The following is a 57671-nucleotide window of genomic DNA, read 5'->3' as shown; positions in this document are numbered from 1 at the left end:
ACGTGCTGGCGCCAACGGTCGCAACCCAGGGTTCGCGGTGGTTGACCGTGTCGGCTGCCGGACCGGAGTTGCCCGCCGAGGCAGAAACCAGAATACCGGCATTATAGGCGTCGAGGAAGGCGAGTGAGGCGATGTCGCTGTACGGATTGGTTCCGCCACTGATCGAAAAGTTGATGACGTGGACGCCATCACGGATTGCCTGCTGCACCGCAGCTGCCGAGTCGGTTGTAAAGCAGCCTACTTCACCGCACACCTTATAATTGACAACATATGCGCGCGGTGCGATGCCGGAGATAGTACCGAAAACGCGGCTCCCATCGCTGGCTGGAACGCCACGGTTACCGGCGGCCGTGGAAGCGGTATGGGTGCCGTGACCGTCGTCATCACGGCCAGACCGAAATTCATACGGTTCCGTACCGACGAAGAAGTCGTAGGCCGTCATGAAGCGGTATGAACCGATCAGTTTGTTGTTGCAGGTGAAAGGTGCATCACCAGGCGTCGCACTGCCGAAATTGCAGGCACGAACGCCGCCGGGATTGCCGGGTGCGGGTGGCGGCGGCGCATACGGTTTCCCCAGCGGATCAGGATCGGAGAACGACGGATGTTCGGGCCAGACGCCGCTATCGAGCACACCAAAAATGACCCCTTCGCCAGCGAAGGCGGAGCCGCCACCCTTGCCCCAGGCGGTTGTTGCGCCGATGAATGCCGGTGTACGGTAGGTTTCGATCCGCTCGATGCGGTCGTTGATAATCTCCACCACATTCGGCAGGCGTCGCAGTTTGTCAATCTCACCGACCGGCGCCACAACAGAGACACCGCCGATGATCAGATCGAAGCGATGGGTGACGCGCAAGCCGGGAACGCGCTGCTTCGCCTGCGCAACCAGCGCATCAAGTTCCGCGTTCAACTGCTGCAGGTAACTCTGAGCAGCTGGCGCATTAATGTCGGTGATGCCATTCTGCGCCATGTATGATGCCAGCGATGGCGAGTCGATCTTGATGAAAACGCTCGCCAGGGTGCCATCGCGCGACACGGCCAGATTCTTGTTGACGGCAAGGTCTTCACGACTGACGACGGTTACCGGTTCGATCGTCAGAGGCGTGCCAGGCGTGGGACGGTTTGGTCGGGTTTGGGCTGCAACGTTGCGCATCGGCGCCACAGACGCCAACGCGACCACGAGTACGAGCATGAACGCCGTGATTCGAGCATAGCGTGCGAGGTGTCGCATATGATGATCCCTTTTCGCAGATTTCAACGATAGGAACTCCTCGATCCAACGGCATGCGCAAAGCGCCGCGCCCACCTCCTTTCGCCGGACACGCGGCAACACCCGCGCCTGCGGCATTATCAGCACATGACAGGCGCGGCTTCTGCTTCTCTCGTATACCTGCGGGTATCGTCTATAGTAGCCGATGCCGGTCAAAGAGACAAGCGGGACAAACATTCCGTCGCAGGTGACGAAGAGCGGCTTTTCAGGGCTTCAGAAAAAGAAAAACAGGCGCCTGACCTGCGCGAAGATGAAAAAAGAAGATGAAAAGATTGTTACCAAAAAATCGGTCATTATTGACGTGGCGGAGAGCATCGAGATGCTGATGTGGTTTTTATGTGTGATGGCAAGGAAGCCAGCACCCGGCGCCGAATGCCCGCCATGCCGGGCAGAGTGCACACGACACGGCGACAGGCGCACACAGGCGGCATGTCAGTGCCCATATGCGCTAGTGAAGCGCACCGGAAGTATGCGATCGCACCTGCGCGAGGAGCAGCAGGCTGAGTGGATCAATTCATACCCTCGACCACCTGCCGCACGAACGCTTCGAGTTCATCGGAAGGACTCAGACCGAACTGACTCTTGAGGGTCGCCACACAGATCTGGTACTGGCGCACGGCAAGATGGCGCAACCCCTGCGCCGCATAGCATCCGATCAGCACCCGGTGCGCATCTTCGTCGCAACTATCAACCGCCAGAGCGCGCTGGCTGAGCATGATTGCGGTCGGGTAATCGCCGCGCTCCTGATAGACGCGCGCCAGTTGGTGCAACGCTTCGAGATAGGCAGCCTGAAACGTTCTCCGGCGTTCCTCCGCCCAGTCTTCATACCGCTCCTCCGCCATATAGTCGCCCTGGTACAGATCAATCGCGCGACCATACGCCTGTAACGCGCTCTCGATGTCTCCCCGGCTCCACGCACTCCGCGCCGCAGTGATCGATTCCTCGAATGCATCCGCATCGACCCATAGCGGCAGATCCGACGCAAGCGCATAACAGCCATTGACAAATAACACCACCGGCGTCTCACCCATCACGCGCTTGAATGTCTGTCGCAGGCAGTAGACCGCCTGATGCAAACTGCGCCGCGCCAGGTCCGGCTCTGAGTCGGGCCAGAACAGGGCCGCCAGGCGCTCCTTCGAGACCGGCGCGCGACGATGGGCGATGAGAAAGCGGAACAGTGAACGCGAACGCGCCCCTTCCCACTGGTCGATCAACGTGTCGTTGAAGTAGACGCGCAAATTACCAAAGGTGTAGACGGTCAGCCCCGCAATGCCCGGCATCGGTGCAGCATCGCTCACCCTGTCAGCGGGGGATCGATCCTGTTCCTGAATGTCATCCGCTGTCGCCGGTATGCGCTCGTCCGTCGTGCCATCTTCCTGTTCAACAGGCTCCGCATGAGCGAGCATCGCATCCCCGACATACGTTTCTTCTGCGCTGATCGGCTCGATGGCCACCGGGCGTCGCGGGGGGGAAGGCGAAGCGAAGCGCGCCTGCCACCATGCCAGGAAGCGCTGCACCAGTGATCGCGGCGGCGCGGCGGTCAACATTGGCGGAGGCGGGGGAAGGAGTCCGGTATGCACCCATGCCCATGATTCGGGAGGCGCAAGATCACGCGATGTCAGCGCGCGATGAATATCGAGCAAACAGCGCATCAACTCAGCACGGGCTTCGTTGATGATCGCCTCGCCCTCATCCACCGTCATGCGACCCTGGAGAATCACCTGTTGCCAGCGCGCAATTTCGGCGCAAATCTGCGCTGCAGATGCGAGTATCCCGCCTGGCGGCGCAGCGTCCGCCATATCCAGACAGAACTGCGCGCGCTGGAGATAGGCGCTCCCCGTGCGATAGTCGCCCTGATGGAGCGCAATCAGCGCAATGCGCCACGCCAGCAAACCACACGTCCGCGGGTCGTCGAAATGCTCGACAATCGCCATCGCCGCCAGCGCACGCGCCATTGCCTGCGGCGCCATCCCCTCATGCATGTGAATTTCAGCCTGAGCTGCCAGCGCGCGCCACTGCCCATCCACATCGTTTGTCGTGCGAAAGACAACCTCTGCCTCGGCAAGCAGACGAAGCGCTCCATTCCATTCCTGTTGCCGCAACAGGTCAAGCGCCTGACGGTACGAATGCCATCCGGGTTTCTCCCCTTTGCGGGACTTCACGCGATGGGCGCTCGAATGGTTGGGGTGCGTCATACGTGCTCTTTTCACAACGCCCGAAAGCGAACGCTGGTTGCCATCAGACTGCACAATAACGCTATCCCCCGCTCGCCTGTGAGCCGGGTGCAGAACGGTATCAAGAATCACAGAGAGGATAAAACCAGAAATGCATCCGGTCCGGTGCACCCGGCTGCCAGAATGACGACGCAGAGGTTTTGCGCAGGCAGTAAAGCGAGAGAGTAGGTGCAGCGACCTTCTGCATGTAGTATAACGCACGCCTGCGCAAAATCAACGTTGAGGTTTGGTTAGAGATGAGCATGTGGGAGGTGGAATGGAGTGCGTGAGCGATGAACATGCAGACAATCACCAGGAAAAAGCATCAGCGAACGAGCGCACGCCAACCTACGGGTCACCATAACAAAACTGTCATTATTTTGTTCACATATTGATCCTTGTCATCAAAAGACTGACATGATATGTCAATTGCAGTGGGCGCATACCCATACGCGACCCGCGCTACCACTCATCACTATCACGAATCTCGGTTAAGCGTCGCCATCATGCACTGCGCTCTTCGAGCGCCACACCCGTCTGCGGCACGACCGATGTTGTAGTACGAAACATGTGCTGGCTGATTGCATTGCTGAGTCTACTGTAGAAAGATCATCTCACCGCAGAGTAACTGTGTTGCTTGTCAAGGGGCGCTCGTATGCACAGCCGGATCCCAGGGCTTTTGCTGACGCAATATTGCGCCGAGAATAGTCAGCAGCTTGCGCATCGCAGCGACGATGGCGACCTTGCGCGGCTTGCCAGCTTGACACAGGCGCTGATCGAAGGCGCGCCTGACCAGACGGCGCCGCGTGGCCGCCAGGGTCGCCATGTACAACACGCTGCGCACATCCCTCCTGCCGCCGGAGATATGCCGGGGTTTGTGCTGTGCGCCGCTCTGATTGGCATACGGCGCAACGCCCACAAAGGCCGCCGCTTCCTTGCGATTGATGGTCCCCAGTTCGGGCAGGCGGAGCAGCAGGTTCAGTGCGGTGATCGCGCCGATGCCGGGCACGCTTTCGAGCAGCTCCCGTTTCCGGCGCACCTCGTCGGTGCGCTCCGCCTCGTTGTCGCGTTCCTGCTCAAGCGCACGGATCTCCTGATCCAGCCAATCAATATGCTGCTGGATGCCCGGGCGGAGGTTCGGCGCGGCAGCCGTCAACCGATTGATCTCAGCCGTCCGCATCTGAATCACCTGCTCCCGCCGGACCAGCAGGTCGCGCAAGGATGCGCGCTGCTCGTCCGTCGCTTGGTGGTGCGGCGGGCGCACCCGTTCGGCAAAGCGGGCGAGCAACCGGGCATCCAGGCGGTCGGTCTTCGCCTGGCGTCCTTCCGCGTGCGCCAGGGCGCGCACGCGGCGTGGCTGCACCCGCGCCGTCGGCAAGCCAGCCTGGAGCAGTTGGGCGAACACCATGCGTTCCAGCCCGCCGGTCGCCTCCAGCACAATCAGGGTCGGCTGCAGGCGCTGGAGTCGCGTGACCAGGAGCTGGACACCTTCGTCGGTAGACGGTATCGTCTCGAGTGGCGCGTGCGGGTCGGCGCCAAACGCCACATCCAGCGTCTGTTTGGAGACATCAATGCCGATAAAGAGCGACTCACGGGAAGCCATACACAGAACCTCCTGAGGAAAACGGCGCCAGCCTTGCTAGCATATGCGGGTTTGAGGGCCCAGATAACTGTTCGGCTTGGTCGCGTTGAAGGACACGGCTACCCAACACTCCGCGGCGATCTCGTGAACCTGGCGCAGAACGGTATACCGTGTCCCGTTAGATTATACTAGACGCAGTAAACGCAGAGAGCGATTGATTGATGGAAAACGCTGCACGTCTGGCATCGCTCTGCGGTGTACGTTTTTATTGTAACGTCATTGCTCATAAGCGAACTGCCAGCCATTGAACGCCCGTGCGACAAGGAGGCTCACCATGCTGAAAACGATCTCACCCACTCGCTCGCTGAGCACCCGTCTGGCGCTATTCACGATTGCCACGGCGATGACGACAATGCTGGCGCTGACCCTGCTCACCAATGCAGCAGCAACGGAGAACGCCATCGCTACGGCGCGTCACCAGATCGATACACAGGCGCTCAACGGCATCGAGCGCGTCGAAATGTATCTTCAGGATCGACGCTCCGGCGTTGCGTTGACCGCGCAACTGCCGCTGGTTCGTGCAATGCTCGAGAATCAGGAAAGCCCAGAAGCGCGCGAGCGCGGGCAGTTCGTCATCAACGCGGTGCAGAACACCTTCAACTACGATACCATATCGTTGATCGACATTTCGGGCAAAACGGTGTTGAGCACCAACTCCGGCGTGATCGGGCAGGATCGCAGCCAGCGACCAGAGGTGATTGAGGCGCGACGCGGCGTACCGGCGATGTCAGACGTTGCCGCCGACCCGGACGAGGAGCGGGTGTTTCTCCATTTCACCGCTCCGGTCTACGGATTGAACAAACAACAGATGATCGGCGTAGTTGACGGACGGATCGTACTCGACGAGCTCCACCGATTGGTGGCGTTAGACAAAAATCGCAGCGGCGCCGGCAGTTACAGCGCCATCGTTGATCGCCATGGCATCCGCATTTCCATCCCGGATTTCCCGCAACTCCTGTTCCAGCCGGTTGCGCCGCTGGCGCCAACCCTGGCTCAGGAGATGATCGACACCCGTCGCTTTGGCAGCAATACCGCAATGCTGATCCGGCAATCGTCCTCGATGCCTGAAGTCATGGAGAGCATCAATCTCATCAATCAGCGCGTCGAAGAACGTCATTTCTTCACGGGAGCGCTTAATTCCGGCGAAGAAGGCGAATCGGTCATTCGCAGGCTGCGCTCGGCAGACTGGTACTATATCCATCGTGTGCCGATCGAGCAGTTCTACAGCGTGGTGCGCGCCCAGACAAATTATGCCGTGCTGGTGACCGTCATTGCTGCGGTGATCGCCATTATGATCACCCTCTGGTTCGTGCAACGGTCGCTGCGCCGACCGCTGATCCAGCTGGTGGAGACGGCGAGCGCGATCGCCGGAGGCGACCTGAGCCGCCGTTTACAGATGCATCAGCGTGATGAGATCGGCATCCTTGCCGACGGATTCAACACCATGGCGGATGCACTGGAAGCGCGCATCACCGAAGCTCAGGCGGCAAAAGAAGAGGCGCAGCGTTCGCAGCGCGCCGAAGCCGAAGGGCGCGCATCGCTCGAACGCAGCGTCGCGGAATATCTGGCGTTTGTGCAACGGGTGGCGGATGGCGATCTCTCCCAAACCCTCGCCATTGATCGCAACGACGCTCTGGGACAGTTGGGCATTGGTCTCAACAAGATGGTCGAAAGCCTGCGCGCTATGGGACGCCGATCTCAGGAAGCGGCTAATGCTATCGCCGAAGCGGCGGCGCAAATCCTGATTACCACCACCCAGCAGGCATCGGCGGTCAACGAACAATCAACCGCCGTTGCTCAGACCATGGCAGCGCTTGATGAGGTGCGCGCAATCGCGCGACAGACTGCCGATCAGGCCGATCATACTGCGCGCGACGCACAGGCGGCGCTGACCGCCGCGCAGCAGGGGATTGCCATCGTCGAAGAGACAGTGCAGAGTATGACCGACATTCGTCAGCGCGTCGAAGGAATCGCCCAAACCATCCTGTCGCTTGCCGGGCAGGCGCAGGCGATCAACACGATCACCGGCACGGTTTCCGAGCTTGCCGATCAGTCGAATCTGCTCGCACTCAATGCCGCGATCGAAGCCGCGCGCGCCGGTGAGCAGGGGAGAAGCTTCTCCGTTGTGGCGCAGCAGGTGCGCGACCTGGCAGAGCGCAGCAAACAGGCGACCGTTCAGGTCCGCTCGATCCTGGGGGACATCCAGAAGTCAACCCAGGCAGCGGTGATGGTAACCGAAGAAGGCGCCCGGCGTGTTGACAGCGGCAGTCAACTGGTCAGTCAGGCGGGGAACGTCATCCACCGGATCGCTGGCGAAGTCGAGAACGGCGCACAGGTCAATGTGCAAATGGCAGCCAGTGCGCGTCAGGCAACTGTCGGGTTGGAGCAGATCGGGCAGGCGCTGCTGTCGATTCAGAAAGCGGCTTCCGAAACGCTCACCAGCACCCGTCAGGCGGAGCGCGCTGCGCAGAACCTGAATGCCCTGGCGCAGTCGCTCCAGCAGATGGTTGCTATCTACCGGCTGGCATAAGCATCATCAGCGATACCCATGCGGATGGCGACGGTGCCATTCCCAGGCGCTGCCGATGATCTGTTCCAGGTGCGGGAAGCGCGGCGACCAGCCGAGTTCGTTGCGGATCTTCTCCGACGAAGCGATCAGGATCGCCGGATCGCCGGGACGCCGCGGACCGAACTCATACGGGATGGGGTGACCGGTCACCTTTCGCGCCGTCTCGACGACCTCCAGATTGGTGAAACCGTTGCCGTTGCCCAGGTTATACGTGCGACTGCCCAGGCGATCAAGGGCTTCGAGCGCCAGAATGTGCGCCTGCGCCAGATCGAGCACGTGGATATAGTCGCGCACGCACGTACCGTCCTTCGTCGGGTAATCATTGCCGAAAATGATCACCTTCTCGCGCTGACCAAGCGCCACCTGGAGCACAATCGGGATCAGGTGCAGTTCCGGCTCATGATGCTCCCCGCGGTCGGGCATGCCGCCGGCGGCGTTGAAATAGCGCAGACAGGCGTACTTCAACCCGTAGATCCGCTCGAACCAGTAAAGCGTCCGTTCGATGAAATACTTCGACTCGCCATACGGCGAACCCGGCACAATCCGTTCATCGGCATCGATCGGGATGGTTGCCGGATCATCGAACAGATTGGCAGTGGAGGAGAGAATGAAGCGCCCCACGCCATGCGCAACCGCCTGTTCCAGCAGGTTCGCTGCTGCGACCAGATTGTCGCGCAGATATTTGAGCGGGAGTTGCATGCTTTCTCCCACCAGCGTAAACGACGCAAAGTGCATGATGCCGTCGAACCCGCGGTGATCGCGAAACAGGCGCGCCACCGCGTCGGGATCGCGCAGGTCGCCTTCAACAAAGGCCGCTCCGGATGGCACGGCTGCACGATGACCCTGGTAGAGATTGTCGAACACGACGACATCGTGACCGGCTGCGAGGAGTTCTGCGGCGCAGATGCTTCCAATATAACCGGCGCCGCCGGTAACAAGGATTTTCAAAGCGAACCTCCGTGGCAGGAACGAATCGTGCACAGTATAGCACAGGCAGCCCACAATCGCGACTATGTACAACGCGCGCCTTTTGTGCTATGCTACCAGGCAGGTACGACATTGCTTCGTTCAGGGACAGCGCTATGGCCATAACCGATCGGATGCTCATTGGAGCGATTGCGAGCAACCCCGCAGATGTTCACGGCGCCGGCGAATACCGTTGCTGTCGCACATGCATGGTGATCTACTTCACATCAGCCAAAAACCCCGATACCGCCCATGAAGGGCACGACACATTCCCTCTGCCGGCGCTCAACCCTGATGGGTCCGGCAAACTTGTGCGCGCCTTCCAGCGCTATATCGAGCGCTGGTCGCCTGAGCGGCGCGAGCAGATCGAACGCTTTGCGCAGCGCAAAGGGTGGGATATGGCGATGGAGTTGAAGTACGGCGGCGGGGCGCTCGAAGACCACGAGGCTGCCGAATGGCAGGAGATCGTCAACGCGCGGCTTGAGCAACTGATGCGTCAGGCGCGCCAGCAGATCGAATCCGGCGCGCCGGTTCCACAATCAAAATAGCATCACGCCCGCTTCACGCGCCAGTTGACGCAAACGCTCACCGGCAGGCTTGCGCCCGTTCTTCTCCATCTGCTCCGCCAGTTCGTTCAGGCGCCTGACGAAGGCGGGCGTAATCATTGCCGGATTCTGGCGCAGCAGTTTCGTCGCCTCCTGTGGCGTCTCCGCCTGAAGCAACTGACTGATGAAGCGATCTTCGGGCGAAAGGGATTCTTCGACGATCTGGGTTGCCAGTTGCTCAATTGCGCGCAACCGTTCCGTCAGGTGATCCTGACCGCTGCGTTCAGCCGCTGCCAGGTTGGAGTGGAGCACCAGCATGAATGCCTCGTTGATCTCATCGCTGCGCTCGCGCAGCACCGTCGCCGGGTCTGCCGCATCGAGCGCTGCGCGCAGCAGGTTCGCGCCAGCGTCGAACAGTTCCTGCGCTTCCCGATCCATGCGCTCGACGGTTGCGAGAATAACGCTCCGCCGCGCCGTCAGGCGTTCAGCCGTCGCCCGGTCGCCGGACTGCTCCGCCTGATCGATGCGCGCAGTCCACTCCTCGAAGAAACTGTAGTCAATGGCGGGGCGCAGTTCAGCGATCAACCCTTCCAGTTCATCGTCATTCGCCGCTATCAGGCGCTCGACCGCTTCGGTTGTTGCAATATCGGGCGTATCGAGCGCTGCCTCCTCGCCTGCGCCGGCAAAACCGACCATTTCCGCCAGCCGCTGACGCAGCGCCATCAGAACCTGCGCCGAGTCATCGCGCCCCACCTGGCTGCTGGCAACGATAAACGCATCGAGGGTCGCAAAAAATGATTCGTCCAGCTGATCACGCTGTTGTTCGACAAGTGCGTTGAACGCCTCTTCGCCACGTTCGGCCGCTTCTGCCAGCTGCGCGATCAGATCGACACGCTGACGCTGAGCTTCGATCTTCTCGCGCGACACACCATCAGCTTCGAGAATGGCATCGATCAGCGAGTTGATCGTCAGAAAACGGCGCGGCGCCAGTAGATATGCGCGTGGCGCGTTCGGCGGCAGCGTGCGCATCACCAGCGCCGCAGCATCGCCGATAAAACGTTCCTGTTCCTCCTGACGGGCATTGAGTTGCTGCGGAATGTGCACGAGCGCCAGTTGTTTGGCGGCATCGTGGTAGAACAACGGCGCGCTGATCATGATCGCCATGCCGCAACTCGGGCAGATCGCAAGGTTCAACTGCCCGGCGATCAGACGCGCCTTCAATTCGGGATGCTGCACTGCATCGACAATCGTGACGATCGACGCACGAAGCGGTGTGCGGCAGGATGGACAGGTCAGCTGAACGACCTGCGCTGATGGACCCGTGGTCACACGATACCCTTTCAGAATCGCACGCGCCGGATGCACCGGCGCGGACGGATAACCAGTCATGAATATTATATCACGGATTGCGCGCCTGCGATTCTGGCATAATGGCATAACCACCGGCTTGACGGGCACAATCATGGGACGTATACTTCCAATGTTACGCAACAAAAATAACAAATGAAAGAGGAACCCATGCGCATTTACGGAAGCATTACCGAACTCGTGGGCAACACGCCGCTTGTGCGCCTGAACCGGGTGAACGACACCCACGCCACTGTCGTTGCCAAACTCGAATGGTTCAACCCCGCTGGCAGCGTCAAAGATCGCATCGGGCTGGCGATGATCGAAGCTGCCGAACGCGACGGCATCATCCGCCCTGGCGAGACGGTGATCGTCGAGCCGACGAGTGGAAACACCGGGATCGGGCTGGCATTCGTGGCGGCGGCAAAGGGATATAAAGTCATTCTGACGATGCCGGAGACGATGAGCATCGAGCGACGCAAACTGCTGCGCGGTTTCGGTGCTGAACTGGTGCTGACGCCCGGCGCAGAAGGGATGCGCGGCGCCATCGCGCAGGCGGAAGCGATTGCCGCTGAACTGCCGAATGCGTGGATTCCGCAGCAGTTCAAGAATCCTGCCAACCCTGAGATTCACCGCCGCACGACTGCCGAAGAACTGTGGCGCGACACCGACGGTCAGATCGATATTCTGGTGTCTGGGGTCGGCACCGGCGGAACGCTCACCGGTGTGTCGGAAGTGATCAAGCCGCGCAAGCCGTCGTTCTATGTCGTGGCAGTCGAACCGGAAGCATCGCCAGTCCTTTCGGGCGGGAAGCCCGGTCCGCACAAGATTCAAGGGATCGGCGCCGGTTTTATTCCCGACGTGCTCAACACACAGGCGTATGATGAAGTATTCCGTGTGTCAAATGAGCACGCCTTCGAGATGGCGCGTCGCCTGGCGCGCGAAGAAGGGTTGATGGTCGGCATCAGTTCAGGCGCGGCGGCGTATGCGGCGCTGGAAATTGCGCGACGCCCGGAGAACGCCGGTAAATTGATTGTGTTTATCTCTGCATCGAATGGGGAACGCTACCTGAGTACGCCGCTGTACGGCGATGATGTGTAAATGATGGTTCGACACAACCGTTTCTGGCTTCGGCGCGTATGGTGGTATAGAGAACCGGGAACCGGGAACCAGGAACTGAGAACCAGGAACCAGGAACCGAGAACTGAGAACTGAGAACCGGGGACTGAGAACCGGGAACTGAGAACCGGGAATTATCGCCATACCATATGGCTCGTGCAAGAGAGACGGACATGAACCGGATTCCTTCATCCGAGATTACGCCAGAGCATATCTACCGCTCGCGACGCCGGTTCCTGCGCGGGATCGGCGCTGTAGCGCTGGCAGGGTTGGGTATCGCCGCATGCGGCGATGCGTCAGTCCAATCGCCCGCCCTCACACCAGGACCGGTGTCGCAACAGACCGATGAGTTGGGTGATCCGCTCAACACCTACGAGCAGATCACCACGTACAACAACTTCTACGAATTCACGACGCAGAAAGAAGGCGTCGCCCAACTGGCGCGCAACTTCCGCACCTCGCCGTGGACGATCAGCATCGGCGGGTTGGTTCACAAACCGCAGACTATCGCCATCGAGGATATACTGAAGCGTTACCCTGCGGAAGAGCGCATTTACCGCCTGCGCTGCGTCGAGGGATGGTCGATGGTTATCCCATGGCTGGGATTCCCGCTGCGCCGATTGCTGGCGGATGTCGAACCGATGGCGGACGCGCGCTACGTCCGCTTCGAGACGCTCTACGACCCGGAACAGATGCCGGGGCAGCGGGATCGCTGGTACACCTGGCCCTACGTCGAAGGGCTGCGCCTCGATGAGGCGATGCACGATCTGACGATCCTGAGCGTCGGGCTGTACGGCAACCTGCTCCTGCCGCAGAACGGCGCGCCGCTGCGACTGGTCGTTCCGTGGAAATATGGGTTCAAGAGCATCAAATCAATCGTGAAGATCGACCTGGTTGCCGAACAACCAACGTCGCTCTGGATGGCTGCCGCCCCGCACGAGTACGGTTTCTACGCGAATGTCAACCCCAACGTCCCGCATCCGCGCTGGTCGCAGGCGACGGAGCGACGCATCGGCGAGTTCGAGCGCCGCCCGACGCTGCTGTTCAACGGGTATGCCGACCAGGTGGCGAGCCTCTACGCCGGGATGGATCTGCGGGTGAATTATTGAGGCGCGGGGCGTGAGGGGTTGAAGGTTGAACGTTGCACGTTGAATGTCGGACGACAACATGGAGGGGCGCAGCAGCGCGGCGCCCGAACCGGCAGCGGGGTTCACGGCGGCGGCGCGAGGCGCGAGGTGTGTATGGCTGAGTCTGAGACTCATCCCAACAACTGGACCCACGTCGTTCATCCGGCGGCACTGACGCCGCTGGCGCTGCTGATATGGGACGCACTCAGCGGGGGGCTGACGGTCAACCCGATCCAGGACCTGACCCAGCGCACCGGCTACACGGCGGTCATCCTGCTGATCCTGTCGCTTGGCTGCACGCCGTTGAGCACCGTGACCGGCTGGAAACGCATGATCGCCCTGCGCCGTCCGCTGGGTCTGTATGGATTTCTCTACGCCATCCTGCACATGCTCATCTTCGTGGCGCTCGATTTTGGTCTCAACCTGACGCTGATCATCCAGGAGATCGCCGAGAAACGGTACATTCTGGTCGGAACGCTGGCGCTGTTGATTCTGCTGCCGCTGGCGCTGACTTCAACGAAGGGATGGCAGCGTCGGCTTGGTCGAAACTGGAAGCGGCTGCACCGTCTGGCGTACCTGGCGGTTCCATTGGCGATTGTCCACTACGCCTGGGCGCAGAAGAGCGACATCCGCCAGCCTCTGTTGCTGGGTGCGGCGGTTGCGCTCCTGCTGGTGCTGCGTCTCCCACCGTTGCGCCGCCGGATCGAAACGTGGCGTCGCGCACTCGTCGCGCGGCGGCAACCGGCGTCTCACAGGCATGCCTCTGTCGGTGAAGCGCGACGGTCGGATGGGGGATGAGGCGGAGGAGTAATGCTACCAACCCGTGGTCGCCTTTAGCGCGTAGATGGCTGCCTGCATGCGATCTTTCAACCCAGGTTTCAGCAGGATGTTGCCAACGTGAGTTTTGACCGTTTTCTCGCTCAGGTGCAACTGCGCTGCAATTTCCTGGTTATCCCGACCCCCGACGATTATAGCAGTTCTCAGATACGTTGACCCGTGTCTGGATTGCTAGAGCTTTCCATCGTCGTGCGCCGCAGCGGGCTGATGGAGATTGAGAAATAAATCCGCTATCCCGCGTGTGCCGTCGGGCTGAAGCCCTCGGCTATCCAAGGCGAAGCCCGCCTGCGCGGGCTAGAGCGGATTATCAAAGACCATAAGCCCTGGCTGAGGTCGGGCAAGCGCTGCGGGCTGGATTAACCCGGCGCCCCCGGCATAGGGAAGGGTGACGGACACGCCAGCCCCGTAGGGGCTTCCACGCGCTCAGGGAGGGCTTGAGCCCGCACGAGCGGAGTCACGCCCGACGACGACGATGGCGGATGGCTTCTCTCCGACCGCCATGCAAGGCGGTCGCCGCATTGGGAACGCGCGAGGGACTGCGCTTGTCCCAGGAGGTTCAACCTCTATGAGAACCGCTATAGTTTGAGCGCCTCGAATTCGCGGATGGTAAGGACATCGGGCGACCGCCGCACGCCCCGCACTTCTTTCATCAGTCGCCAGGCGACGCGCGGATGCAGATGCGCCTCTCAATGACCTCTTTTCCAACATTGCACCCCCCGACGCATGAAGCCATCATCGCGCCGCACATATCGTCCACGTTTGAAGGCATAAAACACAATGCTCAGGGAGCATGTGATATACTGCACATCACCGCTGATACCGCCAGGCAACCAGACCCAGGGGGCGCGACACGTGGCGCGTGTATGTCAATTGGCGCATTGCATCGTCCGGAGGCGCAGATCGGTGGAGACGCCGTGCGCTTCCATGACAGCGTTCGTCGTTACTCTTGCGATTGTGGCATTGCCGCTGCTCTGCGTGCTGCATTGCCAGATGCCTTCCGCTCCGGTTCAGGACGCGCTGCGTCCCTTCCTGTTCCTCTGTCATCTGGTTCCCGGCTTTGCAGAGATCTCTCCGTCGTCTGCGGTCGATTCCGCCAGATCGCTGTCGCCGACGATCCGCGCCGTGTACGACTGTGTGATGGCGTCAGCGCTTGCCGTTGCGTATCTGCTGCTGGCGCTGGCGTATGACCCTGATGGCGAAATGCCCTACCGCTTCTTCGCCTTCCCTCCGCCATCTCCTCCTCCCAGGACCTGACAGATGCCGACACGCAAGGCGGAGTGCGCCCGGCGCCAGCCAGGCTGGCGGGTTCCGTTTTGGCGCGCTTTGCGGCAGGCTGGAAGCGCTGCCGCAGGTCTGGAGTCCCTTCTGATCGACGCAACGATGTCATGAAACCCGACTGACAGACTGATAACCTGACATGATGAACTTCCTGGAGGAGTGTCGCTATGGTATCTCTGACTCGTATGGTGCGCGTGGGTGTGGTGCTGGTCGCGCTGATAACAGGATTCGTGGGCGCGCGCAGTGCGCTGGCGCACGCCGACTATGTTTCGTCCGATCCGCCAGCTGACGGAACGGTAACCACTGCTCCGGAGCGGGTCGTGATCGTCTTTTCGCAAGAACTGAAGCCGGAAGGCAACACCATTCGCGTTACCGACGCACGAGGCAATCAGGTTGATCGCGGTGATACCGCGCTGGATCGTACCGACCCGAATCGCAAAACGCTGGTTGTCTCGCTGAACCCCGGTCTAAGCGACGGGTTGTACACGGTGAACTGGAAGAACGCCAGCACGGATGGTCACAGCGAGACAGGACGCTTCCGCTTCCGGATCAGCAGCGGTACGGCAGCGCCTGCGCCACTCCCGGCAACGTCTGGCAGTGAATTGCCCTGGTTGATCATTGCGTCGGGCGCAGGCTTGCTGCTGATCGGAGCGCTGGTGCGCCGCCACGCATTGCGCTGGTCGTAGCATCCGCCATTGTTCGGGCGCATAGCGGTTTGGTTGATGGTTGAGCATGTCTCAGGCAAGCTCGTGAAGAAGAATAGAAACCGGTATGCGCCCCTCGCCGCCGGGCTAATGTAGCTAATGTAAGAATAGAAACCGATATGCGCCCCTTGCCGTGGGTCTGATGAAGATTGAGAATTAAATCCGGTATACGTCCTTGCCGTGGGGCTCATGGAGATTGAAAATTAAATCCGCTATACTGCGCTAGCCGTGGGGCTGAAGCCCTCGGCTAGCCAGGGCGAAGCCCGCCTGCGCGGGCTATACCGGATTATTTATTCAAAGACCATAAGCCCTCGGCTAGCCAGGGCGAAGCCCGCCTGCGCGGGCTATGCCGGGTTTCGTAAGAGCACGGGGCAATCCTCGGATTGTGCCGTGTATGATCGCTATGATTCGTCGATCAGTCATCATCGCCGGTCTCCTCTTCGCGCTCAGCAGCGCGATGGCGGTGTACGCCCATCCTCAGATCGTATCCGTTGAACCTGCACCCAATGCCCGCCTCGAACAGGCGCCGGAGCGGGTGCGGATCACGTTCAACGAACCGATTGAGGATGCATTTGCGTCGATCCAGGTCCTCGACGCGACCGGACGCGCGGTTGATCGCGGCGATGGTAGACGGGCGCAGGACGATCCGACAACGCTGAGCGCCAGTCTGCCGCCGCTCGAACCTGGCGTGTATACGGTTGTGTGGCGGGTGGTGGGGCGTGACGGGCATCTGGTGAAGGGAAATTTCGCCTTCAGTATCGCTGGCGCACCATCGGGGGAACCTTCGCCGTTCGTTCCTTCCCCGCCGCCAACTACGCTTCCGACCGAAGCGGGGCATGCCGTCGATCAACCGGCGCCTTCGCGCTCGTCGGATCCACTGCCAGACGCGGCGCTGGCAGTGTTGCGCAGCGTGATGCTGATCGGCGCAGTCGTGGCTGTCGGCGGAATGTTCTGCCTGTATGTGATCGCAGTGCCGGGAAATGGGCGTTTCACGCGACGGATGTATCTGCTGGTGGTCGGCGCATTGCTAACGCTGCTTGTCGCAACGCTGGCATTCTTCGCAGTGCACACGCTGGCGATTGCCGGGCGCATCACTCCAGATGCGCTGGTTGCTGTTGCACGCGATACACGCCTGGGACAGGCACTTGTCGCCCGCACGATCCTGACGCTGATCACGCTGTTGCTCTCCAACTGGAGACCACAGTGGGCACTGGCGCTGTCTGGCGTGCTGATGCTGTTGACATTTTCCGTAAGCGGACATCCTGCCGCTACAGAGACCCCACTGGCATCCATCCTCCTCGACTGGATCCACCTGGCAGCGGCGGCAATCTGGGTTGGAGGGCTCGCAGCACTCGCGCTGGCGCTCCTTCAAACCGGCGAGGAGGTCAACAGCGCGCCTGACCTGCATCCATTCCGCACAGCGCTGACCCGTTTCTCCCGACTTGCCCTCGGATCAGCGGCGGCGCTGGCGATCAGCGGCGTGATTGCGGCGCTGTCGTACCTGCGCACCGTCAGCGACCTGTGGTTGACCGACTATGGGCGCGCGCTGCTGGCGAAGAGCGCTCTCTTCGGGCTTCTGATCGGTTTTGGCGCATACCACGCACTGCTGCTGCGACGAGAAACGGCGTGGCGTCCAGGAGAAAAAGTACGTGCGCTCGTCCGGCGATTCCGCCGTTCGCTTCCGCTGGAAGCAACGATTGCCATTGTCGTGGTCGGCATTGCCGGGGTCCTGACCAGCCTGCCGCATCCGGGCGCAGTGGTTATGCCGACCCATGCCATTGCACCGACGGTCGTAGCGCCCATTCCGACCATAATCGTCATGCCGACGCCGCTGCCGCCACCAACGCCTCAACCTTTCATCGCCACCCAGCCAGCTGGCGATCTGCGCGTCACCCTTCGGATCGAACCGGCTGTCCCCGGTCGCAATCAGGTGCACATCCTTATCACCGATGCACAGAACCGCTCGCATGACGTGCAGCGTGTGCGCGTGACGCTACGGATGCGCGACCAGGATATTGGCGAAACGTCGGTCATCGCTGAACCTGACGGTCGAGGGACATATGTTGTTCGCAACCAGGTGATCGGCATCGCGGGGGTCTGGCAGGTGCAGGTGCAGGTGCGGCGCATCGACGCTGATGATGTAACCGCCGATTTCCAATTGTTGATCAACAGATAGATGCCAGAAAACAGGTGCGCATTGCAGAACGATCAAGGCAACGCATTCACGCAGGGTGAAGATGCGTCAACGTCTGGGGAGTTGCACACGCAGGAGAGATGTGCTACTATACAGCCGTTGATCTTTGTGATAAATCGCACATGGTAGTGACTGATGCACAGGTGAAGAGTCTGCCTGAACAGGCATGGTCGATCGTTCAGGCAGGAACGCCTGCCACACGCAGAGCCGCGCGACACCTTCCGGCGCTGCTGCTGATCTGGAGTATTGCGCTGCACGCTCCGCTCTGTTGCATTATTCATTGCCACATCGCTCCCCTGATCGTCACGCGCTCGCCGGTACAGCAGGCGCCACTCTTTACCTGCGTATTCGAGTACGTTACCGATACATACCCATCGCTACCGCCGGTCTCGACGCTTCCGCCGGTCGTCTACGCAGCAATCGTGACAATCCCGATGTTGTTGATTGTCTTCCTGATGGCAGTCGGCTGGCTGATACCCGTTCATCATACCTACACCCATCTCCTGGCGCCTCCTCCAACTCCTCCTCCTCGCAGTGCATGATGTGCTGGCAGTCGAACCCACAGGAATGAAGAGCACAATAGCGCCTCATACTACCATGGGTTCAGGATCAACCTCACTGTTTCCTGGGTCTATCAACTGTTACACCTGATCTGGAGGAAGCCATGAATCGCACATATACAATCACATTTGCCTGTCTGATGGCTCTGGTGCTGGCGCTATCCGCATGCGGCGGGCAGAGCGGACCTGCACCGAGTGCAGCGGCAGAACCGCTGGCACGCACAATCTCAGCCAATGGCGACCCTGAGAAGGGCAGGCTCTACTACGAGAACCAAGGGGGATGCCTGGCATGCCACTCGACCGGCGTCGATAAACTGGTGGGACCAGGGCTTGCTGGTGTGATGACAACCGCAGGTCCGGTCTACCCTGAAGGGGTCAATTACCGCGGGAACCTGCCAAATGGTCAGCCGCGCACTGAGGAGAACATCGCGGCGTGGATCCGCAGCGGCGGTCAGGGGCAGATTGGCGTGATGTCGCCCCACGAAATGAGCGACGAAGACATGGCGAATCTGCTGGCATACCTGCACACCCTGAAGCGACCGTAGGGATCATGCACACCTGATGCGAGGAGGAACGACGTGTGAGATCTCCGCATCTCACACGTCCTGCACCCAGGGTCATCAGCAGCGATGCACAGCGTGGATCGCGGGGGGCGGCATACGCTTTTCTGCTCCGGCAGGACGATAGCGCCTGTTATGTCCTGTACGCCTGAAACGAACGCTCCATCCGCACCCCTCGTGAGATGTTTCATATCAAATCTGGTAGAACACGCTGCGCGTTCCACCGGTGTTCGTTTACCATCCGCGCTGGTTGCCCTGGAGCGAGGGCGTCCCGCTCTCGTGGGGCAGTCGAGGGCACAATGCTCTCACTCCCGTGATGAGTCACATTGCTGCGTGCGGGCGCGACGCCTGCACACCCGGCTGCACTCGTGTTCCCGTCGGTGTCCGGTTCTTGCTGGATCGCCAGCTGGCGGAATGATCTTTTCTATCAACGGCGCAATATGTCACGTGAGGCGGACGCAGCAGTGCTGTTGGTGACGATACGTCCAGCCCACGCGACGGGTTTCTCGATAGACGTGCTGTTCGACGCGGTTCTCGCTGCGTTGCGGTCAGAAAGAGTTGTGCGATGAATCAGGGATTGTGCGCACTGATACGATCAAAGCGCCTGCTATCGTTCTGCAGGCGGCGGTTGGGGGTCAGTCTGCTCATGGGGTTGATCGTTCTATGGCCCGTCGCGGCGCCGGGCGCGGCGACCGGACAACCGGCGCTGCACACCCTTGTGACAACCCAGGTGCGCCGTCTCTGGGAGCGTGATGTGCCCTTCGTGCTGCGCAGCATCGGGGTGATCCATCAACCGCCGGAGTATGTTGCCCGTCAGGCGCTCTTTGCGCTCGACCGTCACGATCTCGCCGGAGTCATGCGATTTGTCGATCACAGTGCGCCTTCAGTGCACGAGCAGGTCAGTGAGGCGCTGCGTCACTGGCCCCCTGGCGCTCTTCGTCAACCGGGGGTCTGGGGATGTATTGGACCGTATCAGCAGGAGCCATGGCTCAAATCGATTCCCGAAGGGAGTATACGCCGTGTTCCTGTCGCACTCTCACGATCCGGCGAGACGCATGAACTGATCCTGACGCTGCACTTCGGCAAACAACGCGGATGGCGGATCATCGGGGCGCATTATCTTCAACCGATGTCCCATCGTTCTCCGTGAACCACCGGACAATCGGATGCGTGCAAAATCGGGTACAATAAGAGGTACTCATCCGTTCGTCCAGAAGAAAGGAGATATCGATGACGCCACGGAAACGCACGGTTGCAATCCTGATCTTCGACGACGTTGAGTTGCTCGATTTTGCCGGTCCGTTCGAGGTGTTCAGTTCGGTGCGCAACCTGACCGGTGATCACGAGCGGTTGATGGATGTTTTTGCGGTCGCCGAGTCGCTGACGCCGGTGCGATGCCGGAACGGGCTGGTCGTTCAACCGGAACGAACGATTGACGAGTGCCCGCCGGTCGATGTGCTGGTCATTCCGGGAGGAGCGGGGGTGCGTCCTGCGCTGGAGCGAAGCAATCTGGTCGAATGGGTTCGCACCCGCGCGCAGGAAGTCGAACTGACGGTGAGCGTCTGCACCGGCAGTTTTCTGCTGGCGCAGGCCGGGTTGCTCAGCGGTCGCCCGGCGACGACGCACTGGGAACGCATCAACGAGATGCGAGAGCGCTTCCCCGATGTCGAAATCGTCGAAGATGAGCGTTGGGTCGATACCGGCGAGATCATCACCGCCGCCGGAGTCAGCGCCGGCATCGATGTTGCGCTGCATGTGGTACGCCGGTTGTACGGCGCCGACGTGGCGCGCGCGACGGCGCTCGGCATTGAGTACGATTACTGGGAGTGACCGCCATTTTCGCGCACGATAGCGATCACGTCGATCTCCACCTGCGCGCCGCCGATCAATTCTTTGACCCCGATCGTGCGGCGCGTCGGGTAGGGCGGGTGAAAGTACTCACGGTAGAGTCGATCCATCTCGGTATACTTCTGGATGTCGGTCAACGACACATTCACCCGCACCACATCGCGCAATGTGCAGCCCGCAGCCGCCAGCACTGCGATAATGTTGTGCATTGCCTGGCGAAATTCGGCTTCGAAGCCGCCAGCAATAATGCCCGCGTGGCTGGGATGCAATCCCATATAACTGGACGTGATCACCATATCGCCGATGCGGATCGCCTGATCGTAAGCGCCGTGCGGCACCGGGGCAGCGTCGGTGAGGATGTGGATGTGTTCCACGGCGAATCTCCTGTGATTGCGCATCAAATGGCGCGCGAAGTTCTCGCTGCGCCTGCAACGACACTCTGAGTGAAACTATGGTACCATATCTCTGCGATCCCCTTATAATGCGAATACGAAGAGAGGAGCACAGATATGGCAACACTGGTGCAAATTGTTGCGGAGAAGGCGGGTATTTCCGAGGCGCAGGCGCAGACGGCGGTCAGGGCAGTGGCGGACTTTCTGAAAGAGAAACTGCCGGCGCCGGTCGCCGGGCAGGTCGATGCGGTGCTTTCCGCCGATGTGAGCGGCGTGGCAGGGGCGGCCGAGTCGGTCATCAAAGGTCTCGGCGGGTTGATGGGCGGCGAAAAGAAAGGGTGAAGGAAGGTTGAAGGTTGGAAGGTTGAAGGTTGGAAGGTTGAAGGTTGGAAGGTTGAAGGTTGGAAGGTTGAAGGTTGGAAGGTTGAAGGTTGAAGGTTGAAGGTTGAAGGTTGAAGGTTGAAGGTTGGAAGGTTGAAGGTTGAAGGTTGAAGGTTGAAGGTTGAAGGTTGAAGGTTGGAAGGTTGAAGGTTGAAGGTTGGAACGTTGAACGTTCAACGTTGAACGTTCACGTCATACAACCATCCCCAGCGCCAGCAGCAGACCGAAGATCAGGTGCAGGCGGGCGGTTCCTTTGAGCGCTGGATTCAACGCCCGCCCTTCAGCCGTGAGCATGGTGCGCAACGGTGCAATCGCCAGCGGCGCTGCGAGCCATGCCAGCAACACCCATGGTCCGGTCAACCCGCCGATCCAGAGAAGCGGCGGCGCCAGGAATGCCCCGACGACGAGCAGTGCATACTCCGCGCGCGTTGCCCGCGCCCCAATCATGACTGCCAGCGTGCGTTTGCTCGCCCGGCGATCAGTGGCAATATCGCGCAGATTGTTCACCACGATGATCGCCGTTACCAGCATTGCCACCGGCGCCGACGCCGCCCACGCCAGCGGCGGAACCGTACCGGCGTGCAGGTAGGCGGTCGCAGTCACCGCGATAATCCCGAAGAAAATGAAGGTGAACAGATCACCCAGCCCGTGATAGCCGAGGGGCCAGGGTCCCCCGGTGTAGAGCACCCCGGCTGCAATCGAGAGGACGCCGATCACCAGAATAGGCCAACCGCCGACGACGATCAGGTAGACGCCGATGAGCGCCGCCGCGCCAAACGTTGCGATCATGCCATTCCGCACCGTTTCCGGCGCCAGGAGCCCCGCCTGTGTCACCCGCGTCGGACCCAGACGTTCTTCCGTATCCGCACCCTTGCGAAAGTCGAAGTAATCATTCGCCAGGTTCGTCCCGATCTGAATCAGGAGCGCCGCGACCAGCGCGGCGATGAAAGGTCCCCAGCGAAAACTGCCGGTTGCCAGCGCCGCTGCCGATCCAACGACCACGGGAGTGACCGCTGCCGGCAGAGTCTGCGGGCGCGCAGCGAGAACCCAGGCTCGTATGCGCCCGGGATGCGATGGGGAGAGAGGAATGCTCATAAGCGAGTGTGTGATCTCTCTGTGCTTCCGAAACATTCTTTTTTCATGATACCACGTGATGAGGGGTTAGGAGTTATATCCTTTGCCTCTCGCCGCATCCCCCCTCGCCGCTCGCCGCTCGCCTCTTCCCTCGCGCCTCTTCCCTCGTGCCTTTTCCCTCTCGCCTCTCGCCTTATCCCCTCTCGCCTCTCGCCTCATCCTCTCTCGCCTCATCCCCGCTCGCCTCGCCCCTCTCCCCAAACCCTTGAGGTCGGGCGGAGTCCCCCGGCGCGGGCGCACACGCCAGTGCGGGCGCACATGTCGGTGCACCCCTCCACGTTGTCATCCCACGTTCAACGTGCAACGTTCAACCTTCAACCCCTCACGCCCCATCCCCTCTCGCCCCTCGCCTCACGCCTCTTCCCCCCTCGCCTCTCACACCCACATTCGACATTTTCGCTCACATGTCCTATACTCATCATGCTTCGATGGCGGAAAGGAGCAGAGCGCCAATGCCACTCGATCTGACCGAACTGAGTCGTCAGGTGCGCGCCATGAGCAGCGCGCTGCAACGCAACGCGCCCGATCTGGCGCAACGGCGCGCACAGGCGCTGGAACGCTACCTGCGCGAGGCGCCCGCCCACGCAACGTGGGCGCAGGCAGCCGATCTCAGTCGTGAGGGGAGCGCCTGGCTGCTGGCGCGCCCGGTCGAACCGCTCAACACGGTGCGCAATGCGCCGCCGCATCCGACAGACTACGCGGTGATTGCAACCGACGGGTCGCATATCGATAGTGACCGACACGGCGCCGCGCTCTGTTATGTGCTCAACATCGGACGGGTCTACCTGCGGTATGGCGCCCATCCAGCGGCAAAACTGTCGTCGCGCCCGATGCTCCGCTTCCGTGATGAGGATCTGTACCTGATCGACGGCATGCGCCGTGTCTTGATCGAGGGAAACTATCTCAGCGCACAGCGCGATGTCGCCGAGGGCGTCGAACTCGTTGCGCTCGCCGATGAGTTTCTGGCGAAGGATACAGGCGCCATGCCGTCGCTGGCGCTGCAGGACGGCACACTGGTGCGTTGGACGCTGGCAGGCGCCGAGTCGTTCGTGCGCGAGCGCTTTTTGCGCCCGTACCTGGGCTACCTGGACGATATGAGCAAACGTGGAATACCGGTCGCCTCATACATCAGTCGTCCGCGCTCCCCCGAAGTCACTGGCGTGATCCGCCTGATGTTCTGCCCCGATGTATGCGTGGCGGAGGATCGCGGCGCAACGTGCAGCGTCTGTAGCGATGCCGCCGCCGGGCGCACGCCGTCGTGCTTTGTGTGTGAGGGGTTGAGCGACGCCGATATTCTGGCGGATATGCTGGACGAAGGGCAACGCGGACCGCTGTTCGTCTCGATGTCACGGATCAACATCGAGTCCTACGGCGATCATCTGATCCATTTCTTCTATATGCGGGTCGGGCGGGAGATCGCGCGCGTCGAAATTCCGCGCTGGGTTGCGAACGACGCCGATCTGTGCGACCGGGTGCACGCCCTGGTGTATGACCAGTGTCTCAAGGGGCAGGGGTACCCTGTGGCGCTGGCGCGCGCTCACGAGCAGGCAGTGGTGCGCGCCGCCGACCGACGCGCTTTTGAGCGGATGGTTGAACAGACCCTGCAACGCGCCGAACTTCCTGCAACATCGTCGCGCAAGGCGGAGGCGAAAGAACGACCGGCGTGGTAGAAGGTTGAAGGTTGAAGGTTGGGGGTTGAACCTACCGTTCGCTCATTTTTCTGACGGATGGCTTCCTGATGCGATCTGCGACTTGACAAATAACGACCCGGCTGCGAGAACGCCCCCGTTTTACGGCATCAGGAAGCCTTGCATGAAAACAAGCGAACCGAGGGTTGAAAGTTGAAGGTTGAAGGCTGCCTGCCAGAAGGAGGCGGCGTATGCTGATCACCCGAACGAGGACAGCGCCAGAGAACGCCGCAACCGCGATGTCCTGGGGTATAAGCCTGGCGCTTGCGGTTTTGTCGGGTTTCCTGATCGGCGCTTCGATGCCAACACTGCTCGACTGGGGTTTCCTGGGATGGGTGGGATTGGCGCCCGTGCTGATCGCGCTGAACGTTCAACCGCCCCACCGTCGCTTCCTGGTCGCACTCCCCTTCGGCATCGTCTGGTCAGCGATGACGCATCTGTGGTATCCGGCGCTGTTTGGCGTCGGGATGGGAATCTTTCTTGTGGCAGCGGTCGGCGCCTTCTATGCCGGGGTGCTTCAGGCGGGAATGGCGCTCCAGGAACGACTCCCGGAACCGCTGCGCATCCTGGGTATGCCAGTTGCCTGGGCAGCGCTCGAATTCGTTCGATCAGTCGCGCCTGTTGTTGGTGATTGGTGGATTGAATTGCTGGCAAAAAGCCAGTGGCGCTTCCCCCCCGCGCTCCAACTCCTGGCGATCACCGGCGTTCCCGGTCTCAGTTTCCTGCTGATGCTGGCGAATGTCGCCATTGCACTGCTCATCCTTGAAACATGGCGCCAGCAGCGCGTGCATCTACCTGCCGTTCTTGCGCTGGCAGGGTCTGCGCTCATCCTGGGGTGGGGCGCCCTGAGCATCCCACCAGCGCCGGATGCGCAATTCCGCATTGCCGCAACGGTCGATCTGGTCAACCAGGACCGCGCCGTTCAGGCGTTGAGTCGCCTGCCTGTCGGTCAGGAAGGGTACTACGCGGATACGCCGGAGATGTCACAGGCGATCTTCGACACAAATGCAACCCTGACCCGTCAGGTGGCTGCGTTGCGTCCCGCCTTCGTCGTGTGGCCCGAAAATGAGTTCGCCGATGCGGATGACCCCGCGTTTGCCGCGCAGGTCGGGGCGCTGGCGCGTGAACTGAACGCCTACCTGGTGGTGGATATGGTCTGGCGAACGTCGGAAGGCATGCACGACGCAGCAGTTCTGTTCGGACCGGACGGTAACGAGGTTGGTCGGCACGCCAAAATCAATCTCACCGGCGACGAGCAGGCTTTTGGCTTTGTTCCCGGACCGCGCGATTTCCAGGTCTTCACGACGCCGTATGGCAACGTCGGACTGGGAGTGTGCTGGGATCGCCACGTCCCGTGGATCACCCGCGAACTGGCGCGCGCCGGAGCGCACGTGGTGCTGATGCCGGTGGACGACGACTTTTATGGCAACCGCTGGTTCCCGCCGCTGCACGCCGCCGATTCGGTTCTGCGAGCGGCGGAGAACCGGGTCGCCTTCGGTCTGGGAGCGACCAGCGGCATTGCGATGGTGATCGACCCGTATGGGCGGATCACTGCCGAGAGCGCGATCAATCAGCGGGGTGTGGTGACGGGTGAAGCATTCACTGTACCGGAGCGAACGCTCTACACCCGTCTCGGCGATTGGTTCGGCTGGTCGATAACCGGAGCGATGGTGATCGGGCTTCTGTGGCAGGGTCGCGGACGCGCGCACCATCAGCAGTGAGTGCAGACGCCCGCCCGTGCGCTACGTCCAGCGATGGAGGCGCAGCACAATACCGCCCCAGACACCAGCAAAGACCGCCGCGCCAAACACCCATCCCGATAGCGCAAATGCAGCAATCCCGGAGAGGAGCGTCCCCACTGTGCAGCCGAGTGCCGTCATCGCGCCCCAGCCCATCAGCACCCCGCCGACCAGCGCAGCGACACTGCCATTGGCACGCGGCAACGCTGGCTGAAAGCGACCGGCGATCAGGGCGGCGCCAAAAGCGCCGAGCGCCAGTCCGCCGATCAGCCACCCATTGTCGGTAATCGTCTGCACCACCTGCGTGGCGCAACCGGCGAAACTGTCCAGCCCATTGAGTCGCGCCGGCAGCATGCCACTCGTGTGCATCACCGTGCGGGCAAGGCTGCCGAGTTGCGCCGTCACGCCGAGGGGTTCGACCCGCAGGTACGCCACGACCCCGATGACTCCCACGATCGCGCCGGTGACCAGCGGATTCCAGCGGTCGCGGAAGAGCGCCTCATAAAGATATTTTATGTCGAGTTGATGTGCAGGACGGGGCGGCAGCGGCGATACGTAGCGCAACAGCGCGAACGCCAGGACGCTGAGAACTGCCAGGTGAAGGAGGAGCGCCCCGCCGTACCCGATCCAGTGCGGCAGCCAGATCACCGGCGCATCGGCGATCACCGTCACATAGAGCCAGTTCCACGTTCGGAATCCCAGACCAAAGCCGATCAATGCGCCGATGAGCGCCAGCGGCGCGTAGCCCGATCCCTCTCCCAAACGATAGAGATGACCGCTGATGCACGCGCCGGAGAGCGCCATCCCCACGCCGAACAACAAACCGGCGACGACCAGCGCCAGGCTGACCGGACCAATATGGGCATCGGGGGCGAGCCGACCGCTGAACGGATTGGGAAGAAACGCGCCGAACACGACGGCATACCCGATTCCGCTCACAGCCAGCGCCGTCAGGATCGCGTAGAGCGGTCCGGCGTTGCGATGCTCGATGAAGTCGCGGAAGATGCAGAAGAAGCAGAACCGACCACGCTCAAAGACAACCCCGAGCGCGGCGCCGATCAGCAGCGAGAGCGCCGCCGACGCGCCATACCCCGACGTTGTCTGAAGCACGTGCGCGCCGATCAGCAGGGTGACGAAGATCAGCGCCGCCCCGCCATTCCGCAGGATCAACGCCGGAGTCAGGACTGGTTTGGAAGGAGCAGCCCGGTCGGCAGGGCTGCTCCCAGGCAATGCGTTCGACATCGTCGTCTACTTCACGCCCCAAATTGTACCGGCCGGGTTGGCGATCGGCACGCCGACGCTGTTGCCATACTCCGTCCAGGAACCATCGTAGAGCGCCACCTGATACCCCAGGATTTCGCTGAGGACAAACCAGGTATGGCTGGCGCGCTCACCGATCCGGCAATAGGTGATGACCGGCTTGCTGCCATCGACTCCGGCCTCTGCGTACAGTTTACGCAGTTCCTCGACGCTCTTGAACGTGCCGTCCTCGTTGAGCGCCTTCTTCCACGGCACATTCACAGCGCCGGGGATGTGACCGGCTCGCACTGCAAGTTCCTGGAAGCCTTCCGGCGCAAAAATCTTGCCGCTGAACTCATCCGGCGAGCGGATATCAACCAGCACCTTCTGTTCCTCACCACGCACGACTTTCAGCACATCGGGCAGGAATACCCGCAGGTCGCTGCGTTGCCGGACGGTAAAATTGCCCGGCGGATAGGTCGGCGCGCGTGTCGAAAGTTCGCGGTTCTCGGCTTCCCACTTGCTGCGGCTTCCATCCAGCAGTCGCACATCCTCAGCGCCGTACTGGCGGAAAACCCACGCACCCCAGGCGGCGAACCAGTTGTTGTTATCGCCGTAGAGCACAATCGTCGTGTCGTTATTGATACCCGCAGCACGTGCCAGTTCCTGGAAGCGCTCCGGCGCGATAATGTTGCGCGATACTGTATCAACGAAGTCAGTCGTCCAGACAAAGTTGACCGCTCCGGGGATGTGACCGCGTTCGTACACTCCTGGAACGACACTGACCTCAATCACGCGCACCTTTGGGTTGTCGAGATTCTGCGCCAGCCATTCGGTGCTGACAACCACATCCTCGAATTTGCGCGGTTCACGTGGCGGATTGACCGCCACAGGCGCGGATGAGGCGTCAGCAGCGGATGGAGCAGTGGTCGACGAAGTGCCGGCGGGTTGGCGAACGAAGAAGATGAGCGCAACGACGGCCAGCGTCACGAGTGCGCCAGCAATAGCGGCGCCAGCAGTTCGCAACAGCGTTCTGTCCACAAGGTCCTCGCTTTCGGTAGGCGACTTTCTCTGCATGCACCGGTGCGAGCGTAGTATATCTGATATTTCTATATTTGTCAATCTATTTAGTCAAGAAATACCGACGCGCTGATGCACCTCTCCCTTATCTCTCCTGTGTAGAAATCCGGAGAACATCATGCCAGCGGCGCGCCACAGTGCGGGCAACGGTGCACATGCGCAGAAATGTCGCGGTGGCAACGTCCACAGGCGTAGCGCACCGGCGTGCGCGCAACGACCAGGACGTCCTGCCGAAATGCTGTTGATGCGCCATCGGGGAGAGCAGCACGCTCGAACGGCGCTGCCGCAGGTCTGACCGGCAATCCCAGCAGTGCTGCTATCTGCGTCGCCAGCGCCTCGACAGATGGCAGATCGTCGCGGGTCAGGCGCAACACCGGCACACCGGCGCCGATCAGCGCGGCGTCGATAAATGCGGTGCGTCGGGCTGCGCCGGGTTGCGCAAAAAGCACTGCCAGGCGCGGCGTGGTTGTCTGCGCATCGCAGAGCACAAAATCGAGCACGCTATCGCGAATGCGCTCCTGGTAACGCTCCGATTGCGTCGTGTGCGGTTCAACGTGCAGGATGTCGCTCAGGCGCACGTGGGGCAGCACGGCGAGATCGTCGGGCGCGGCGGCGTTGAGCGCCGCAAACAGGGCGCGATGGTCGCCCGCAAGCAGATGTGGCGCGCGGGTATAGGGCAGGCGAGGCAGAAACTCCGGTTCGCCCGATGCACCCCGCGACACAGCAGACGCACGCGGTGACATGCTTCTGCTTGATGTCGCTGTGCGCCGACGCGGACGCATTGCCGCCAGTGCAACAACACATCCGGCAACTACCAGAAGCGATGCAATCGCGGCAGTCATTGTGATGATGGGATCCATACCGACCATCCTTATTCAGGCCACCGTTCTCGAGTCCTCAAATACAATTCCTTACCCCTCGCGCCTCGCCCCTCGTGCCCCTCGCGCCTCGCGCTCTCAAGTGCAGAGTTTTTGGGAGAGATGAGCAATGTTCTGTATTCCCGTGCGCTTGTGCCCCTCATCCCCCCAACCCCCTTCTCCCACACGGGGTTGAAAGGGGGGGGATTTAGGGCGATTTCAGGCATTGGGACGGGTCATAGATATGCATGGTTACGCTGTCACCTATTTTGGGCAAGGGCTCCGGGCGCAACCACAAGCGGACCCAACAACGCCCTTGCGCCAGCAACCAGCGCAGGCGCCGACCTGCCCCCCGCCGGAGCAGGCTGATCACCCGCTGCGCCGTGCCGCTCCAGCGACGGCGCGGCGGCGCGCCGGTCGTCGGCGGCGCCCGCTTCAGGCGACCGGGCGGAACCCCCTGCTGTTCTGCATCTTCGATCCGCGTGCCGACGGCCACCGTCCACAGCGTGACCGTCGCCACTACCAGATACTGCCAGGCGACTGCATCCGAGTCCGTCACCTGACCGCGTTGCCAGTCCCAGCCCATCGACGTACTTTGGCGGAAGCCCGCCTCATCCCAACTGCGCAGGGCATACCACGCGGCATCCACCTGCGCGGGCGGCAGATCGGTCAGCAGCACCCACGGTTCCGCATGGTCGGCGCCCCACGCCACCGCCAGCGTGCCCGCAATCCGCTTGGGTGCGTGCGTGAAGGCGACCCCCACGCCCACCCATCCATGCCCCGGTCCGGGCGCCAGGCGCAGCACCGACTGGCGCGCCTGACCGGTCGGCGCGAAGGTCGACGTGGTGCGCACCCGCATGATGGGATGGAACTGCTGCGACCGGATGGCGTGCCACAGCCGGGGGCTCCACAACCCCTGATCCGCCAGCACGAGGACCTCCTGGTCGCGCGGCAGCGCGCTGCGGGCCCAGCGCAGCATCCGCTCCCAGTGCGGTTCCCACGCACCCGGTTGGTTCGCCGGGACGATCACCCAGGCGACCGGCAGGGCGGCGCCCCGATAGAGGACGCTCATGCGCAGCAGAACGACGTCATCGCGCCGATGGGAGGCATCCAGCCCAAGCACGAGCGGTCCGCCGGTCCAGTGCGCGCGAATCCAGCGGAGCAGGTCGGCGCCGCACGCCAGCGGACTGACCACCGGTGGCGCACCCGCTGCGGGTGGGTCGGCGGTGTTTATGAGATGGGCCGGGGCGGCGATCCAGGCATCCCAGGCGTCCGCCAGGGTGGCGGCGCGGGCGATCCCGGCAGTGGCGAGCGCCGGCGCCAGCGCGGGACGATTGGCGCTCCCCGCCAATAAGGCGCCCAAGACCCAGCGGGCCAGGGCGCGGCGCCGGTGACGCGACAAGCGCGGGAAGAGGGTCTGGATCTGCTGCTGCAGCAACCGTTCTGTGGACGTGCGGGACATACCATCCTCCGTGTCTCGCGATCCTTCCATGATCATGATACCGACGGATCGGCCCGTGCGTTCGGTGGAACGGAAACGGTTGACAATCTGCCTGCGAATCCCCCCCCTTTCAACCCACACGGGGAGAAGGGGGAGTTTGGGCGTCCTGATGCCTGAAACAGGCGATAGCACGCAGGGGCTTGCCAAAAATCTACCCCTGTGAGCATCCCCCCAACCCCCTTCTCCCACAAGGGGAGAAGGGGGAGTTTGGGCGTCCTGATGCCTGAAACAGGCGATAGCACGCAGGGGCTTGCCAAAAATCTACCCCTGTGAGCATCTCCTCTCCCCCCTCGCCTCGCGCCTCGCCCCCGCCGTTGCTCTCGCTGCTGGCACAGGCGCACCCGCGCTGCGCCCCTCCACGTTGTCGTCCCACGTTCAACGTGCAACGTTCAACCTGCAACTCCTCGCGCCTCGCGCCACTGCCATGGCCCCTGCTGCCAGTCCAGGCGCAGCAGCGCTGCGCCCCTCCACGTTGTCGTCCCACGTTCAACGTGCAACGTTCAACCTGCAACTCCTCGCGCCTCATCCCCTCGTACCTCTTGCCTCGCGCCCCTCTCGCCTCGCCCCTTCACTCCCAATAACGCCTCCTTCCGTGCACTCCTACACACATCGCTGCGCCTGTCAGCGAACTGTCATCTGCGTGGTATACTACAGAGCGCGTTTCGTTCCGGCTTCATTTCCGGGTTTGTGGCAATCGACGTTATCGGCGTGCACCCGCAGAACAGGCGTGCGCCCATTGCAATTCGACTGGAGTACAGTGTGGACCTGAGCCGCATAACTGGCGCGCCGGTGATGGAGTTTCATGTCGCCCGCAGCGCGCGCGACCGCTACCACTTCGATGAGTCGTTGTTCCAGTTCAGCGGCAACGTCATCTTTGCCAACTTCCACGCCGCGCGTGTCTTCGCTCAGAAGATGAACCAGAAGCGTGACCTGGCGCGTTTCCCTGAGCAGGCGGTGCGCGCCGGGCAGATCAGCGCAATGGGGTTGCTCGACGAAATTCTGCATTATGTCGCGCAACTCTACCGCCAGCGCGTGAAGGAGCGTCTGCTCGCCGATGCGCTCACCTGGCTCAACGAACGCCTGGGCGCAGAAAAGGTCGAGACGGCGCTGCGCGCCTTCAGCGATGAGTTCCCGCCAATTGCCGTGTACCGTCGTGAACAGACCATCGAAGCGTACCTCGAAGGATCGACCGCCAGCACGCCACACCGCGAAGTTGCGCTCGAAGAGATGCTCATGCTCTGGCTGGAAAACATGAATCCGGCCTTCAATCCTTTCCTCGAACTGTTCGATGACTCTCGACTGAAGCACGATACCGTCTATCTCAAGATCATCGAAGAACTCGACCGCTTCTTCGAAACCCAACCGCCGCCAGCCGCCGTTCTGCCCGGCGTCTCCAGTCGCACCCTGATCGAACTTCTGCGCGCCCCCGCGCTGGCGTCACCCTACTCGATCGAAGGGCAACTCAACTATGTGCTTGAACACTGGGCGGGCTTCCTGGATCGCGCATTTCTCTACCGCCTGCTCAGCAGCCTGGACGTTATTAAAGAAGAGGAACGGGCGCGCTTCGGCGTCGGCGGCGGCGATCTGACCGGTGCATATGTACCGGTTGCCGACTATCGCTATCTGGAGGCGGAACCGGAGCGCTATACCCCCGACCGTGAGTGGATGCCACGCCTGGTGCTGCTGGCAAAGAATACCTTCGTCTGGCTCGATCAGTTGAGCAAATGGTACGGTCGTCCGATCAAGACGCTCGACCAGGTGCCAGACGAGGAACTCGATACGATGGCGCGCCGTGGGTTCACCGGTCTGTGGCTGATCGGTCTCTGGGAGCGCAGCCAGGCGTCGAAACGCATCAAGCAGATCATGGGCAACCCCGATGCCGTCGCCTCCGCCTATTCGCTCTACGACTACCAGATTGCTGCGGCGCTCGGCGGTCAACCGGCGCTCGACAATCTGCGGGCGCGCGCCTGGCAGCGCGGCATTCGTCTCTCCGCCGATATGGTGCCGAACCACGTCGGCATCGACGGGCGCTGGGTGATCGAGCATCCTGACTGGTTCATTCAACTCGATTATCCGCCCTTTCCAACCTACACCTTCAACGGTCCCGACCTGTCGAGTGATGAGCGGGTGGGCATTTTCATCGAAGATCACTACTACGACCGCAGCGATGCGGCGGTGGTCTTCAAGCGCCTCGACCGCTGGACGGGACAGGCGCGCTACATTTACCACGGGAACGACGGCACCAGCATGCCGTGGAACGATACGGCGCAACTCAACTACCTCAAGCCTGAAGTGCGTGAGGCAGTGATTCAGACGATCCTGCACGTGGCGCGGCAGTTCCCGATCATTCGCTTCGACGCGGCAATGACGCTGACCAAACGCCACTATCACCGTCTCTGGTTCCCCGAACCGGGAACCGGCGGCGATATTCCATCGCGCGCCGGCTTTGGCATGACGCGCGCTCAGTTCGACGCGGTGATGCCGGAGGAGTTCTGGCGCGAGGTTGTTGACCGCTGCGCGGTCGAAGCGCCTGATACGCTGCTGCTGGCAGAAGCCTTCTGGTTGATGGAAGGGTACTTCGTGCGCACCCTCGGCATGCATCGCGTGTACAACAGTGCGTTCATGGTCTGTCTGCGCGATGAGGAGAACGCCAAGTATCGCCAGATTATGAAGAATGTGCTCGAGTTCGACCCGGAAGTGCTGCGCCGCTTCGTCAACTTTATGAATAACCCCGACGAGCGCACCGCGGTCGATCAGTTTGGCAAAGGTGATAAATACTTCGGCGTCTGCACCATGCTGGTCACCATGCCAGGGTTGCCGATGTTTGGGCACGGGCAGATCGAGGGGTTTGCCGAAAAGTATGGCATGGAGTATTACCGCGCCTATTGGGACGAGAAGCCGGATGAGTGGCTGATTGCGCGGCACGAGCGCGAAATCTTCCCGCTGCTCCACCGCCGTCACCTGTTCGCCGGCACCGACCATTTCTTGCTGTACGACTTCTATATGCCTGACGGACATGTGAACGAGGATGTGTTTGCGTTCTCGAACCGCTATGGCAATGAACGCGCGCTGGTGGTCTACCATAATCGCTATGCCCACACAAGCGGTTGGGTGCGCCTTTCGGCAGCGTTCATGGCGCGCACCGGCAAAGGCGATGAACGAACTCTGACGCAACGCACCCTCGCCGAAGGGCTGGCGCTCCGCGCTGGCGACAACAATTACACCATCTTCCGCGATCACCGCAACGGGCTGGAATATATTCGCCATAGCCGCGACCTGGCGGAACGCGGGTTGTATGTCGAACTCGGTCCGTATGGCTGCCACGTGTTCCTCGATTTCCGCGAAGTTACCGAGTATCCAGACGGACGCTACGCTCAGATTACGGCATACCTGGGCGGGCGCGGCGTACCCAGCATCGATATCGCCCTGCGCGAGATGTTCCTCCAACCGGTGCTGACCCCCTTCCGCGAACTGGTCAGCGCTGCAACGCTGCGCGAACTGGCAGCCTGGGCGGATCGCCGCGCTGTGCAGCGCGGAGTCCTGCCAGCGTTCGACGGCGCGGACAATGACAGGATCGATAGCATGCTGGAAGGACCCGATGCGTTCGACGAACCAACACCCGAAGAACTCCAGGCGCTCGCACAACGCCGGTCAACCCCCGAAAGCGCGGTTGCGCCATCGACTCCTGTTCCAACCACGCCGGAACAGACTGAAACCGCTGCCATCGAACGCTTCGAGCAGCATCTGCGAACCTTCCTCACTGAATTTGCCGCCTTCACCGGGAGCACGGTCGATACCAACCGCATCGTCACCGATGTGGTGCATCGCCTGGAAACGATGATCGATCTCATGGTCTGCGCCGATGAACATCAGGCGCAGCGTATTGGCGCACCGCTGGCGGACGATCCGGCGCGCTGGGGAACCGCCATCGCCTGGGCAACGCTCCATCGACTGGGTCTCATGGTTGCCGCCGATGATATTGCCGGACAGAGCCGAAGCCTGATCGACGAATACCTGCTCGGGCGCGCGCTCCAGGCGGCGCTGGTCGAGTTCGGCTACAGCGACGACACAGCCGCCGATGCGGCGCTGCTGGTCAAGATTCTGACCACCCGGCAGCGCTGGCACGCGACATTCGCCGACGAGTACCACGCCCTCGCATCAGCATTGATGTCGGACGGCGATGTTCAGTTGTTCACACGGGTCAACCGCTTCCAGGGCGTGCTATGGTTCAACAAAGAGCGATTCGAACGGCTCCTGCGCTGGCTGGACCTGATCGCCGTCGCAACGTTACAGGTGGAAGCAACGCCCGACGCCGATGCGATCCGCGCCGATTGCGCCCAGACCATCGAACGCCTGATCGACGCGGCTGAACAGAGCGGCTACCGGGTCGAACAGTTGCTTGCAGTGTCGCAGAGCGAGGAGTCATTGACAGATACAGGAGCAGAGTGATGCGTGCCATACGTGTTCACGACTATGGCGGACCAGAGGTGCTGCGTCTGGAGGATCTCCCCGTGCCCGAACCTGGACCGGGTGAGGCGCGGGTCAAAATTGCAGCGGCTGGGGTGAATTTCATCGATATCTATCACCGGAGCGGACAGTACAAAGGCGTGCTGCCAATGACGCCCGGCATGGAAGCTGCCGGGATCGTCGATGCGGTCGGTCCCGACGTCAGCGATGTGCGGGTGGGCGACCGGGTGGTATACGCCATGCGGCAGGGCGCCTACGCTGAGTATGCTATCGTACCAGCGACGATGCTGGCGCCGGTTCCCGAAGGCATCGACCTGCACCAGGCGGCAGCGGTGATGCTCCAGGGCATGACAGCGCACTATCTGACACACAGCACCTACCCGCTGCGCCCTGGTGAAGTCGCACTGATCCACGCTGCCGCTGGCGGCGTCGGATTGTTGCTGGTACAGATCGCCAAACGCTGCGGCGCGCGAGTGATCGGCACCGTTTCGACCGAAGAAAAGGCGGCGCTGGCGCGCGAAGCCGGCGCCGACGACATCATTCTGTACACTCAGGAAGACTTCAGCGCAGCGGTGCGCCGACTGACCGACGGCGTCGGGGTGCATGTCGTATACGACTCGGTCGGGAAGACCACCTTTGAAGGAAGCCTGAACTGTCTGCGTCCACGTGGGTATATGGTGCTGTTCGGTCAATCGAGCGGCGCCGTGCCGCCGTTCGATCCGCAGGTGTTGAACGCAAAAGGATCGCTCTTCCTCACACGCCCGTCGCTCGGTCACTACCTGCTCACACGCGACGAACTCCTGTGGCGCGCTGGCGATCTGTTCGCGTGGATGGCGGCCGGCGAATTGAAGGTGCGGATCGACGCAACCTATCCGCTGGAACAGGCAGCCGAAGCGCACCGCGCCCTGGCGAGCCGCGCCACCAGCGGCAAACTGCTGTTGCTGCCCTGATCCGCACCCGACGCACGATGAGCGTCCTCATGTTGCGCTGAATGCCTGCCCCCAGGGTCTTCAGGACGCCCAGACTCCCCCTTCTCCCCTTGTGGGAGAAGGGGGCAGGGGGAATGAGGGGTACAAGCGCACGGGAATAAAGCCTCATTCAGTGCTGATCCTTCGTCTCTTCAACGCGGTCGAGCGCCGTATCCTGAAACGACGCCGGATCTTCGATCGGCTCCAGGTGGGTGAAGACGGTCGTATTCGGCAGCGCCTTGCGCACATCGCGCTCGACCTGTTCCAGCAGCGTATGTCCACGACGGACGCTCCACGTTCCCGGCACCAGAACATGGAACGACACAAAACGTCGCGCGCCCGATTGGCGGGTGCGGAGTGCGTGGAAAATGATCCCCTCATCACGAAACGGCGCCAGCGTTGCATCCAGCACCTCGCGTTCAGCCGCCGGCAGCGATGTATCCATCAACCCCGCCACTGATCGCCGCAACAACTGAACACCGGTCCAGACAATGTGCCCGGCGACCGCCAGCGCAATCAGCGGGTCGAGCAGATACCAGCCGGTGAGACTGACCAGCGCCACGCCGACGATGACGCCTGCCGACGTGTAGACATCGGTCATCAGATGGTGCGCATCGGCTTCAAGCGTGATCGATTCATAACGCCGACCGGCACGGATCAATATCTGCGCCACCACCAGGTTCACCAGCGACGCGATGACTGCGATTGTCAGACCCAATTCCGGTTGCTCAATCGGCTGTGGATGAAGGATGCGCCCAACCGCTGCGAACGCAATGCTCAAAGCGGCTATCAGGATCAGCGCCCCTTCGACGCCGCTCGAAAAGTATTCCGCTTTCTCGTGCCCGTAGGAATGGTCCTCGTCCGGCGGTTGCGCCGCAATCGTCAGCGCAATCAGCGCAATAATCGCCGCTACCAGGTTGACCAGTGACTCCAGCGCATCGGACAGAAGACCAACCGAACCGGTGACCAGATACGCACCGGCTTTCAGCGAAATGGTGACGATTGCCGCAGCGATCGACAGCCATGCAAAACGGGTCAGTGTTGCGCGTCCATTCATAGATTCTGGTCGCTTTCAGGCAAAGGCGGGTAAATCGTGGTACACTATTTCTTATGATGCCAATGCCTCAAGAGACGATCACGTCCATTCATCAAACGCCCCATCGCCTGGTCTTCGAGTTTGCTGGCGCCGGAAGCCTGGCGCTCTTCTGGCTGCACAGCGTCCCCGGTTCGTCTCGCACAGTGCTGGAGGCGACCGACCGTTACGCCGCCGCGTCTCTCGCCGATCTGATCGGCGCGACGCCGGAAAAGTTCGTCTCTGCCGCTACGGCGCGCGCCATGGCTGAAGCCGCGTACCGCCGCGCCCTGCGCCTGACCGATGGCGCTGCACCATGCCTGGGGGTCGCCTGCACTGCCGCTATCGCAACCGACCGCGTCAAACGTGGTGATCACGGTTGCTCGGTTGCCGTCTACGACGGCGCAACGTTGCGAGTCTCCAGACTGACCCTCGCCAAAGGCGCGCGTGATCGTGCTGGCGAGGAGGCGTTGATAAGCCTGCTGATTATACGCGCAATCGCCGAGGCGTGTGGCGTCGCACCGCCTGCGCTGGCGCTGGAACCCTCCGAAACCGTCGAGGTGGAGGAAGAAGCGTCCCCTGATCCGCTGATGCTCCTGCTGAACGGTGACATTGCAGCGGTCTTTGTTGGCAAAGATGGTCGTATCTGTCGCGAAGGCGCACCGCCGGCTGCATTGCTGTCTGGTTCGTTCAACCCGCTCCATGCCGGTCACGAGTATCTGGCGCAGGCGGCAGCCGTGGTGCTCGATACACCGGTGACATTCGAACTGCCGGTGCTGAACGCCGACAAACCGCCATTGCGATACATCGAACTGGAGCGCCGCCTTGATCAGTTCCGCGGGCGCTACCCCGTGGTGCTGACGCGCGCGCCACTCTTCGTTCAGAAAGCCGACCTCTTTCCCGGATGCACGTTCGTGATCGGATATGATACCGCGCTTCGGATCATCGATCCGCGCTACTACGACGGCGAAGCCGGTCGTGACGCGGCATTCGCCAGGATTGCCGCACAACGCTGCACCTTCCTGGTTGCCGGGCGTGTCAGGGACGGCATCTTCCGCACCCTGGCGGATATCGACATGCCGCCCGCACTGCGCCCCCTCTTCCGCGAACTGCCCGAACGCCTGTTTCGCATCGACCTTTCATCGACCGCGATCCGCAACGCCAGCGCCGCGCACGAGGTCACATGTCGATCTGACGCGGCATGATCGGCAGTTCATCAACCCGTACCGTCGGCGGAAGCGTGCATACCCACAGAATAACCTCCGCTACATCGGCAGCCGTCATCAGGCGCCGACGAAACTCTTCGCCGGGATTGAGCGGTTCCAGTTCGGTGTTGATCAGCCCTGGAAAGATAGTGGTCACAAAAACATTGTACGGACGCAACTCTGCGCCAAGCGCCTGACTGAGACCGTCGAGCGCAAATTTGGCTGCGCAGAATGGAGCGATATTGGCAATACCGATCTTCCCCACCCGCGAGGCGATATTGACAATCGTACCGGATCGCTGACGCTTCATGTGGGGAATAACTGCACGCGCCGCATAGAATGTTCCATGCAGATTGGTCTCGATCACCAGCCGAAAATCATCATTGCTGAACTGCTCGAGCGGCGCAATTTTGTGCGTCACCCCCGCCGAGTTGACCAGAATATCAACCCGCCCGAACAGATTGACCGCACTTTCGACCAATCGCTCCACCTGTTCCGAGTCAGTCACATCGGTTGGAATCGCAACCGCCCGCCCCCCTTCTCCGGCAATCTCAGCCACCAGCGACTCAAGCCGGTCGCGGCGTCGCGCCGCAGCCACCACCGACACACCTTCGCGAGCCAGACGCCGTGCCGTCTCATACCCGACGCCGCTCGAAGCCCCGATGATAATCGCTACCCGCCCTTGAAGACGCATGTTCTTACTCCCGCATTGGCGCACAATCCTGCTACACGGATTATACCCGCCAGTGCGCGAAGCGGCAACCGTTGAACGTCGGGCACAGGCGTTGACATAGTGAGGGAAGAGGAGTGAGGAGAGAGAAAAGAGAAAGCGGCAACCGTTGAACGTTGGGCACAGGCGTTGACATTGGAAGGGTTCCTCATTATACTTTAGTCACATTAACGGCCTGTACCTCTGAGATTGCACATGCTCACTCCGCAAGATTGAGTAGATATCATCAAGGTTTATGTTGATTATTCAGTATTCCCTCTGCTTTTGCGAGCGTAAGTTGTGCAATACCTGGCATGTTTCCATCACCCTGCCTCAGAACTCTGAACGAATGACGACATCTGATATGCTCTAATGATACTTCGCATCGACAATAACGTGTTCAATACGCACCCGAATGGTCGATATTCACCGACTATCCGCATTCTCTCGCTGATGGAGCGTTGATTCAAAGCATCAAGATGCTGTGGAGAGAAAAACCTTGAAATCCGGCATCATGGTGCAGAAAACTTGCCGTTTGAATAAAAGAGGAAACGGTAACGCAAATCATGCCGCAAATCTTTGATAACATCGAGAAGCATCTCTTGTCTGCCCTGACCGATGCGATGAAGCTGTCGGAACGGGCGGACTTTTGCGTCGGCTACTTCAACCTGCGTGGATGGAAGCAACTATCTCCCCTCGTCGACAGGTGGGCTGGCGGTGAGGGGCACTGTTGCCGGCTATTGGTCGGCATGCAGCAGATGCCGCAAGACCAGCTTAAGCAGGCCCTGAGGTTCGGTAGGGATGGGCACGACATCGACCAGGCCACTGCCACTGTTCTGAAGCGCAAGCTGGCCCAGGAGTTCCGCGACCAGCTTATCGTGGGCGTTCCGACGAACGAGGACGAGGCAGGGCTGCAGCGCCTGGCCTCGCAAATCGTTGCTAAGAAGGTGGTTGTCAAGCTCTTTCTGCGCCATCCGCTTCATGCCAAGCTCTATCTGCTCTTTCGACGAGACCCGCTCAACCCGAAGATCGGCTACCTCGGCAGTAGCAACCTGACCCTGGCGGGGCTTGCCGGGCAAGGGGAGCTCAACATAGACGTCCTCGATCACGACGCCTGCGACAAGCTCGCCCGATGGTTCGAGGATCGTTGGAACGACCGATTCTGCCTCGACATCTCTAAGGAGCTGGTCGAGATCATCAACGAGAGCTGGGCGCGGACAGAACCGATCCCTCCCTATTATATCTACATCAAGATAGCCTACCACCTTTCTCAGGAGGCGCGGGCGGGCCTCACCGAGTTTCGCATCCCGAGCGACTTCGACAATAAGCTGCTTGAGTTCCAGAAGGCCGCCGTCAAAATCGCTGCGCATCACCTGAACAAGCGCGGCGGCGTCGTTATCGGCGATGTGGTCGGTCTGGGCAAGACCCTTATGGCGACGGCCCTGGCGCGGATTTTTGAGGACGATTACGGCGTTGAGACGCTCATCATCTGCCCCAAGAACCTGGTTCCGATGTGGGAGGATTATCGGCAGCAATACCGCCTCCGCGCTATGGTGCTTTCGATCACGCGAGTCCAGCAAGAGCTTCCCAACCTTCGCCGCTTCCGCCTGGTCGTCATTGACGAGAGCCACAACCTGCGCAATCGCAACAGCAAACGATACCGCGCCATTGCCGATTACATCGCCTCGAATGACAGTCGCGTCATCTTGCTGTCGGCTACGCCCTACAACAAGACCTATCTCGACCTCTCAAACCAACTCCGGCTGTTCATTGACGAATCCAGGGACATCGGCATCCGGCCGGAGAGGCTGCTGCGCGATCTGGGAGAGACCGAATTCGTCCGCCGCTACCAATGCCCCGTCCGGTCTCTCGCAGCATTCGAGAAAAGTGAGTACGCCGACGACTGGCGCGACCTTATGCGCTTGTATCTGATCCGCCGCACCCGCACCTTTATCCAGGAGAACTACGCCAAACTCGACCCTGCTCAAAACCGCAAGTACCTCGAGTTCGCAAACGGCGCGCGCTCCTACTTCCCGACCCGCGTGCCGAAGACGGTCAAGTTCACGATCAATGAGAACGACCCCGCCGATCAGTACGCGCGCCTCTTCGCCGACGACGTCGTGCAGAGGGTGAACAACCTCACGCTGCCACGCTATGGACTGGGGAATTACCTGAAGCCCTCATCCCACAAGCGGTCCACAGCGGAAGAAGCCAGGGTGTTGGCCGATCTCTCCCGCGCCGGCACGCGCCTCAAGGGCTTCTGCCGCACAAACTTGTTCAAGCGCCTGGAGAGCAGCGGCTATTCCTTCATCCTGTCGCTGGAGCGCCACATCCTGCGCAATTACATCTTCCTCCACGCCATTGAACAAGGACTGCCGCTCCCCATCGGCGCCCAGGATATGGGCCTCCTTGACACCTGGGCGAATGACCAGGACAGCGACCTGTGGGAGGCAGCGACCGAGGACGACAATGACGACACGCCCAGGGAACTGGATAAACCAGCTCGCAGCCAACTGACGGAGCGGGAGATTCAACGCCGTGCCGCTGGAATCTATAACGTCTATGCCACCCAATTCAAACGCTGCTTCAAGTGGTTGAGGCTGGAACTCTTCAATAAAGAAGCGCTCGCCAGGGATCTGCGCAAGGATGCGCAGGCGCTGATGGAAGTGCTGACGCTTGTCGGCGTGTGGGATGCCGCTCAAGACGAGAAGCTCAAAGCGCTCCTTGAGCTCTTAAAGGAGCGACATCCAGAGGAAAAGGTTCTCGTCTTCTCTCAGTTCGCCGATACGGTCAAGTACCTGGAGGAGCAGCTCGAAGCCCACGGACTGCACGCTATCGCCGCCGTGACGGGCGACACCGCCGATCCGACGGCTATCGCCTACCGCTTCAGTCCCGTCAGCAATGAGCGGCGCGACCGCATTGCTCCCGAAGACGAACTGCGCGTCGTGCTGACGACGGATGTTCTGAGTGAGGGGCAGAACCTCCAGGACTGCTCCATCATCGTCAACTACGACCTGCCCTGGGCCATTATCCGGCTTATCCAGCGGGCCGGGCGCGTGGACCGGATCGGCCAGAAATCGGACCGGATTTTGTGCTACTCGTTCCTCCCCGCCGATGGCGTGGAACGGATCATCCGGTTGCGCGCGCGGGTGATGCAACGGCTCCGCGAGAACGCAGAGGTGGTCGGCGCCGATGAGGCGTTCTTTGAAGGCGAGCGCAATGACCGGTCGCTCCACGACCTGTACACTGAGAAGGCGGGCATTTTAGATGGCGATGAGGATACGGAAGTTGACCTCGCCTCCTACGCCTACCAGATCTGGAAGAACGCCATTGATCAGTACCCGGAGCTTGAGAAGCTCATCCCGGCCTTACCGAATGTGGTGTACTCCACGAAACCACATCAGCCCGCCTCAGATCGCCCCGAGGGGGCGCTGGTCTACCTTCGCACTGCCGAAGGCAACGACGCGCTTGCATGGATCGACGCGCAAGGAAACAGTGTCACCGAGTCGCAGTTTGCCATTCTTAAAGCCGCCGAGTGCGCACCAGACACCCAGGCCCTGCCGCGCGCCGAGAATCACCACGACCTGGTCGCCAGAGGCGTCCAGCTTATTGTCGAGACTGAGAAGTCGGTCGGAGGGCAGCTGGGTCGCCCGTCGGGCGCGCGTTTCCGCACCTACGAGCGGCTCAAAAGGTATGCGGAGCAACTCAAGGGAACGCTCTTCGAGTCGGCCGACCTGCTCAAGGCTATCGAGGACATCTACAGGCATCCCCTGCTCCAATCCGCCACCGATACGCTCAACCGCCAGCTCAAGAGTGGCGTTTCGGACGAGGATCTGGCATCCCTGGTTATCGCCTTGCGACAAGACGGCCGCCTGTGCCGCGTGGAGGAAGATGGTGCAACAGGCGAACCCCAGGTGATTTGCTCGCTCGGACTCCGGCGCGCGGATTACCAGGTCCCCGGAGCCTCGTCCGGAACAGAGAGGACGTAGCTCCATGAAATTCGATGTTGACGCCGTTAGAAACTGCCTGAAGTCCTTCGACTTTCAGACGCTTTTTCGGGAGCATCTGGGTTGGGATAATCACAACCAGCGGCTTGAGGTTGCCGTCGGCAACCAGACCTACGCGCTCACTGCCGTTGCGCAGAAGCGCGGGTTCGTGGCCTTTACCTGCCCCGCCATCCCCGACCGTGCGACGCGGCTGAAGATTGACAACCACGTAACCAGGTCTGCGCGCGAGCACTTCGTCATCTACGTTGATCGTCCGGGTGGACAGCAGGTCTGGCACTGGGTGCGGCGGGAACCGGGCAAGCCGCTGGCCAGCCGTGACCATCGGTTCTACGTCTCGCAATCCGGTGACCCGCTCATCCAGCGGCTCAACCAGATCGCTGTGAGCCTCGATGAGGAAGAGCGGATCACCGTCGTGGACGTAGCCGGCCGCGCCCGCGCTGCCTTCGATGTGGACAGGGTCACCAGGCGCTTCTACGACCGGTTCAAGGCAGAGCACGAGGCCTTCCGCAAGCTCATCCAGGGGATCACGTCGGACGCGGATCTCCAGTGGTACACGTCCCTCATGCTCAACCGGCTGATGTTCGTCTATTTCATCCAGAAGAAAGGCTTCCTGGACGGCGATACCGACTACCTGCGCAACCGCCTTGCGCAGGTGCAGGCAGTCAGAGGAAGCAACAAGTTTCACAGTTTCTACCGTTACTTCCTGCTGCGACTCTTCCATGAAGGACTCGGCAAGTCGCCGGACGAGCGCGCGCTCGACCCAACCTTTGAAAAGCTGCTCGGCAACGTGCCATTCCTGAACGGCGGCTTTTTTGAAGTCCACGACCTGGAAGCGCGCTGGCCAGAGATCGACATCCCCGACGCTGCCTTCGAGAAGCTCTTCGACTTCTTCGACCAGTACGCCTGGCACCTCGACGAGCGCCCGCTGCGCGCCGACAACGAGATCAACCCTGATGTGGTCGGCTACATCTTCGAGAAGTACATCAACCAGAAGCAGATGGGAGCGTATTACACGAAGGAGGATATCACCGAATACATCAGCAAAAACACCATCATTCCCTTCATCTTCGACGTCGCCAGCAAGGCGTGCGCCGTGGCTTTCAAACCCGATTCGGCCCTGTGGCGGCTGCTCCGTGACGACCCAGACCGCTACATCTATCCGGCCGTGCGGCACGGCGTCGTGCGTGCCGACGGTTCCATCGTCCCGGAGTCCGACCTGCCCGATTTCGTGCAAAAGGGCATGCACGACCCCAAAGCGCGCATGCACGATAGACGCTACAATCTCGAACAAGCGCCCAGTGGCGATCTCCTTCGCCTCGCAACCGAGACCTGGCGCGAATACGTTTATCGGCGCAATCGGTGCCTGGAGATCCGCGAGAAGCTGCGCAACGGCGAGGTTCACCAGATCAACGATCTCATCACGCTCAACCTCGACATCTGGCAATTCGCGCGCGATGCCATCGTGCAGTGCGAAGGACCGGAACTCCTGCGCGCCTTCTGGCATGCCATCGAGAACATCACCGTCCTCGATCCCACCTGCGGCTCCGGCGCCTTCCTCTTCGCCGCCCTGCGCATCCTGGAGACGCTCTACAGCGACTGCCTGGAGCGGATGGAGCGGTTCGTCGAAGATCTCCAGGGGAAGAAGCACCACCCGGAACAGTTCAGCGATTTCAAAAGGGTGCTGGAACAGATCGGAAAGCACCCCAATGAGCGCTACTTCATCCTCAAATCCATCATTATCAACAATCTCTACGGCGTGGACATCATGGAAGAGGCGGTCGAGATCTGCAAACTGCGCCTGTTCCTCAAACTCGCGGCGCAGGTCGAGCGGGTCGAACAGATCGAGCCGCTGCCCGACATTGATTTCAACATCCGCGCCGGCAACACGCTTGTCGGATACGCCACCGCTGAGGATGTGCGAAAAGCGTTCCACGAGAAGAAGGTCGGCGAAGCGGTTCAGCACAAACTCCTTCTCGGAAGCGCAGCCGAGGAGTACGAGCAATTCCAGGAGGACCTGGAACTTGCCGATCGAGCCTTCGTCCAGTTCCGCGCCCAGCAGACGACCCACGGCGGCCGGATCACCCACCGCGACAAGCAGGAATTGCGCCATCGACTGGAGACGCTGACCGCCCAGCTCGACCGTTTTCTGGCCGGCGAGTACGGCGTTGACCTAGAGAAGCCGCAGGCGTTCGAGGCGTGGAAGGCTAGCCACCAGCCCTTCCACTGGTTCGCTGAGTTCTACGGCATCATGCGCAACGGCGGGTTTAATGTGATTATTGGAAATCCGCCGTATGTCTCTTACACCAAAGTACGTTCAGAGTACCAAGTAAAAGGATTCGCTACTGAGCCATGTGCAAATTTGTACGCCTTTGTCACGGAGCGAGGGTTCAGGTTAGCAAGTGAAGGTGGTAGGTTTGGCATGATTGTTCCAATTGCCTCGGTCTCAACGAACGGCATGAAAGAGCTACAGTCAATCTATAGAGAACAAGCCAAACAACAATAGACTTCATCAAGATTCGTTTTGATTTTTGGACTGCTTTTTGCGTTTCAGCCAAATTCGGAAGTTATGCAGCCCGCAACATGTTTCCATGACCATATCCCGAAATTCGGAACAACTGAAGCGGATAATGTCGTGAATGATTCGATACCGCTTGATATCGCCGATAACATGTTCAATACGAACGCGAACGGATGAGATACGCCGGTTTTCCTCCTTTTCCTGCGGCGTGAGGGTTCCATTGCGCGGCTTCTTCTTTGGCTGCATAATCTGGACGCCAGGCAGGGTAAATCCTTGAAATCCGGCGTCTTGATAGAGAATGCTCGCGTTTGGAAGGGTGTATCCCGCTTCATCCGCAATACATTTATCGTGGACCCTTCCTTCGTAGGTGTCACTCAAAAAGTGAATAGAGCCAAACTCATCAATGATGAGAACGTTCTTAAGCGTATGTCGTTTCTTCTTACCGCTGTAATACAACTCCCGGTCGACTTTGTCGCTTGGACGGCGAATGGGACGTTCTACGCCGTCATGGATAAAAAGGGGGGCGCTTTTGTCGCATGCGACGGTTCTTCACACGACGGTTCTTCACACGACGGTTCTTCACACGACGGTTCTTCACACGACGGTTCTTCACACGACGGTTCTTCACACGACGGTTCTTCACACGACGGTTCTTCCTGCAATCGCCTCGCCAGGTCGTCGGCAGTGCGCGCAGGCAGGAGATTTTGCTGTGAAAGCGCATAGTTCAGCGCTCCGTGCAAAAGATGCACCCATTTGCTTACGTTTGATTGGCTCATTTGAAAGAGGTGTCCGTGCATCACTTGCGTTGGGTTTTGTTTTAAGTAGGTCAAAATAAAGAGCAATTTATCTTCTGTTGTCGGAAGCGGCGAGTTTGCATACGAGACGTAGCGACGACAATATCGGACGCGGCCATCAATCGTGCGACGTTTCATATACGCTTCAAATGCGGCGTGGAAGATCGGAACCAGCGCGTGGAACTCTTCAACGGTCAGTCCGGTCATAGAGCGTAATTTCTCCGGATTTTCGATAATGGATCGATACTTACACATCGTTTTTCTCCATTTTCAGATTGTACAAAAATAGTATATCACTAAATCTTGATGATGTCTAATGGCATTCGCACTTTGCAACACGTCCGGGTAAGCTTTTCGTAGGCGTGGACATGAATCTGACCATCACTTTAGCTATTGTTAACGCTATGACAATAGAGACCGATGTTTTTTCAACAACTTATTATCGCTGGAGAAGCGGCATAGAAAGCGACAGAGATTCTCTGTTTCAAAGGATTGAATATCTGAGACTTTCAGTTCCAAGATCGCATGCCAACTCGTTCCCCAAGATAGGGAAAGATGTTGAAGCCAGAATTTTGACCAAAATCTGTGGATATAACAAAAAATTCAAAGATTTCTACTCTTCTCGAGGAAAATCGATTTACTATCATTCAGGAGGAAGATATTGGCGTAAAGCACTTCTAGAGAAACTTTCGTCACATTACAAGGGTATTTCAGTGGATAGACGCGCCGCACCTATAGCATTCTGTCTACTGAATAGTCAACTGTTCTATTGGTATTGGATTACAAACTCGAATTGTATGGATGTAGTGTCACGTGAAGTTGATGAGATGCCAATTTTCGATTTCGCCATGTCGTCTCCTGAGATATTTACAAATCTTCAGTCAGAAATATTGAGAGCGTATTCTAGACATTCAGAAATACGTCAAAGACGAGGAGCTATTATCTTAACGGATGAAACAAACTTCGACGTGAAGCACTCCAAACCCATCATCGATGAAATCGACCGCGTTCTCGCCCGGCACTACGGCTTTACCGACGAGGAACTGGACTTCATTATCAACTACGACATCAAGTACCGCATGGGCAGCGACGCTGCGGAGGATGAGGAATGAACCGTTTTCCTCGAGCAGCGCGAGACGCTCTCCAGAAGGCCCGCGACGCCGCTCTGCTCGCCGTGGAGGTCTACAACAAACCCGCCGTGACCTTCAAGTCCGGCGGATACATCACGCTCATGATTATCGCCTGGACCGCGCTGTTTCATGCCATCTTCTTTCGCTGCGGGGTCGAGCCCTACTACCGCAGCGACCGACGGAAGCAGAAGAGTCCCTATCTGAGGGTAGACGGCGATTACAAGCACTGGGAACTTACTGAATGCCTGAAACAGTATTATGGCGACGATACCGGCAACCCTGTGCGCAAGAACCTCGAGTTCTTTATTCCCCTGCGCAACAAGATCGAGCACCGCTCATTGCCTGAGATCGATCCTCTGATTTTCGGCGAGTGCCAGGCCATGTTGCTAAACTTCGACGCCATGCTGGCGAAGGAGTTCGGCTCCAGGTATTGCCTCCGCCAATCTCTTTCCTTCGCTTTGCAGATGTATCCTTCCTCCTCGAATCTCGCCGAGGCGGTCAGGCGGAATCCCGCAGCCAGAGACGCCGCTGATTTCATCGAAAAGTACCGTTCTTCCATTTCCGCAGACGTTTTCCAGAGCAGCCAGTATGCCTTCAAGGCCTTCCTGATCCAGGTCGCCAATCATAAGAGCAAGGACGCTCTGGCGATTCAGTTCATTCATTATGATAAATTATCCGAAGAAGAGAAGGAACAATTTCAGGCATTCATTGCAGTGAAGTACAAACAAGTTCCTGTGGCAAACCTCGACAATTTACGCGCTAAGGATGTCGTGCGACGCGTCCAGCAAGCATTCGGCGATCCGAAGATAACACGGAATGGAAAGCAGAGGGACAAGTTCAACCTCGCATGGCATACGCGATGCTGGCAACGTTACAAGGTCCGGCCTGACAGCAAGAGTTCAAATCCAGAAATGACCAATTCGAAGTACTGTATCTACGACAAGGCCCACAGTGACTATGTGTACACAGAAGCCTGGGTACAGTTCCTCATAGAGAAATTCAAGGACGAGAAGGAATATGAAGCTCTGTTCGCCAAGACAGCGGAGAGTCCAGCATGAATATCGAGCGGCTTCATATCAGAGATACCGCTTACCCTGTCGCGCTGCGGGAGCGCCTCGGTAAGCGCGCACCAGAGCACGTGTTCCTCCTCGGTAACCCTGAGTTGCTCCAGTATGATCCGCTGGGGCTGTTCTGTTCGACAAAATGCCCGGGGAACATCATCCTGAAGACCTACGACCTCGCCAGGGCGCTGCGCGACGCGAGGGTTCCGGTCATCGGGGGCTTCCATACACCTATGGAGAAGGAGTGCCTTGCTGTCCTCCTGCGTGGCCCGCAACCCGTCATCGTATGCCCGGCCCGCGGCCTGGAGGGAGTCCGGCCGGTCACAGAGGTCAGGGATGGGATTCGGGCCGGCCGCGTCCTGCTTGTATCCATATTCGCGCCCAAACAGCGGCGCGCAACGGCGGACCTGGCCGACCAGCGCAACAGGTTCGTGGCTGCTCTGGCAAGCCGGTCCTTTGTGTCGCATGCTGCTCCTGGCGGTAAGACCGAGGCTCTCTGCCGCGAGATGATCGCCATGGGCAAGACGCTGTTTACAGTTGACGCTCCAGAGAATGCCAATCTTCTCACCCTGGGCGCACAGCCGCTGGTCATTCAGGATCTTCGCGTTTTCAAGGAAGGCGACTCAGGGAATACGAAATAGCCTACGTTGCTTAGCCTGGCAGATGTCCTCTACGCGCACAGGAAAACAGCAGTGCAAAGACAGTGCACTCGACGCACTATGCTACAATAAGAGCGTCCCGAAGCGTCGTATTGACGAGAAGGAGAAGAACGATGGCAAAAAAGACGATCCGTGACATCGATTGGAGCGGCAAACGCGCTCTGGTTCGGGTCGATTTCAACGTGCCGCTGGAGAACGGACAGATTACCGACGATACGCGCATTCGCGCTGCGCTGCCAACCATTCGCTACCTGCTTGAGCATGGCGCAGCAGTCATTCTGATGTCACACCTGGGTCGCCCCAAAAACAAAGTCGTCGAAAGCATGCGACTGGCGCCGGTCGTTGCGCGACTGGCGGAACTGCTGCCTGAAGCAAAGGCGATCAAAGGCACGCAGGCAACCACCGGTCCTGCGGCTGAAGCGGCGGCGCAGGACCTCAAGCCCGGCGAGGTGCTGGTGCTCGAAAATACGCGCTTCGATCCGCGTGAGGAAGCCAACGACGAGAGCATGGCGCGCGAACTGGCGAAACTCGGTGATGTGTATGTCAATGACGCTTTCGGTTCGGCGCACCGCGCTCACGCTTCGACCGAGGGAGTAGCCCGCTTCCTCCCCGCCGTCGCCGGCTTTCTGATGGAAGCCGAACTCGCTGCACTCCAGGGCGCACTGGAGAACCCCACCCGTCCCTTCGTCACTATCATCGGCGGCGCCAAGATCAGCGACAAAATTGGGGTGATCGAAAACCTGCTCGGCAAAGTTGATGCGCTCCTCATCGGCGGCGGCATGGCGAACACCTTCCTGCTGGCGCAGGGGTACGAGATGGGCGACTCGCTGGTTGAGCCGGATTCGGTTCCGGTCGCCAAAGACCTGCTCGAAAAAGCGGCGAGCCGTGGCGTGCGCTTCATGCTCCCAACCGACGTCGTCATTGCCGACGCTTTCAGCGCCGACGCCAACCGCCGGGTCGTGTCGGTCGGTGACATACCACCCGGCTGGCGCGTGCTGGACATTGGTCCTGAAACAGTTCGCGCCTATACTGAGATCATCACCACTGCGCAGACAGTGATATGGAATGGACCGATGGGCGTATTCGAACTGGCGCCGTTTGCGGAGGGAACGCGCGCAATTGCGCAGGCAATGGCGAACTGCCCGGGAATGACAATTGTCGGTGGCGGCGACTCGGTTGCCGCAGTGGAGCAGATGGGGCTTGCCGACAAGATCCGTCACATCTCGACAGGCGGCGGCGCATCGCTGGAACTGCTGGAAGGGCGTATCCTGCCTGGCGTCGCGGCGCTCAACGACGCATAGGAAAATAACGGCAACGGGAGCAGCAACGCACTGCTCCCGCTGCCACAGGCAGAGTCAGTGGTTACATCAGTCCTTCATTCTCGAGCCAGGCGCTCACTGCTGCATCATCGGCAGCGGGATTCCCGCCCGGAATGTAACGGAACCGATCACCATAACTCTCCATGATGAGCGCGCTGAGTTCCTGGTTCGCCGGACTTGGATCGCCCTCAGTAATGGAAACAACATTGCCGGTCTGTAGATCGAGAAACGAACTGACAGCCGGATCGGTAAGCGCTAATGCTGCACGAATCTGATCACGATTGTATGTTCCTGCCACGCTTCATCCTCCCTTGCAGCGCCGCATGGTCGCTCGCATCCCAGGCATCGCACAACGGTATCGGCCAGGCGATTCCCGATAGGCGGCGCTGCCCCATGGTATACGATAGAGGCTCGTTATGCAAGCGCACGTATCGTCCTGGCGGCAGCGCATCGTCAGGCGAAACCTTTCGCAGCGCATGCGCGTAATTCTTGCAGAACGGTAAAGGCGCATGGTGGAGCAGTCCGACGAATACGCGCTGATCAAACGCTCCATCGATGGTGATCACGACGCTTTTGCGCAACTGATGGGGCGCTATGCCGGATCAGTGTTCAATCTGGCGTATCGAATGCTCGGAAACGCTCAAGAGGCAGAAGATGCCAGTCAGGAGATCTTTCTGCGGGCGTACACCAATCTGGCGCGTTTCGACCAGGAACGCAGGTTTTCGACCTGGCTTCTGTCGATCGGGTCAAACTATTGTATCGACCGTCTGCGGCGGCGGCGATTTGCCTGGTTGACGCTCGACGATGTGGTGCTGAGCGTCCCGACGTCGGCGAAAGGCCCGGAACGCAGCGCTGTTGAGCGGGAAGAACGCGACGCTGTACAGCGTGCACTCCTGAGCCTGCCGCCGACGTACCGTGAAGTTGCTGTGCTGCGTTACTGGAACGATCTCTCGTATGAAGAGATTACGCAAGTGACCGGTTTACCGGAGAGCACGATCAAAACCCGATTGCACCGCGCACGGCGTATGCTCGCCGAGGCATTGCGTGCTGAGGGTGTTGTCCATGAAGAAATACCCTCCTGACAGGAGTTAAAAGTTCTATGCATATTCATTCGACCAATGATGAACATGATGCTGCATTCCGCCAGGCGCTGGCGCGCAGCGGCGCACTCGAACCCCGCGAGCCGACCACCGATCTGGTCGCGGGTGCGCTGCGTCGCCTGCCGCATACGTCACCGCGGGTTGCCGCACGCCGCGCTGCGCTGCGCCAGGCGCTCGGTCGAGCCGCAACTGTTGCAGCAGTGGCATTGCTGGTCATTCCCGCCGCTGCTGGCGCATTCAACCTGATGCGCGGCGTTGAGACGCCAATAGGAGCGTTTGCAAGCACAGCCGGTCAATCTCAGATGCGGGCTGTGATTCTCGCCGCGATAGGGCAACGTCTCGATATGCCTCTGGTTCGCGCACTGGCAGGCGCGCTCGTGTGGTTGATTCAGGTCATGGCAGTCGTGCTGACCCTGGGTTTCTGGCCCCGCCGCAGCGCAGCCGCAGGAACGACTCTGCTGGCGATGCCCTTCCGCGCTTTTGGAACGGGATTGCTGTCGATCGGACTGCTGATTGCCGGTGTTGCCGCGCTACTGACGTTGCTGACCGCAACGCTTGCCGGTCTGCCAATCGCCGCGATTGTTGTCATCCTGGCGCATCTACCGGTTGCGCTGGGCATCGCGGTCAGCGCACGCGCGCTTGGTTTTCGCCTGGCGCGCCACAGTCACCCACCATACGACCTCGACTGGCATCAGATCATGGCAGCGGCGATCCTGGCGCTCCCTGCCGCGATGGTGACGTTCATCTCGATACCTGCGGCATTACTGGTGCTGTACATCCTGGCGATCCCCGGCATCGGCGCGCTGATCCACAGCCAGGGCGGGTTGCAACCTGTGAGTGCGGCGTAACTTTCTTGGAAGACTCCTGCGTTCCTTCTCTCATTCTGGGCTTCAGGACGACCAGACTCCCCCTTCTCCCCTCGTGGAAGAAAGGGGTTGGCTTACAGGAGTGGATTTTTTGAAAAGCCCCTGCGCGCCATCTCCCGTTTCAGGCTTCAGGACACTCAAACTCCCCCTTCTCCCCTTGTGGGAGAAGAGAGTCGGGGGGATGAAGGGCACAAGCGCACAATAACGTTTCGTTAGAGTTTGCCCTATCGCGCGCCACAACCCTTGACGGTGACCACGCAGCGCATCATAATACCTCATACGCGGAGCATGTCTTCGCCAGTCTACAACTGAGGGAACGCTATGGAAGACGATCATGTGTCCGAGACGACACACCAGACACAAACATTGCCATTGATCCCGCTCGATGGCGTGGTCATTTTTCCTTATACCGTCGTGACCGTGCCGCTCAACGACGGCATCGAGGCGGCAGCGCATGCCGCGATGAAAGAGAACCAGCTGGCGCTGCTGGTCGCGTATCGGCGCGATGCACCGGAGGGCGCCCCGCTCGCACTGCGGATCCATCGGGTCGGAGTGGTGGCGCGCATCGAGCAGATCGGGCGTCTGCCGAACGGTGGGAGTGGCATGGTGGTGCGCGGTCTGGTACGGGCGGAACTGATCGATCAGACTCAGGAGGAACCGTACCCGCGCTTCAGGTATGTCGAGCGGCACGATCATGTCGAGCACACCGAAGAACTCGAACAGTTGATGACCGAAGTGCATGCGGCAATCGATGCCGTGCTTGAGTTGCGCCCCGGCATTCCCCAGGAGATTCGCAACTTTGTGCGCAGCATCAACGATCCCGGTCATCTGGCGGATAATACCGGCTATTCGCCGGACTACACCTTTGAAGAACGGCAAGACCTGCTCGAAACCTTCGATGTGGTCGAGCGTCTGCGCAAGGTGCTGGCATTCTACCGCAAACAACTGGCGCTGATGGATGTTCAGGCGCGTATACGCCAGGAAGTGCAGGATGCCGCCGCCCGGCAACAGCGCGAGTTCTACCTGCGCCAGCAACTGCGCGCGATTCAGAAGGAATTGGGTGAAGACAACCCGGAGGCGGACGAACTTGCCGAACTGCGTGAGAAACTCGCATCAGCAAACCTGTCGCCCGCAGCGCGCAAAGAAGCCGACCGCGAGCTCAACCGCCTGAGCAGGATGAACAGTGCGTCGCCAGAGTACCAGATGGTGCGCACCTACCTGGAGTGGATGGCGGAACTGCCATGGAACACATTCACCGGTGCGCCGATCGATATCGCGCATACCCGGCAGGTGCTCGACGAAGACCACTATGGGTTGCAGAAGATCAAAGAGCGCATCCTTGAGTATCTGGCAGTCAGGCAGCGTCGCCAGGCGCTCAACGACGGTCACGAACGCGCACGTGAGCCAATCCTGGCGTTTGTCGGTCCGCCAGGTGTGGGGAAAACCAGCCTGGGACAGAGCATTGCGCGCGCGCTTGGGCGTCAGTTCGCGCGTATGAGTCTTGGCGGCGTGCGCGATGAAGCCGAGCTGCGCGGGTTCCGCCGCACCTACATCGGCTCACAGCCAGGGCGTCTGATCCAGGAACTGCGGCGTGCCGGCACGTCCGACCCGGTGATCCTGCTCGATGAGATTGACAAACTGGGGCACGACTATCGCGGCGATCCGGCAGCCGCCCTGCTGGAAGTGCTCGATCCGGAACAGAACGACACCTTTACCGATCACTATCTGAATGTGCCGTTCGATCTCAGCAAGGTGCTGTTCATCGCTACCGCGAACACAATGGATACGGTGCCGCCCGCGTTACGCGACCGGATGGAAGTCATCGAACTGAGCGGCTATACCGTAGATGAAAAAGTGCACATCGCGCAGCGCCATCTGATCCCGAAACAACTGCGCGCCAATGGGTTGCGCCCCGACGAGGTCATCTTCGAGGAAGAAGCGTTGCGCGTCATCATCCACGATTACACCCGTGAGGCAGGGGTGCGCAACCTGGAGCGCCAGATCGGAGCAGTGCTGCGCAAAGTGACACGGCGGCTGGTTGAAGACGAACCGGCGCCGCCGTCAACACCGGTTGTCATTACCGTTGAATTCGTCCGCAGCGCGCTTGGGCGTCCACGGTTCTTCAACGAAGCCAGAGAGCGGATCGACCAGCCAGGTGTGGCGACCGGTCTGGTCTGGACGCCTGCCGGCGGCGATATTGTCTTCGTCGAGGCGTCGGTCGTTGAAGGGAACCGCGAACTGCGCCTCACCGGACAGTTGGGCGATGTCATGCGTGAAAGCGCAGAAGCAGCGTTGACCTGCGTGCGCGCGCGGGCGCATACGCTGGGGATCGACCCGCGATTCTTCGATACGCACGCGGTGCATATTCACGTTCCCGGCGGAGCGGTGCCGAAGGATGGTCCGTCGGCGGGCATCACCATGGCGACGGCGCTCGCTTCAGCGGCGACCGGGCGCCTGGTGCGCGACGATGTCGCAATGACCGGCGAGATCACACTGCGCGGGCGGGTCTTGCCGGTCGGCGGGGTGAAGGAAAAGGTGCTTGGCGCACACCGCGCCGGGATCGGCGCCATCATCCTGCCGCGTCGCAACGACATCGATCTCGACGATCTGCCGCGTGATGTGCGCGAGGCATTGACATTTGTGCTGGTCGATACGCTCGACGAGGTGCTGGCAGCAGCGTTGCTCCCGCATCCGGCGGCAACGATCAGCAACCTGTTCGCGTCTGTCACCCAGGTGGAATCGCAACCGGAAGACATCACCTCGACCGGCGTGGCTGCCCCGCCACAGGCGTAGCGCTGTCATCACATTGGATAGGCGATAGGCGATAGGCGATAGCCGATAGCCGATAGTCGAGAGGGTCGCCGTTGGAGTTCGCGTGACGCGCAGGCAGGCTTCGCAGCGCATAGCCGAGGGCTTATGGTCTTTGAATAAATAATCCGGTATAGCCCGCGCAGGCGGGCTTTGCCCTGGTTAGCCGAGGGCTTCAGCCCCACGGCTAGCGCAGTATAGCGGATTTAATTTTCAATCTCCATGAGCCCCACGGCTCGTGCGGTAGAGCGGATTTATAGCAGTTCTCAGATACGTTGACCCCTGTCTTACGTTGACCCCTGTCCAGGGCTCCCGTGTCGCACGAGATGCCCGTGTCCAGCAGAGTGTAGACCGAAATGATGGTCTTTGAGTAAATAATCCGCCATAGCCCGCGCAGGCGGGCTTTGCATTCCATAGCCGAGGGCTTTAGCCCCACGGCAAGGGCGTATACCGGATTTATTTCTCAATCTCCATAATTTCGGTCATCGCGTGGGGCGCGCAATTCCCAGAAGCGTTCAACCTCGTCCAACAGGTTCAACCTTTGTGAGAACTGCTATAAATGCTCAATCTCCATTAGCCCTGTCCGAGGTCAGACAAGCCCTACGGGCTGGATCAACCCAGGTTTCCCCGGCATAGGGAAGGATGACTGAAACGCCAGCCCCACAGGGGCTTCCACGCGCTCAGGGAGGGCTTATGGTCTTTGAATAATTATTCCGGTATAGCCCCGCGCAGGCGGGCTTCGCCTTGGCTAGCCGAGGGCTTCAGCCCCACGGCTAGCGCGGTAGAGCGGAATAAATTCTCAATCTCCATTAGCCCGCACAAGCGGCGTCACGCCCCACGGCACAAGGCGCATACCGGATTAAATTCTCAATCTCCATCAAGCCATGCGGTGAAGCGACCCTGGCAATACAATTGAATCAGGTTTGCATCGGCACAGAGGGAGCGGAGAGCGCGCACCACCGCCCCAGAATGCGCGTCCCTCTGCGCTTTCAGTGGATCACCGGCAAACCATCAGGCGACACCACGCGCTCACCGCGACGAGATCGGGCTGCCATAGAGCGATCCCATTGCATCGACCGTCTCGCGGATCATGTCGATTAACTCAGGCGGATCAATGACCCGACACCGATCACCATAGCGTAGCAGCACATCGCGCGCAATCGATAGATTGGAAATGGTTGCAGACACAAGCGCGCTGCCATCATCACCATACTCGATGCGCGTATCGGGGAACAGCGCAGCCACATCCTCTCCACGGGCAACGTCGGGATGCAGGCGGTAGCGCAACGTCCATGTACGCGCCTTTGGGCGCTCCGGCGGCAAGGGGGTTGGAAGCACCTGCGCCGTACCGGGAACAATCCGGTCGAGGCGGTAGTCGAGAGCAGCGAACAGTTGCTCGGAACCGGGCGGTTGCACTTCGAGCAGTGTGGCATCGAGATACGTATGCCCGCTATTGCGGAAGAAGATGCCATAGGGCGCAACACGATGCCGTCGCGGCGCTTCGCCATCGTTCAACCCCCAATAGCGAAACGCCAGTTCACGCCGCTCCTCGATTGCCTGACGCACTGCCGCTAGCACATTCGCGTCGATCCGACCACTGCGCACCCGCTGACGCGCGGTACTGCGCCGCGATTGCAACTGCGTCTGCGCACGATTGGGCAGCATCTGGATCACCTGATCGAGCAACGCACGAATATGGGCATGCACGGGATTTCCAGTTCCCGCCGGATAACTCGCATCGAGCAGCGCCAGCGCCTCGAGGCTCTGCTGCGGCAGATCGAGCAACGCCAGTTCTCCCAGGTCGACAATGACATACTTCCCCTGATCGCGCCGATAGACAATTCGGCAGTCGTACTCTCCTTTGAGCGAATCGAGATCATGCTTGAGCGCCGCCGCCGCATTCGCCGGATATCCATTCTCACCAAGCTCCGTCTGAACTTTTGTTATCAACTCTTCCGCACTCGCAGGCGCGCGCAGCAACTGACGCACCAAAAACAAACGTCTGCGAAAGGTCACCCAGGAACTCCGCTTGATACCACCACTCCGGCGTGCCATGCCGTCCTCCATACATATATGAGGGTATGACGGGAAGATAATTGTGAAGCAGGATACCATGAATCATGTGGAGAACCCAGGCACAAAAGCACCACAAATCGTCTACAAAAGTTCAGGTTTTTGAACTATTTACACGAGTTGCGCGT

The 57671-nt window shown here is 60.2% G+C and carries 45 protein-coding genes (1 of these 45 cut by a window edge); 28 read left to right on the top strand and 17 right to left on the bottom strand.

Annotation, left to right across the window (positions count from 1 at the left end; all coding sequences use genetic code 11):
- The 3 genes from ROSERS_RS07820 to ROSERS_RS07810 all read right to left on the bottom strand — a co-directional run.
- On the bottom strand, positions 1 to 1189 hold the 5' portion of the coding sequence (locus tag ROSERS_RS07820; protein ID WP_442969653.1) for a S8 family serine peptidase. It extends 2123 nt beyond the left edge of the window; the window shows 1189 of its 3312 coding nt (coding positions 1-1189); it begins with the start codon at positions 1187 to 1189; its stop codon lies beyond the left edge, outside the window.
- Between the two features lie 587 nt (positions 1190 to 1776).
- Positions 1777 to 3462 (bottom strand): AfsR/SARP family transcriptional regulator, encoded by a 1686-nt coding sequence (locus ROSERS_RS07815; RefSeq protein ID WP_011956256.1) that lies wholly within the window; start codon positions 3460 to 3462, stop codon positions 1777 to 1779.
- A gap of 658 nt (positions 3463 to 4120) precedes the next feature.
- On the bottom strand, positions 4121 to 5083 hold the full coding sequence (locus ROSERS_RS07810; protein ID WP_011956255.1) for an IS110-like element ISRfsp2 family transposase: 963 nt from the start codon (positions 5081 to 5083) through the stop codon (positions 4121 to 4123).
- 313 nt (positions 5084 to 5396) lie between these two features.
- Here ROSERS_RS07810 and ROSERS_RS07805 point away from each other — a divergent pair, with 313 nt between their 5' ends.
- On the top strand, positions 5397 to 7652 hold the full coding sequence (locus tag ROSERS_RS07805; protein ID WP_011956254.1) for a methyl-accepting chemotaxis protein: 2256 nt from the start codon (positions 5397 to 5399) through the stop codon (positions 7650 to 7652).
- 6 nt (positions 7653 to 7658) lie between these two features.
- Here ROSERS_RS07805 and galE read toward each other — a convergent pair whose 3' ends face one another.
- The gene (gene galE / locus ROSERS_RS07800; protein WP_011956253.1) at positions 7659 to 8639 is read right to left on the bottom strand and encodes a UDP-glucose 4-epimerase GalE; all 981 of its coding nucleotides are present in this window, start codon (positions 8637 to 8639) and stop codon (positions 7659 to 7661) included.
- 134 nt (positions 8640 to 8773) lie between these two features.
- Here galE and ROSERS_RS07795 point away from each other — a divergent pair, with 134 nt between their 5' ends.
- Positions 8774 to 9205, top strand: a complete 432-nt coding sequence (locus tag ROSERS_RS07795) for a hypothetical protein (protein WP_011956252.1) — start codon at positions 8774 to 8776, stop codon at positions 9203 to 9205.
- Here the strand turns inward: ROSERS_RS07795 and ROSERS_RS07790 are convergent.
- Positions 9197 to 10591 carry a CpXC domain-containing protein gene (locus ROSERS_RS07790; RefSeq protein ID WP_011956251.1) on the bottom strand — a complete coding sequence of 465 codons (1395 nt, stop codon included), beginning with the start codon at positions 10589 to 10591 and terminating at the stop codon, positions 9197 to 9199. The genes ROSERS_RS07795 and ROSERS_RS07790 overlap by 9 nt on opposite strands.
- 129 nt (positions 10592 to 10720) lie before the next feature.
- Here ROSERS_RS07790 and cysK point away from each other — a divergent pair, with 129 nt between their 5' ends.
- The 3 genes from cysK (at position 10721) to ROSERS_RS07775 (ending at position 13593) form a co-directional block, all read left to right on the top strand.
- Positions 10721 to 11650 carry a cysteine synthase A gene (gene cysK / locus ROSERS_RS07785; protein WP_011956250.1) on the top strand — a complete coding sequence of 310 codons (930 nt, stop codon included), beginning with the start codon at positions 10721 to 10723 and terminating at the stop codon, positions 11648 to 11650.
- Positions 11651 to 11841: 191 nt separating this feature from the next.
- On the top strand, positions 11842 to 12777 hold the full coding sequence (gene msrP / locus ROSERS_RS07780) for a protein-methionine-sulfoxide reductase catalytic subunit MsrP (protein ID WP_041333300.1): 936 nt from the start codon (positions 11842 to 11844) through the stop codon (positions 12775 to 12777).
- 132 nt (positions 12778 to 12909) lie between these two features.
- A complete protein-coding gene (locus ROSERS_RS07775; RefSeq protein WP_011956248.1) occupies positions 12910 to 13593 on the top strand; it encodes a sulfite oxidase heme-binding subunit YedZ in 684 nt (227 codons plus the stop codon).
- A gap of 15 nt (positions 13594 to 13608) precedes the next feature.
- Here ROSERS_RS07775 and ROSERS_RS24880 read toward each other — a convergent pair whose 3' ends face one another.
- Entirely contained in the window at positions 13609 to 13764 is a 156-nt protein-coding gene (locus tag ROSERS_RS24880) for a response regulator transcription factor (RefSeq protein WP_442969652.1), read from the bottom strand.
- A 792-nt stretch (positions 13765 to 14556) separates the two neighbouring features.
- Here ROSERS_RS24880 and ROSERS_RS07770 point away from each other — a divergent pair.
- The 8 genes from ROSERS_RS07770 to ROSERS_RS07740 all read left to right on the top strand — a co-directional run bounded on the left by ROSERS_RS07770 (position 14557) and on the right by ROSERS_RS07740 (position 20758).
- Complete coding sequence (locus tag ROSERS_RS07770) at positions 14557 to 14886, top strand: hypothetical protein (protein WP_041333297.1); 330 nt, start codon at positions 14557 to 14559, stop codon at positions 14884 to 14886.
- Positions 14887 to 15077: 191 nt separating this feature from the next.
- The gene (locus ROSERS_RS07765; protein ID WP_011956246.1) at positions 15078 to 15596 is read left to right on the top strand and encodes a copper resistance CopC family protein; all 519 of its coding nucleotides are present in this window, start codon (positions 15078 to 15080) and stop codon (positions 15594 to 15596) included.
- 412 nt (positions 15597 to 16008) lie between these two features.
- Positions 16009 to 17790 (top strand): copper resistance CopC/CopD family protein, encoded by a 1782-nt coding sequence (locus ROSERS_RS07760; protein ID WP_157041003.1) that lies wholly within the window; start codon positions 16009 to 16011, stop codon positions 17788 to 17790.
- Between the two features lie 98 nt (positions 17791 to 17888).
- Positions 17889 to 18350 (top strand): hypothetical protein, encoded by a 462-nt coding sequence (locus tag ROSERS_RS07755; protein ID WP_011956244.1) that lies wholly within the window; start codon positions 17889 to 17891, stop codon positions 18348 to 18350.
- A 122-nt stretch (positions 18351 to 18472) separates the two neighbouring features.
- A complete protein-coding gene (locus ROSERS_RS07750; RefSeq protein WP_011956243.1) occupies positions 18473 to 18913 on the top strand; it encodes a c-type cytochrome in 441 nt (146 codons plus the stop codon).
- Positions 18914 to 18948: 35 nt separating this feature from the next.
- Positions 18949 to 19080 carry a hypothetical protein gene (locus ROSERS_RS27150; protein ID WP_269627786.1) on the top strand — a complete coding sequence of 44 codons (132 nt, stop codon included), beginning with the start codon at positions 18949 to 18951 and terminating at the stop codon, positions 19078 to 19080.
- Positions 19081 to 19493: 413 nt separating this feature from the next.
- A complete protein-coding gene (locus tag ROSERS_RS07745; protein WP_011956241.1) occupies positions 19494 to 20078 on the top strand; it encodes a hypothetical protein in 585 nt (194 codons plus the stop codon).
- Positions 20079 to 20158: 80 nt separating this feature from the next.
- On the top strand, positions 20159 to 20758 hold the full coding sequence (locus tag ROSERS_RS07740) for a DJ-1/PfpI family protein (protein WP_011956240.1): 600 nt from the start codon (positions 20159 to 20161) through the stop codon (positions 20756 to 20758).
- Here ROSERS_RS07740 and ROSERS_RS07735 read toward each other — a convergent pair.
- The gene (locus ROSERS_RS07735) at positions 20746 to 21150 is read right to left on the bottom strand and encodes a RidA family protein (RefSeq protein WP_011956239.1); all 405 of its coding nucleotides are present in this window, start codon (positions 21148 to 21150) and stop codon (positions 20746 to 20748) included. The two genes, ROSERS_RS07740 and ROSERS_RS07735, sit on opposite strands and share 13 nt — an antisense overlap.
- Positions 21151 to 21285: 135 nt before the next feature.
- Here ROSERS_RS07735 and ROSERS_RS07730 point away from each other — a divergent pair, with 135 nt between their 5' ends.
- Entirely contained in the window at positions 21286 to 21510 is a 225-nt protein-coding gene (locus ROSERS_RS07730) for a DUF2267 domain-containing protein (RefSeq protein WP_011956238.1), read from the top strand.
- A gap of 231 nt (positions 21511 to 21741) precedes the next feature.
- On the opposite strand, the gene ROSERS_RS07725 is transcribed toward ROSERS_RS07730, so the two are convergent.
- A complete protein-coding gene (locus ROSERS_RS07725) occupies positions 21742 to 22644 on the bottom strand; it encodes a 1,4-dihydroxy-2-naphthoate polyprenyltransferase (protein WP_041333293.1) in 903 nt (300 codons plus the stop codon).
- Positions 22645 to 23135: 491 nt separating this feature from the next.
- On the opposite strand from ROSERS_RS07725, the gene ROSERS_RS07720 reads away from it, so the two are divergent.
- A complete protein-coding gene (locus tag ROSERS_RS07720) occupies positions 23136 to 24353 on the top strand; it encodes a DNA double-strand break repair nuclease NurA (protein WP_011956236.1) in 1218 nt (405 codons plus the stop codon).
- 209 nt (positions 24354 to 24562) lie between these two features.
- Positions 24563 to 26092 (top strand): apolipoprotein N-acyltransferase, encoded by a 1530-nt coding sequence (locus ROSERS_RS07715; protein WP_011956235.1) that lies wholly within the window; start codon positions 24563 to 24565, stop codon positions 26090 to 26092.
- A gap of 21 nt (positions 26093 to 26113) precedes the next feature.
- On the opposite strand, the gene ROSERS_RS07710 is transcribed toward ROSERS_RS07715, so the two are convergent.
- The 4 genes from ROSERS_RS07710 to ROSERS_RS07695 all read right to left on the bottom strand — a co-directional run bounded on the left by ROSERS_RS07710 (position 26114) and on the right by ROSERS_RS07695 (position 30748).
- Positions 26114 to 27352 (bottom strand): YeeE/YedE family protein, encoded by a 1239-nt coding sequence (locus tag ROSERS_RS07710; protein WP_011956234.1) that lies wholly within the window; start codon positions 27350 to 27352, stop codon positions 26114 to 26116.
- Positions 27353 to 27358: 6 nt separating this feature from the next.
- Positions 27359 to 28390: a sulfurtransferase gene (locus tag ROSERS_RS07705; protein WP_041333289.1), complete on the bottom strand. Its 1032-nt coding sequence runs from the start codon at positions 28388 to 28390 to the stop codon at positions 27359 to 27361.
- Positions 28391 to 28545: 155 nt separating this feature from the next.
- Entirely contained in the window at positions 28546 to 29289 is a 744-nt protein-coding gene (locus ROSERS_RS07700) for a DUF2726 domain-containing protein (RefSeq protein WP_157041002.1), read from the bottom strand.
- Between the two features lie 205 nt (positions 29290 to 29494).
- Positions 29495 to 30748 (bottom strand): hypothetical protein, encoded by a 1254-nt coding sequence (locus tag ROSERS_RS07695; protein WP_011956231.1) that lies wholly within the window; start codon positions 30746 to 30748, stop codon positions 29495 to 29497.
- 831 nt (positions 30749 to 31579) lie between these two features.
- Here ROSERS_RS07695 and ROSERS_RS07690 point away from each other — a divergent pair.
- Complete coding sequence (locus tag ROSERS_RS07690; protein WP_049767583.1) at positions 31580 to 35236, top strand: alpha-amylase family glycosyl hydrolase; 3657 nt, start codon at positions 31580 to 31582, stop codon at positions 35234 to 35236.
- Positions 35236 to 36204, top strand: a complete 969-nt coding sequence (locus ROSERS_RS07685; RefSeq protein ID WP_011956229.1) for a quinone oxidoreductase family protein — start codon at positions 35236 to 35238, stop codon at positions 36202 to 36204. Before ROSERS_RS07690 ends, ROSERS_RS07685 begins: the two co-directional genes overlap by 1 nt.
- A 148-nt stretch (positions 36205 to 36352) precedes the next feature.
- Here the strand turns inward: ROSERS_RS07685 and ROSERS_RS07680 are convergent, their stop codons facing one another.
- Positions 36353 to 37279 carry a cation diffusion facilitator family transporter gene (locus ROSERS_RS07680; protein WP_011956228.1) on the bottom strand — a complete coding sequence of 309 codons (927 nt, stop codon included), beginning with the start codon at positions 37277 to 37279 and terminating at the stop codon, positions 36353 to 36355.
- Positions 37280 to 37332: 53 nt separating this feature from the next.
- On the opposite strand from ROSERS_RS07680, the gene ROSERS_RS24870 reads away from it, so the two are divergent.
- Positions 37333 to 38499, top strand: coding sequence for a hypothetical protein (locus ROSERS_RS24870; RefSeq protein ID WP_011956227.1), 1167 nt, complete (start codon positions 37333 to 37335; stop codon positions 38497 to 38499).
- Here ROSERS_RS24870 and ROSERS_RS07670 read toward each other — a convergent pair.
- On the bottom strand, positions 38474 to 39193 hold the full coding sequence (locus ROSERS_RS07670; protein ID WP_011956226.1) for an SDR family oxidoreductase: 720 nt from the start codon (positions 39191 to 39193) through the stop codon (positions 38474 to 38476). The genes ROSERS_RS24870 and ROSERS_RS07670 overlap by 26 nt on opposite strands.
- A gap of 581 nt (positions 39194 to 39774) precedes the next feature.
- On the opposite strand from ROSERS_RS07670, the gene ROSERS_RS07665 reads away from it, so the two are divergent.
- Together ROSERS_RS07665 and ROSERS_RS07660 are read left to right on the top strand one after the other, a co-directional pair.
- Entirely contained in the window at positions 39775 to 43197 is a 3423-nt protein-coding gene (locus tag ROSERS_RS07665; protein ID WP_011956225.1) for a helicase-related protein, read from the top strand.
- Between the two features lie 4 nt (positions 43198 to 43201).
- A complete protein-coding gene (locus ROSERS_RS07660; RefSeq protein ID WP_011956224.1) occupies positions 43202 to 45718 on the top strand; it encodes an Eco57I restriction-modification methylase domain-containing protein in 2517 nt (838 codons plus the stop codon).
- Positions 45719 to 45724: 6 nt separating this feature from the next.
- On the opposite strand, the gene ROSERS_RS24865 is transcribed toward ROSERS_RS07660, so the two are convergent.
- Positions 45725 to 46782, bottom strand: a protein-coding gene (locus tag ROSERS_RS24865; RefSeq protein ID WP_085979421.1) for an IS5-like element ISRfsp3 family transposase whose coding sequence is annotated in 2 segments (ribosomal slippage) — positions 45725 to 46251 and positions 46251 to 46782 — 1059 coding nt in all. Because the reading frame shifts where the segments join, the coding sequence is not laid out codon by codon here.
- 113 nt (positions 46783 to 46895) lie between these two features.
- Here ROSERS_RS24865 and ROSERS_RS25925 point away from each other — a divergent pair.
- From ROSERS_RS25925 to ROSERS_RS07630, 4 genes are all read left to right on the top strand, one after another.
- Positions 46896 to 47639 (top strand): hypothetical protein, encoded by a 744-nt coding sequence (locus ROSERS_RS25925; RefSeq protein ID WP_011956223.1) that lies wholly within the window; start codon positions 46896 to 46898, stop codon positions 47637 to 47639.
- Positions 47636 to 48715 carry a DUF3644 domain-containing protein gene (locus ROSERS_RS07640; protein WP_011956222.1) on the top strand — a complete coding sequence of 360 codons (1080 nt, stop codon included), beginning with the start codon at positions 47636 to 47638 and terminating at the stop codon, positions 48713 to 48715. Before ROSERS_RS25925 ends, ROSERS_RS07640 begins: the two co-directional genes overlap by 4 nt.
- Positions 48712 to 49359, top strand: coding sequence for a DNA-processing protein DprA (locus ROSERS_RS07635; protein ID WP_011956221.1), 648 nt, complete (start codon positions 48712 to 48714; stop codon positions 49357 to 49359). The genes ROSERS_RS07640 and ROSERS_RS07635 overlap by 4 nt, the downstream gene beginning before the upstream one ends.
- A gap of 131 nt (positions 49360 to 49490) precedes the next feature.
- On the top strand, positions 49491 to 50678 hold the full coding sequence (locus tag ROSERS_RS07630; RefSeq protein WP_011956220.1) for a phosphoglycerate kinase: 1188 nt from the start codon (positions 49491 to 49493) through the stop codon (positions 50676 to 50678).
- Between the two features lie 61 nt (positions 50679 to 50739).
- Here ROSERS_RS07630 and ROSERS_RS07625 read toward each other — a convergent pair whose 3' ends face one another.
- Positions 50740 to 50994: a hypothetical protein gene (locus ROSERS_RS07625; protein WP_011956219.1), complete on the bottom strand. Its 255-nt coding sequence runs from the start codon at positions 50992 to 50994 to the stop codon at positions 50740 to 50742.
- 211 nt (positions 50995 to 51205) lie between these two features.
- Here ROSERS_RS07625 and ROSERS_RS07620 point away from each other — a divergent pair, with 211 nt between their 5' ends.
- The 3 genes from ROSERS_RS07620 to lon all read left to right on the top strand — a co-directional run bounded on the left by ROSERS_RS07620 (position 51206) and on the right by lon (position 55455).
- The gene (locus ROSERS_RS07620) at positions 51206 to 51778 is read left to right on the top strand and encodes a sigma-70 family RNA polymerase sigma factor (RefSeq protein WP_011956218.1); all 573 of its coding nucleotides are present in this window, start codon (positions 51206 to 51208) and stop codon (positions 51776 to 51778) included.
- A gap of 17 nt (positions 51779 to 51795) precedes the next feature.
- Positions 51796 to 52644, top strand: a complete 849-nt coding sequence (locus ROSERS_RS07615) for a hypothetical protein (RefSeq protein ID WP_011956217.1) — start codon at positions 51796 to 51798, stop codon at positions 52642 to 52644.
- A 339-nt stretch (positions 52645 to 52983) separates the two neighbouring features.
- Entirely contained in the window at positions 52984 to 55455 is a 2472-nt protein-coding gene (gene lon / locus ROSERS_RS07610; RefSeq protein WP_011956216.1) for an endopeptidase La, read from the top strand.
- Positions 55456 to 56499: 1044 nt separating this feature from the next.
- Here the strand turns inward: lon and ROSERS_RS07605 are convergent.
- Positions 56500 to 57525, bottom strand: coding sequence for a helix-turn-helix transcriptional regulator (locus tag ROSERS_RS07605; protein WP_011956215.1), 1026 nt, complete (start codon positions 57523 to 57525; stop codon positions 56500 to 56502).
- Between the last annotated feature and the right edge of the window lie 146 nt (positions 57526 to 57671).

This window comes from Roseiflexus sp. RS-1 (assembly GCF_000016665.1).
Taxonomy (GTDB): Bacteria; Chloroflexota; Chloroflexia; order Chloroflexales; family Roseiflexaceae; genus Roseiflexus.
Note: the sequence above shows the minus strand (reverse complement) of the source record. Positions and strands in the feature narration are given on the sequence as shown.

Bases quoted from the DNA above. Each gene is read 5' to 3' on its own strand.
- ROSERS_RS07660 (WP_011956224.1), top strand. From the start codon at position 43,202: ATGAAATTCGATGTTGACGCCGTTAGAAACTGCCTGAAGTCCTTCGAC.
- ROSERS_RS07620 (WP_011956218.1), top strand. From the start codon at position 51,206: ATGGTGGAGCAGTCCGACGAATACGCGCTGATCAAACGCTCCATCGAT.
- ROSERS_RS07790 (WP_011956251.1), bottom strand. From the start codon at position 10,591: ATGACTGGTTATCCGTCCGCGCCGGTGCATCCGGCGCGTGCGATTCTG.
- msrP (WP_041333300.1), top strand. From the start codon at position 11,842: ATGAACCGGATTCCTTCATCCGAGATTACGCCAGAGCATATCTACCGC.
- ROSERS_RS07710 (WP_011956234.1), bottom strand. From the start codon at position 27,352: ATGTCGAACGCATTGCCTGGGAGCAGCCCTGCCGACCGGGCTGCTCCT.
- ROSERS_RS07680 (WP_011956228.1), bottom strand. From the start codon at position 37,279: ATGAATGGACGCGCAACACTGACCCGTTTTGCATGGCTGTCGATCGCT.
- ROSERS_RS07630 (WP_011956220.1), top strand. From the start codon at position 49,491: ATGGCAAAAAAGACGATCCGTGACATCGATTGGAGCGGCAAACGCGCT.
- ROSERS_RS07670 (WP_011956226.1), bottom strand. From the start codon at position 39,193: ATGCGTCTTCAAGGGCGGGTAGCGATTATCATCGGGGCTTCGAGCGGC.
- ROSERS_RS07760 (WP_157041003.1), top strand. From the start codon at position 16,009: ATGATCGCTATGATTCGTCGATCAGTCATCATCGCCGGTCTCCTCTTC.
- ROSERS_RS07745 (WP_011956241.1), top strand. From the start codon at position 19,494: ATGAATCAGGGATTGTGCGCACTGATACGATCAAAGCGCCTGCTATCG.
- ROSERS_RS07685 (WP_011956229.1), top strand. From the start codon at position 35,236: ATGCGTGCCATACGTGTTCACGACTATGGCGGACCAGAGGTGCTGCGT.
- cysK (WP_011956250.1), top strand. From the start codon at position 10,721: ATGCGCATTTACGGAAGCATTACCGAACTCGTGGGCAACACGCCGCTT.
- ROSERS_RS07715 (WP_011956235.1), top strand. From the start codon at position 24,563: ATGCTGATCACCCGAACGAGGACAGCGCCAGAGAACGCCGCAACCGCG.
- ROSERS_RS07755 (WP_011956244.1), top strand. From the start codon at position 17,889: ATGTGCTACTATACAGCCGTTGATCTTTGTGATAAATCGCACATGGTA.
- ROSERS_RS07640 (WP_011956222.1), top strand. From the start codon at position 47,636: ATGAACCGTTTTCCTCGAGCAGCGCGAGACGCTCTCCAGAAGGCCCGC.
- ROSERS_RS07740 (WP_011956240.1), top strand. From the start codon at position 20,159: ATGACGCCACGGAAACGCACGGTTGCAATCCTGATCTTCGACGACGTT.
- ROSERS_RS07770 (WP_041333297.1), top strand. From the start codon at position 14,557: ATGACAGCGTTCGTCGTTACTCTTGCGATTGTGGCATTGCCGCTGCTC.
- ROSERS_RS07605 (WP_011956215.1), bottom strand. From the start codon at position 57,525: ATGGCACGCCGGAGTGGTGGTATCAAGCGGAGTTCCTGGGTGACCTTT.
- ROSERS_RS24870 (WP_011956227.1), top strand. From the start codon at position 37,333: ATGATGCCAATGCCTCAAGAGACGATCACGTCCATTCATCAAACGCCC.
- ROSERS_RS07635 (WP_011956221.1), top strand. From the start codon at position 48,712: ATGAATATCGAGCGGCTTCATATCAGAGATACCGCTTACCCTGTCGCG.
- ROSERS_RS07795 (WP_011956252.1), top strand. From the start codon at position 8,774: ATGGCCATAACCGATCGGATGCTCATTGGAGCGATTGCGAGCAACCCC.
- ROSERS_RS07750 (WP_011956243.1), top strand. From the start codon at position 18,473: ATGAATCGCACATATACAATCACATTTGCCTGTCTGATGGCTCTGGTG.
- ROSERS_RS07690 (WP_049767583.1), top strand. From the start codon at position 31,580: ATGGAGTTTCATGTCGCCCGCAGCGCGCGCGACCGCTACCACTTCGAT.
- ROSERS_RS07765 (WP_011956246.1), top strand. From the start codon at position 15,078: ATGGTATCTCTGACTCGTATGGTGCGCGTGGGTGTGGTGCTGGTCGCG.
- ROSERS_RS07730 (WP_011956238.1), top strand. From the start codon at position 21,286: ATGGCAACACTGGTGCAAATTGTTGCGGAGAAGGCGGGTATTTCCGAG.
- ROSERS_RS07725 (WP_041333293.1), bottom strand. From the start codon at position 22,644: ATGAGCATTCCTCTCTCCCCATCGCATCCCGGGCGCATACGAGCCTGG.
- ROSERS_RS07700 (WP_157041002.1), bottom strand. From the start codon at position 29,289: ATGGATCCCATCATCACAATGACTGCCGCGATTGCATCGCTTCTGGTA.
- ROSERS_RS07665 (WP_011956225.1), top strand. From the start codon at position 39,775: ATGCCGCAAATCTTTGATAACATCGAGAAGCATCTCTTGTCTGCCCTG.
- ROSERS_RS07815 (WP_011956256.1), bottom strand. From the start codon at position 3,462: ATGACGCACCCCAACCATTCGAGCGCCCATCGCGTGAAGTCCCGCAAA.
- ROSERS_RS07615 (WP_011956217.1), top strand. From the start codon at position 51,796: ATGCATATTCATTCGACCAATGATGAACATGATGCTGCATTCCGCCAG.
- ROSERS_RS07695 (WP_011956231.1), bottom strand. From the start codon at position 30,748: ATGTCCCGCACGTCCACAGAACGGTTGCTGCAGCAGCAGATCCAGACC.
- ROSERS_RS25925 (WP_011956223.1), top strand. From the start codon at position 46,896: ATGAATCTGACCATCACTTTAGCTATTGTTAACGCTATGACAATAGAG.
- lon (WP_011956216.1), top strand. From the start codon at position 52,984: ATGGAAGACGATCATGTGTCCGAGACGACACACCAGACACAAACATTG.
- ROSERS_RS07720 (WP_011956236.1), top strand. From the start codon at position 23,136: ATGCCACTCGATCTGACCGAACTGAGTCGTCAGGTGCGCGCCATGAGC.
- ROSERS_RS07805 (WP_011956254.1), top strand. From the start codon at position 5,397: ATGCTGAAAACGATCTCACCCACTCGCTCGCTGAGCACCCGTCTGGCG.
- ROSERS_RS07810 (WP_011956255.1), bottom strand. From the start codon at position 5,083: ATGGCTTCCCGTGAGTCGCTCTTTATCGGCATTGATGTCTCCAAACAG.
- ROSERS_RS07775 (WP_011956248.1), top strand. From the start codon at position 12,910: ATGGCTGAGTCTGAGACTCATCCCAACAACTGGACCCACGTCGTTCAT.